The sequence below is a fragment of the Shewanella sp. T24-MNA-CIBAN-0130 genome, assembly GCF_040310185.1.
GTDB classification, from domain to species: Bacteria; Pseudomonadota; Gammaproteobacteria; order Enterobacterales; family Shewanellaceae; genus Shewanella; species Shewanella psychromarinicola.
In genome coordinates this window covers 1-42,266 of sequence record NZ_JBEOPP010000042.1, presented here as the reverse complement: position 1 = coordinate 42,266, position 42,266 = coordinate 1, and the positions used below count along the sequence as shown (strand labels likewise).

General features: G+C 42.5%; 37 protein-coding genes, 1 tRNA gene and 1 pseudogene. 28 read left to right on the top strand and 11 right to left on the bottom strand.

Annotated features, from left to right (window positions below; translation table 11 throughout):
* The 11 genes and pseudogenes from AAEZ02_RS15700 to AAEZ02_RS15650 all read left to right on the top strand — a co-directional run.
* Positions 1–279: pseudogene (locus AAEZ02_RS15700) on the top strand (hypothetical protein); the annotation flags it as partial.
* On the top strand, positions 276–500 hold the full coding sequence (locus tag AAEZ02_RS15695) for a hypothetical protein (protein ID WP_124012253.1): 225 nt from the start codon (positions 276–278) through the stop codon (positions 498–500). The pseudogene AAEZ02_RS15700 and the gene AAEZ02_RS15695, both read left to right, overlap by 4 nt.
* Complete coding sequence (locus AAEZ02_RS15690; protein ID WP_124012668.1) at positions 497–2,203, top strand: ABC transporter permease; 1,707 nt, start codon at positions 497–499, stop codon at positions 2,201–2,203. The genes AAEZ02_RS15695 and AAEZ02_RS15690 overlap by 4 nt, the downstream gene beginning before the upstream one ends.
* An 8-nt stretch (positions 2,204–2,211) precedes the next feature.
* Positions 2,212–2,868, top strand: a complete 657-nt coding sequence (locus tag AAEZ02_RS15685) for an ATP-binding cassette domain-containing protein (RefSeq protein ID WP_124012254.1) — start codon at positions 2,212–2,214, stop codon at positions 2,866–2,868.
* 100 nt (positions 2,869–2,968) lie between these two features.
* Entirely contained in the window at positions 2,969–3,664 is a 696-nt protein-coding gene (locus tag AAEZ02_RS15680) for a CDP-alcohol phosphatidyltransferase family protein (RefSeq protein WP_124012255.1), read from the top strand.
* Positions 3,661–4,473 carry a sterol desaturase family protein gene (locus AAEZ02_RS15675; RefSeq protein WP_101034508.1) on the top strand — a complete coding sequence of 271 codons (813 nt, stop codon included), beginning with the start codon at positions 3,661–3,663 and terminating at the stop codon, positions 4,471–4,473. The genes AAEZ02_RS15680 and AAEZ02_RS15675 overlap by 4 nt, the downstream gene beginning before the upstream one ends.
* A 183-nt stretch (positions 4,474–4,656) precedes the next feature.
* Positions 4,657–5,349, top strand: coding sequence for a 5'-methylthioadenosine/adenosylhomocysteine nucleosidase (locus tag AAEZ02_RS15670; protein WP_101034507.1), 693 nt, complete (start codon positions 4,657–4,659; stop codon positions 5,347–5,349).
* Positions 5,350–5,446: 97 nt separating this feature from the next.
* Entirely contained in the window at positions 5,447–6,454 is a 1,008-nt protein-coding gene (locus tag AAEZ02_RS15665) for a cobalamin biosynthesis protein (RefSeq protein ID WP_124012256.1), read from the top strand.
* 208 nt (positions 6,455–6,662) lie between these two features.
* Complete coding sequence (locus tag AAEZ02_RS15660; RefSeq protein WP_101034505.1) at positions 6,663–7,052, top strand: DUF2721 domain-containing protein; 390 nt, start codon at positions 6,663–6,665, stop codon at positions 7,050–7,052.
* Positions 7,049–7,675: a trimeric intracellular cation channel family protein gene (locus AAEZ02_RS15655; protein ID WP_124012257.1), complete on the top strand. Its 627-nt coding sequence runs from the start codon at positions 7,049–7,051 to the stop codon at positions 7,673–7,675. The genes AAEZ02_RS15660 and AAEZ02_RS15655 overlap by 4 nt, the downstream gene beginning before the upstream one ends.
* Before the next feature lie 67 nt (positions 7,676–7,742).
* Positions 7,743–8,153, top strand: coding sequence for a nuclear transport factor 2 family protein (locus AAEZ02_RS15650; RefSeq protein ID WP_081430168.1), 411 nt, complete (start codon positions 7,743–7,745; stop codon positions 8,151–8,153).
* 92 nt (positions 8,154–8,245) lie between these two features.
* Here AAEZ02_RS15650 and tyrS read toward each other — a convergent pair whose 3' ends face one another.
* The gene (gene tyrS / locus AAEZ02_RS15645; protein WP_101034502.1) at positions 8,246–9,442 is read right to left on the bottom strand and encodes a tyrosine--tRNA ligase; all 1,197 of its coding nucleotides are present in this window, start codon (positions 9,440–9,442) and stop codon (positions 8,246–8,248) included.
* 125 nt (positions 9,443–9,567) lie between these two features.
* Between tyrS and AAEZ02_RS15640 the strand changes: the two genes are divergently transcribed.
* The 4 genes from AAEZ02_RS15640 (at position 9,568) to AAEZ02_RS15625 (ending at position 13,214) form a co-directional block, all read left to right on the top strand.
* Complete coding sequence (locus AAEZ02_RS15640) at positions 9,568–11,088, top strand: peptidoglycan DD-metalloendopeptidase family protein (RefSeq protein ID WP_124012258.1); 1,521 nt, start codon at positions 9,568–9,570, stop codon at positions 11,086–11,088.
* Positions 11,089–11,124: 36 nt separating this feature from the next.
* A complete protein-coding gene (locus tag AAEZ02_RS15635; RefSeq protein ID WP_124012259.1) occupies positions 11,125–12,237 on the top strand; it encodes an anhydro-N-acetylmuramic acid kinase in 1,113 nt (370 codons plus the stop codon).
* 114 nt (positions 12,238–12,351) lie between these two features.
* A complete protein-coding gene (locus AAEZ02_RS15630; RefSeq protein WP_101034499.1) occupies positions 12,352–12,738 on the top strand; it encodes a DUF2750 domain-containing protein in 387 nt (128 codons plus the stop codon).
* A 5-nt stretch (positions 12,739–12,743) separates the two neighbouring features.
* Positions 12,744–13,214, top strand: coding sequence for a hypothetical protein (locus tag AAEZ02_RS15625; RefSeq protein WP_124012260.1), 471 nt, complete (start codon positions 12,744–12,746; stop codon positions 13,212–13,214).
* Positions 13,215–13,380: 166 nt separating this feature from the next.
* Here AAEZ02_RS15625 and erpA read toward each other — a convergent pair whose 3' ends face one another.
* Both erpA and AAEZ02_RS15615 read right to left on the bottom strand, forming a co-directional pair.
* Positions 13,381–13,731: an iron-sulfur cluster insertion protein ErpA gene (erpA, locus tag AAEZ02_RS15620; protein WP_101034497.1), complete on the bottom strand. Its 351-nt coding sequence runs from the start codon at positions 13,729–13,731 to the stop codon at positions 13,381–13,383.
* A gap of 20 nt (positions 13,732–13,751) precedes the next feature.
* Positions 13,752–14,525, bottom strand: a complete 774-nt coding sequence (locus AAEZ02_RS15615) for a DUF6776 family protein (RefSeq protein WP_124012261.1) — start codon at positions 14,523–14,525, stop codon at positions 13,752–13,754.
* 313 nt (positions 14,526–14,838) lie between these two features.
* Here AAEZ02_RS15615 and AAEZ02_RS15610 point away from each other — a divergent pair, with 313 nt between their 5' ends.
* The 4 genes from AAEZ02_RS15610 (at position 14,839) to nhaD (ending at position 21,219) form a co-directional block, all read left to right on the top strand.
* A complete protein-coding gene (locus tag AAEZ02_RS15610) occupies positions 14,839–16,563 on the top strand; it encodes a chloride channel protein (RefSeq protein ID WP_124012262.1) in 1,725 nt (574 codons plus the stop codon).
* A gap of 504 nt (positions 16,564–17,067) precedes the next feature.
* Positions 17,068–18,087, top strand: coding sequence for an aspartate carbamoyltransferase (locus AAEZ02_RS15605; RefSeq protein WP_101034494.1), 1,020 nt, complete (start codon positions 17,068–17,070; stop codon positions 18,085–18,087).
* Positions 18,088–18,113: 26 nt separating this feature from the next.
* Positions 18,114–19,400, top strand: a complete 1,287-nt coding sequence (gene hemL / locus AAEZ02_RS15600) for a glutamate-1-semialdehyde 2,1-aminomutase (RefSeq protein ID WP_101034493.1) — start codon at positions 18,114–18,116, stop codon at positions 19,398–19,400.
* 571 nt (positions 19,401–19,971) lie between these two features.
* Positions 19,972–21,219: a sodium:proton antiporter NhaD gene (nhaD, locus tag AAEZ02_RS15595; protein WP_124012264.1), complete on the top strand. Its 1,248-nt coding sequence runs from the start codon at positions 19,972–19,974 to the stop codon at positions 21,217–21,219.
* A gap of 156 nt (positions 21,220–21,375) precedes the next feature.
* Here nhaD and AAEZ02_RS15590 read toward each other — a convergent pair whose 3' ends face one another.
* Both AAEZ02_RS15590 and AAEZ02_RS15585 read right to left on the bottom strand, forming a co-directional pair.
* Positions 21,376–22,533, bottom strand: a complete 1,158-nt coding sequence (locus tag AAEZ02_RS15590; protein ID WP_351123901.1) for a general secretion pathway protein GspB — start codon at positions 22,531–22,533, stop codon at positions 21,376–21,378.
* The gene (locus tag AAEZ02_RS15585; RefSeq protein WP_351123898.1) at positions 22,533–24,203 is read right to left on the bottom strand and encodes an ExeA family protein; all 1,671 of its coding nucleotides are present in this window, start codon (positions 24,201–24,203) and stop codon (positions 22,533–22,535) included. The genes AAEZ02_RS15590 and AAEZ02_RS15585 overlap by 1 nt, the downstream gene beginning before the upstream one ends.
* Positions 24,204–24,333: 130 nt before the next feature.
* On the opposite strand from AAEZ02_RS15585, the gene AAEZ02_RS15580 reads away from it, so the two are divergent.
* The gene (locus AAEZ02_RS15580; RefSeq protein WP_351089511.1) at positions 24,334–25,563 is read left to right on the top strand and encodes a multifunctional CCA addition/repair protein; all 1,230 of its coding nucleotides are present in this window, start codon (positions 24,334–24,336) and stop codon (positions 25,561–25,563) included.
* Positions 25,564–25,844: 281 nt separating this feature from the next.
* On the top strand, positions 25,845–26,111 hold the full coding sequence (locus AAEZ02_RS15575) for an Lpp/OprI family alanine-zipper lipoprotein (protein ID WP_101034488.1): 267 nt from the start codon (positions 25,845–25,847) through the stop codon (positions 26,109–26,111).
* A gap of 607 nt (positions 26,112–26,718) precedes the next feature.
* On the opposite strand, the gene AAEZ02_RS15570 is transcribed toward AAEZ02_RS15575, so the two are convergent.
* From AAEZ02_RS15570 to folB, 4 genes are all read right to left on the bottom strand, one after another.
* Positions 26,719–27,561, bottom strand: coding sequence for a class I SAM-dependent methyltransferase (locus AAEZ02_RS15570; RefSeq protein ID WP_124012266.1), 843 nt, complete (start codon positions 27,559–27,561; stop codon positions 26,719–26,721).
* A gap of 105 nt (positions 27,562–27,666) precedes the next feature.
* The gene (locus AAEZ02_RS15565) at positions 27,667–28,467 is read right to left on the bottom strand and encodes an undecaprenyl-diphosphate phosphatase (protein WP_101034485.1); all 801 of its coding nucleotides are present in this window, start codon (positions 28,465–28,467) and stop codon (positions 27,667–27,669) included.
* A gap of 23 nt (positions 28,468–28,490) precedes the next feature.
* The gene (gene folK / locus AAEZ02_RS15560) at positions 28,491–29,018 is read right to left on the bottom strand and encodes a 2-amino-4-hydroxy-6-hydroxymethyldihydropteridine diphosphokinase (protein WP_101034484.1); all 528 of its coding nucleotides are present in this window, start codon (positions 29,016–29,018) and stop codon (positions 28,491–28,493) included.
* 237 nt (positions 29,019–29,255) lie between these two features.
* A complete protein-coding gene (gene folB / locus AAEZ02_RS15555) occupies positions 29,256–29,609 on the bottom strand; it encodes a dihydroneopterin aldolase (RefSeq protein ID WP_351123894.1) in 354 nt (117 codons plus the stop codon).
* 280 nt (positions 29,610–29,889) lie between these two features.
* On the opposite strand from folB, the gene plsY reads away from it, so the two are divergent.
* Positions 29,890–30,483, top strand: a complete 594-nt coding sequence (plsY, locus tag AAEZ02_RS15550) for a glycerol-3-phosphate 1-O-acyltransferase PlsY (RefSeq protein ID WP_372491467.1) — start codon at positions 29,890–29,892, stop codon at positions 30,481–30,483.
* Between the two features lie 65 nt (positions 30,484–30,548).
* Here plsY and tsaD read toward each other — a convergent pair whose 3' ends face one another.
* On the bottom strand, positions 30,549–31,565 hold the full coding sequence (tsaD, locus tag AAEZ02_RS15545; protein ID WP_124012268.1) for a tRNA (adenosine(37)-N6)-threonylcarbamoyltransferase complex transferase subunit TsaD: 1,017 nt from the start codon (positions 31,563–31,565) through the stop codon (positions 30,549–30,551).
* A 513-nt stretch (positions 31,566–32,078) separates the two neighbouring features.
* Here tsaD and rpsU point away from each other — a divergent pair.
* The 4 genes from rpsU (at position 32,079) to rpoD (ending at position 36,530) form a co-directional block, all read left to right on the top strand.
* Positions 32,079–32,294 (top strand): 30S ribosomal protein S21, encoded by a 216-nt coding sequence (gene rpsU, locus AAEZ02_RS15540; protein ID WP_006080725.1) that lies wholly within the window; start codon positions 32,079–32,081, stop codon positions 32,292–32,294.
* A 7-nt stretch (positions 32,295–32,301) separates the two neighbouring features.
* Positions 32,302–32,745: a GatB/YqeY domain-containing protein gene (locus tag AAEZ02_RS15535; protein ID WP_101034480.1), complete on the top strand. Its 444-nt coding sequence runs from the start codon at positions 32,302–32,304 to the stop codon at positions 32,743–32,745.
* An 89-nt stretch (positions 32,746–32,834) separates the two neighbouring features.
* On the top strand, positions 32,835–34,559 hold the full coding sequence (dnaG, locus tag AAEZ02_RS15530) for a DNA primase (RefSeq protein ID WP_101034479.1): 1,725 nt from the start codon (positions 32,835–32,837) through the stop codon (positions 34,557–34,559).
* Between the two features lie 150 nt (positions 34,560–34,709).
* On the top strand, positions 34,710–36,530 hold the full coding sequence (gene rpoD, locus AAEZ02_RS15525; RefSeq protein WP_101034478.1) for an RNA polymerase sigma factor RpoD: 1,821 nt from the start codon (positions 34,710–34,712) through the stop codon (positions 36,528–36,530).
* 737 nt (positions 36,531–37,267) lie between these two features.
* Here rpoD and AAEZ02_RS15520 read toward each other — a convergent pair.
* Positions 37,268–40,108 (bottom strand): FAD-binding and (Fe-S)-binding domain-containing protein, encoded by a 2,841-nt coding sequence (locus tag AAEZ02_RS15520; protein ID WP_164839446.1) that lies wholly within the window; start codon positions 40,106–40,108, stop codon positions 37,268–37,270.
* Between the two features lie 938 nt (positions 40,109–41,046).
* On the opposite strand from AAEZ02_RS15520, the gene AAEZ02_RS15515 reads away from it, so the two are divergent.
* Together AAEZ02_RS15515 and AAEZ02_RS15510 are read left to right on the top strand one after the other, a co-directional pair.
* A tRNA-Ile gene (locus AAEZ02_RS15515) sits at positions 41,047–41,123 on the top strand.
* A gap of 425 nt (positions 41,124–41,548) precedes the next feature.
* A partial coding sequence (locus AAEZ02_RS15510; RefSeq protein ID WP_351123891.1) for a RipA family octameric membrane protein occupies positions 41,549–42,266 on the top strand: 718 nt, incomplete at its 3' end.

The window sequence follows — 42,266 nt, the reverse complement described above, 5'->3', positions numbered from 1 at the left end:
AAGTTGGACCAAGGTGATCGCAACCCAGTGGCTACAACGCTATGGGGTAATGCGATGATGACATCCGCAAGTGGATTCAAAACACTGGTGAGCAGCAGTCCATACGTAATATCGTCATTACCAGCAACGCAACAAGCCTGGTTTCAACCGCCAACCCAGTCTCACCCCAGTGCCATTATCGCCAACCAAGATAGTAGCCCAGCATTGAGCGAACCGGACCCAAGTTGGACCAAGGTGATCGCAACCCAGTGGCTACAACGCTATGGGGTAATGCGATGATGACATCCGCAAGTGGATTTAAAACACTGGTGCGCAGCAGTCCATACGTAATATCGCCATTACCGGCTGCGCAACAAGCGTCGTTTCAGCCGCCAACCCAGTCACACCCTAGCGCCCAAATGGCTAATCAAGAGAGTAGCCCAGCATTAGGCGAACCGGATCCGAGCTGGACCAAGGTGATCGCAACCCAGTGGCTACAACGCTATGGGGTAATGCGATGATGACGTCCACCAGTGGATTTACAACCTTAGTGCGCAGCAGTCCATATTTAATGATGGCGTTATTGGTGATCCCGGTACTGAGCGGCTTAATTGCCGTTATTTTGCCTGCTTTTGGCTGGTTTCCGGTATTAGGTCATACTCAGTTCAGCGTGGCTGGTTTTGTCGATCTATGGCAAACACCGGGTCTTGGCTATATGGCATTACTCAGCGTATCGACCAGTTTTATCAGTACCTTACTGGCATTTGTGATCACCATTTTAATATTAGGCAGTTACTTTACTAGCCCTTGGCTCGGCTATATTCAACGACTGTTAGGGCCTATTTTAGTCATCCCCCATGCGGCTGCCGCAATTGCAATTGGCTTTTTAATTACCCCATCGGGCATGTTATCTCGGATTGTGTCACCTTGGCTAAGCGGATGGGATGCACCGCCTGATTGGCTGTATCCTCACGATGCGATGGGCCTGAGCATTATTATTGGGCTGACGCTAAAAGAACTCCCCTTTCTATTACTGATGGCACTTGGGGTATTAGCACAACCCGAATTAGGCCATACCTTGCGCGCTCAACATCGAGTGGCATTAAGCCTAGGTTATTGCCCAATGACCGCTTTTTTCAAAGTGGTGTTACCGAGCTTATACCCGTTTTTACGCTTACCGATATTGGCCGTGCTCGCCTATGCCAGTGCCAGTGTCGAAATTCCATTAATTTTGGGTCCTAATAGCCCACCGACACTTGCCGTTGCCATTATGCAGTGGTTCCATGATGTTGACTTAAGCTTACGAATAAAAGCGTCAGCAGGCGCCATATTACAAATTGTACTGACATTACTCTTGCTACTGAGTTGGTGGCTGCTCGAAAAACTAATAAAAAAAGCCTCCCAAACCATGCTTATCAACGGCCAACGTGAGTATGCTGGCGCCATTATGCAAAACATCACTCATGTGCTTACTGTGGTGATAATCAGTGCCATTGGTTTGGCATTAATCGGCATGATGTTATGGTCTGTTGCCGGTTTCTGGCATTTCCCTACGGTATTGCCGCAACAATTTGTCAGTTTACATTGGCAGTCGGCATTACAACAAATGCACACGCCATTACTAGACACAGTTTTGATTGGTGTTTGTGCCACCAGCTTGGCAATCATTTTGACCTTATTTACTCTGGAGGCTGAGCAATACACAGGTAAAATGGTGTCGAGATTAAGCAGTGTGATCATTTATTTACCCCTGCTTATCCCCAGCATTGCGTTTCTATTTGGTTTGGTGTGGTTATTGGAGCAAATCAACAGCCATCACAGCTTCATCAATGTGGTGCTAGCGCATCTGTTGTTTGTATTGCCTTATGTGTTTTTGTCGCTGTCCAGTAGCTACCGCCGTTTAGACCCACGCTTTAGCACCGTCGCCGCCAGTTTGGGGGCGAGCGAAGCAAAAATATTCTGGCAAATTAAACTGCCTATGTTGCTAGCGCCTATTTTGATTGCCTGCGCATTAGGATTAGCCATTAGTTTTAGTCAATATTTACCCACATTACTGGCGGGGGGTGGGCGCATTAATACCATTACTACCGAAGCGGTTTCGCTCGCCAATGGCGGCAGTCGTCGCACCAGTGCTGTGTATGCATTAGTGCAAATGGCCCTCCCTGCCCTTGGTTTTTTACTGGCATGGTTACTGCCAAAAATGCTATTTAGACATCGCGAATAAGGAAACTAATGCAAACTCGTTCAACGGTGATCTCAGAGGAAGTCCCTTCGCTATCCATTGATGATCTAACCTTATATCGACAACAGCAGTTGCTGTTATCATTAAATGAAACCATTCAAGGCGGTGAAATCCTCACCATCATGGGACCGTCTGGAAGCGGTAAATCGACCTTGTTAAACTGGTTAACCGGTATGTTACCAAAAGGCTTTCACGCTACGGGAAAGCTGTACTTAAATGGTCAACACATTACTGATACCGCCAGCCATTTACGCCGTATTGGTTTATTGTACCAAGACCCTTTGCTGTTCCCACATTTAACCGTGGCAGGTAACATTAGTTTTGCTATGCCCAAAGGGCCTAAAGCACAGCGACAAACTACCATTAGCCAAGCATTAACCCAAGTGGGTCTGGGTGGGTTAGAGCAACGGAGTGTGCAAAGTTTATCTGGCGGCCAACAAGCAAGAGTGGCATTGTTACGCGTATTACTGAGTCAACCTAAAGCCATTTTATTGGATGAGCCATTTAGTAAACTCGACAGTCAATTACGCCAAGAAACCAGACAATTGGTGTTTGATCAAATACGCCAACATCAGTTACCCGCCATCATGGTAACGCACGATCAAACCGATGCGGACGCCGCCCAAGGCAAAGTGATTTCACTTTGATAAAGGGTACTGATGTCATTAACCTTATGGTTAACGATATGAACTAAATTTATATAAGCCACTGATTTGACATAAACCACAGCTTAATTGGAAACGACCCATGTTAGATAAATTTATTACGCCAGTGATTAAACAAATATTATCCCCGGTAGTGGTGTTACTCGCTAAGCAAAAAGTGCACCCAGACCAATTGACATTAGTCGGTTTTGGTTTAGGAATGCTGGCCGTGCCGTTTCTCGTAATGCAGCAGTGGTATACGGCATTATTTTTTATTGCCCTCAATCGTATTATTGATGGCCTTGATGGCGCCCTCGCGCGCTATCAAAAACACACCAGCGCAGCAGGCGGTTTCTTAGATATTTGCGTCGACTTTGTATTTTACGCCGCCATCCCATTAGGATTTGCCTTAGCCAACCCTAATGAAAATGCCCTAGCCGCAGCGGTTTTATTAACCGTATTTATTGGTACCGGCTCAAGTTTTTTGGCTTTTGCGATACCAGCAGAGCAGCTTAATCTGCCTCGACCACAATTTGCCAATAAGAGTTTCTATTATTTAAATGGCTTAACCGAAGGCACAGAAACCATCGCCTTTTTTGTCGCCTTTTGTTTATGGCCAGCCTATTTCCCAGAACTGGCATACAGTTTTGCATTTTTAGGCGCGATTACCATTTTTACTCGTATACATGGCGGTTATCACACATTGAAGAATCATACCGTTAAAGAATCAGGCTCAAAGAAAATTGAAGCTAACAAACCTGCCGTTAAGGAAACGGCCATTGAGGAGCCTAGAATATGATAGATGAAATGGCGGCAATCCGATTAGGCGTGTTTATAACAATTCTTGCATTGATGATGGGTCTAGAACTGCTATTCCCCGCAAGAACCCTAGCTAAAACCCCACAAACTGCCACCATGGCAACACGCTGGTTTGGCAACTTTGGCTTATTAGTCATTGCCTCTGTGATGGCAAGATTAATACTGCCACTGGGTTTAGCAGGTTTTGCCCTGTATACCACGCAGCAGCAATGGGGAGTATTGCATTATATTAGCCTGCCGCATTGGGCAAATATTGCCATAAGCCTACTGTTACTCGATCTGCTTATTTACTGGCAACATCGGCTATTTCATCGCATTCCTTTATTGTGGCGCTTACATAAAGTGCATCACGCAGATCGGCTGGTCGACAGCACTACCGCGCTGCGCTTTCATCCATTTGAAATCATCGCCAGTCTTGGCATTAAAGCTCTGGCGATTATGTTATTAGGGATATCTGCTGAGGCCGTCATACTGTTTGAAATCTTGCTTAATGGATTTGCAATTTTTAACCACGCCAACATCCGTTTACCCAAACCACTGGAAAAAGTGGCTCGTTATGTCATTGTGACCCAAGCGCTCCATAGGATACATCACAGCCAAATTATGGCCGAAAGTAACACTAACTTTGGTTTTAGTATTATTTGGTGGGACCGCTTGTTTGGCACCTATACTAGTGATGCCAGCAAAACCGATAACCAAATTGATATTGGGTTAACGGATTACCCCAATGCAAAACAAAACGCATGGCTAAGCGGATTATTGTGGATGCCTTTCACCACGAAAAAGTAACTGCTTGTGCCAAAGTAAATCAATACTAATGTTGTATCGTGGCTGAAATTTAACCCAACAACTGAATGAATGTATAAATAGCCAACCAGTCCGCCAACTATTCATTGTGGGTTTTCACTAATTTATCGAGCTCGTGATATATTAATGCCCTTTCGTATTTGCTCATTCAGTTAAGGTTCACTCATGAAAATCGGTATTATTGGCGCAATGGAGCCAGAAGTTGTTCATTTAATCCAAGCCATCGTCGCGCCAGTGCATAGTACTATTGCTGGGATCGAATTTGTTAGCGGTAACATTGCCGGTAAAGAAGTGATCGTTACACGTTCAGGGATCGGTAAAGTGGCTGCCAGCATCGCGACCACATTATTGATAGAAAAATTTGCCGCTACTCATGTGATTAATACCGGTTCTGCTGGCGGCTTTGTTGATACCCTTGCCATTGGTGATATTGTCATTTCATCGGAAGTGCGCCATCACGATGTCGATGTGACTGCCTTTGGCTATGAAATGGGTCAAATGGCACAACAACCAGCAGCATTTATGCCCGATAGCACCTTAGTGACTGCCGCTAAAAAAGCGGTGGCGTCGTTAGGTGAAGTCAACGCCATTGAAGGATTAATTTGTACTGGCGACAGTTTTATTTGTGATCCGGTGCGGACTAAAGTAATGCTCGAAAACTTCCCAACAATGGCGGCCTGTGAAATGGAAGGTGCGGCGATTGCGCAAGTTTGTCACCAATTTAAGATCCCATTTGTGGTTATTCGTTCTTTATCAGACAATGCCAATAATGACTCACCGGTTGATTTTGACTCTTACATTATAAAAGCGGGTTTGCATTCTGCCATGATGGTTATCGCACTGTTACAACAGCTATAATCCATCTAGGCTCTGCTCAGGTTATATAATCTGCATAGTACCTGAGCAGAGCAAACGAAGTCCGATAGATCAACAACAGCCAAGCTATTGAGTCCCTATGGTCAATCAATTATTCAATCCTCAATTACTTAGCCAAGATGGTGGGTTACTGCAAAGCTGTTGTATTTTATTTTGTGCCTTAATATTGGCACGATTTGCCCCTATTCCCAGAGATCTGCAACCCTTATTATGGTTCAACCGCTTAGCCACACTGATAGCCGCTAAAGTGAATCACCCTGAGCGAACTATGAGTCAACAACTTACCGCCGGGATTTTAGCCACGTTGATTTTGATTGTGCCTAGCGGGATTATCGTCAGTTTTTCACTCAGTTTTGCCGCTTACCCATGGTTTTTTGAACTGCTCATTTTGTATTTCTGTTTATGTGATTCTGCTTTTAAGCCCGTGGCAGAAAAAGTGGTCGCTGCAATAAACACCGGCAACAAACAAGAGGCCAAGCAATTACTCTCGCCTTGGGTGAGTCAAAACACCCAAGTGCTATCGATAGTGGGTTTAAGCAAAACCACTATCGAAAAACTGTTTACCACTCCGATTTATGGCACCTTAGCCACTATCTTATTTTTCAGCTTGGGCGGGGCTACGATGGCGTTAGTCGTGCGAATGTTAAGACAATTAGAATATTGCTGGCCTCCGTATCATCCACATTTTCATATTTTTTCTCGTTTTGTCGGTCAGTTTAATCGAGTGATTTTTTTTGTTCCCACCGTGTTATGGCATTGCTCATTAGCCATTCAGTTTGGTCAACTGGGTGTTAGGTCTATTTTATCGCAGCCAATATCGACCCAAGCGGATAAAAATCAGTTAAATAATTATTACAGCAGTTATGCATTGGCGGCTAAATTATTGAAAATAGAACTTGGAGGTCCACAGCAATTTATTGAAAACGGCAAATCCATTCGGGTTGATTTACCTAAGGTAAAATCCGGCCCTTTGCCTGATCATCGCCACATCAGTCAAGCCATAACGATAACTCATACGGCCAACCTCTTTTGGATCAGCTTAACCTTGCTACTGCCGCTTATTTGGACCGGATTAAGATTTATGTAAACCATATAAATCTTGTTTTAAACAGGCTATCATTTAGCGATAATGGATCTATGCCCGTTTGATATAGACCTGTTACGACCTAATGTCATAGTCAGTTGTTAACATGAGACAATCATGTCGACATGCGGCTTACATCTTGGTAACAAAAAACTTATCGTCACTCGATATTGATTCTTACCTGCTTGCAGACCTTTTTAGGAATGTCATTTTGTTCAACAATTTACATGTATCATTAACGACACCAGCTTTGCTGTTCCCGGCTATTTCATTGCTATTGCTGGCCTACACTAATCGATTTTTTTCATTGGCTGCATTGATCCGTCAATTAAGCAATGACAAAAAACCTGTGCAAGGTGATCAAATTAAAAACTTACGCCAACGCATTATTATCATCCGTAAAATGCAAGAAACCGGTGTCAGCAGCTTTGCGTTTTGCGTTTTATGTATGATTCTGATTTATATCGGCTTTAATCAAATAGGCTCAATAGTCTTTGGATTGAGTCTATTATTGTTACTGTATTCATTAATTTTATCGGTAATCGAGATCCGGATTTCAGTTGATGCACTCACTATTCACCTCGAAGAGTTAAGTAAATGAATCAGTGGATCTACTTTTTAGATTTATGTGGTACCTCTGTATTTGCAATTGCGGGCGTGTTAGCGGCGGGTAAATATCGTATGGATCCATTCGGCGTTATCGTATTAGCTTTTGTTACTGCAATTGGCGGTGGCAGTATGCGCGATGCATTAATAGGCGCTACACCAGTATTTTGGATACGCGATCCTAACTATATTATTGTCATTCTTGCGACGGTCATAATGTGCTTAATTTTAGTGCGTAAACCCCATAGAATACCTACATATGCTTTACCTATTGCAGATGCACTAGGCTTAGCCGTGTTTACCGTCATTGGTGCAGAAAAAGCCTTATCACTAGGATTATCAAGTATGGTTGCTGTGGTAATGGGCTCCATAACCGCTGTTGGGGGGGGGGTTATCCGTGATTTGTTATGTCGGCAAATTCCAATGGTATTGCGAATAGAAATTTACGCAACCGCTTCCATCGTTGGAGGGATCTGTTATACCTTAAGCATCATTGTCGGCATGGATAGCATGACATCGGTGTTGTTCGCTATGTTCAGCACGCTAATCATTCGTCTGAGTGCTATCCGCTGGCACTTATCTTTACCGGCTTTTGATTTGAAAACAAAGAGAATTTAATGTGCGAATAATCTTCATATTATGCTGTTTGCTATTGAGCTTTCCTAGCAAAGCCAATATTGGCGATATGCCACGAGAGCAACAACTCGCAATGCAATACATGGAAGCACTCACCGACCATGACTATACTGTCTTGCGTCGATTTTATTCTCGCGACACGGTATTTTACGACAAAACAGCCAATACCACTTATACCGGTGGGCGTCATATTATTGCGTTTTTACAACGCGCTCATGAAGGCGTATTAGAGTATCGTTTAAACGTAGAACACATGTTTAATACTGGCTCTCTTGTGGTGATCATCGGCAGTTACAGATTACGAGGTCCTGGCGATCAATATGGAAAACCCGGTAAAATTATCGATTTAGCCGTGCCAGGTGTGACCACACTTAAATTTGATAATAATACTGAACGCTTGATAGAACAAATGGACTTAATGGATTATCAAACCATGTCTGACCAACTTGAATCTCAGTAATGTCACCATTTAAATCAAACAGGGTCAGCCATGTATGAGACATAAAAAAACGGCTTAATTGATAAGCCGTTTTTTTATTTATTTCGTTAAGCTTATTTCAAGATAACTTTTGCAAATTTACGCTTACCGACCTGGAATACCGCTTCAAGACCTGCATTAAAACTGATGCGACTGTCTTCGATTTTTTCGCCGTCCATTTTTACCGCACCTTGCTTGATCATCCGCATACCATCAGATGTCGAGCCAACAAGGCCAGCATCTTTGAGTAAGTTAGCAATCGCTAAGCCTTCACCGGCTTCTAATACCACTTCTTCGATGTCATCTGGGATAGCGCCTTTTTGAAAACGGTCAATAAACGCTTGATGAGCGGCTTGCGCTTGTGCTTCGTCATGGAAACGAGCAATAATTTCTTTAGCTAACAATATCTTGATATCACGCGGGTTAGTGCCGTTTTCAACATCTAACTTAAATTGAGCTAATTCAGTTAAGGGACGGAATGACAACAGCTCAAGATAGCGCCACATTAAATCATCTGAAATTGACATAAGCTTGCCAAACATTTCGTTGGCAGGTTCGCTCACACCAATGTAATTGTGGGCCGACTTAGACATTTTTTTAACGCCATCTAAGCCTTCAAGCAAAGGCATCATGATCACGGTTTGCGGCTTTTGGCCTGCCACTTTTTGCAGTTCACGACCCATCAATAAATTGAATTTTTGGTCGGTACCGCCTAGCTCCACATCCGCGTTAAGTGCGACAGAGTCATAACCTTGTAATAAAGGATACATAAATTCATGAATCGCAATTGATTGACCTGATGCATAACGCTTTTTAAAGTCGTCACGTTCCATCATCCGGGCAACGGTTTGTTGAGAAGCCAAGCGGATCATACCTGCGGCACCCAACGGCTCTAACCAGCTAGAATTAAATTCGATACGAGTCTTAGCTGGGTCTAAAATTTTATAAACCTGTTCTTTATAAGTTTCTGCGTTAGCAAGCACTTGCTCACGAGTCAGTGGCGGACGGGTACTGTTTTTACCGCTAGGGTCACCGACCATACCAGTGAAATCACCAATCAAGAAAATCACTTCGTGACCTAACTCCTGAAAGGTACGCATTTTGTTCAAAATAACCGTGTGACCTAAGTGGATATCAGGCGCGGTAGGATCTGCACCTAATTTGATGCGTAATGGCCGCCCTTCTTTGAGTTTCTCAAGTAAATCCGCCTCAAGTAATATCTCATCGGTACCACGCTTAATCTCTGCCAATACTTGATCTAAATTCGCCATCTCTACCGCAACTCCCAGGGCCTGCACAAAAAATAAAGAGGTCTATGTTACTTGTTAGCCACAGCAAATGAAAGCGTGTACACTTAGCAGATCATAACAAGAAAGAAAAATTGGTATCTGAGTCAATGGCAAAGCTTCTTACTTTATTCACATTGTTGCCAAAAGCACATCAAGTTACATTGTCTTTATTGGTAATTTTAACGACATTTATTCTGATGTTTCCATCGGAAGATGCTCAGGCATCTAAGCAAAGCCGATCGGTGAGTCAATCGGATGACAACTCCGCCTTAGAAACGAATAAGCGTTATGCTGTTCAACTAGCCTTTAACGCGCCAACACCAGTCAATAATGACAGCAGTATTGATCAAGATGAGTCAGCTGATTTCATATCAAGTAATGACAGCGAAAATGTGATCACCGCTGAAACCCCAGACGATGAAGTTTTTGCTCAACATCTTGCTATGTTGCAAACCAGCACATCGGATATTGATGGCATGATCAATGATATCGATCAGCAAGTTGCTACTCAAAAAACCAAATTAAAACAGCAAGCGGCTAACGATGGCTATAGCGTTGAATACTATAAAGTGGTTAAAGGCGATACCTTAGGCGGCCTATTTAGCCGTGCAGGACTCAGCCCTAAAGATGTCTATGACATTACTCAATTGCCGCTAGCGAAAAAGAATCTACTCAGAATTATGCCCGGCGAAGAGATCGCTATTAGTAAAAATGCACAAGGTCAATTACAAGAATTAACTTATCGGATGGATCAAGTGTCGACGTTGGTGATCAGTCAACACAATGACCAATACAAAGAAACCGTTAACACTAAAGACGTTGTAAATCGCACCTCGTTTATTAGCGCCAAGATTAAAAGTAACTTTTGGAACGCCGCTGCCGATGCTGGCTTGTCGGGTAACCACATCATGGAGTTAGCCAATATTTTTGGTTGGGATGTCGATTTTGCACTCGATATCCGCAAAGGCGATCATTTTTCATTATTGTTTGATCAAGAATACGCCGATGGCCAATTTTTACGTAATGGCAATATTTTAGCCGCTGAGTTTATTAACCAAGGTGAACGTTATACTGCAGTTCGTTATACCGATGGTGAATACTACTCGGAGAATGGCAGTAGTATGCGCAAAGCATTTTTACGCTCGCCAGTGGACTTTAAATACGTCAGTTCTAACTTTAATCCACGCCGTTTACATCCTGTCACAGGGCAAGTTAGAGCCCATAGAGGCGTAGATTATGTGGCGGCCATTGGGACACCCATTAAATCTGCGGGTAAGGGGCGGGTTATTGAGTCGAGTTATAACCAGTATAATGGTAACTATGTGTTTATTAAGCACAACGAAACCTATACCACTAAGTATTTGCATTTAACCAAGCGCAAAGTTAACCGTGGTGAAACGGTTAAGCAAGGTCAAATAATCGGAACCTTGGGTAAAACAGGTCGAGTAACCGGCGCTCACTTACATTATGAGTTTATAGTCAATGGCGTACATCGCAATCCAAGGACGATTGACTTACCTAAATCGGTGCCGATTGATCGTAGAGAGAAAAACAAATTCACTGCACTCAGCAAACAATTGATGGCACAACTCAAATCAAATCAACAACAGCAATTAGCCAGTAATTAATGGTCTGTTTGATCGCTGCTACAAGAGAAAAACCACATGTCTAAGCCAGAATATTTTATCGGTCTAATGTCAGGCACAAGCATGGATAGTGTTGATGCCGTATTGGTCGATTTTTCGGCCAAGCAGCCAATCTTAATCGCCAGTCATGCTGAAGCCATTCCTAAACATTTATTAAAAGGCTTACAGCATTTATGCCAACCTGAAACCGACGAGATTAACCGCTTAGGTCGACTCGATCGCAGTGTCGGCCAACTGTTCGCTCAAGCGGTCAATAACTTGTTAGCCAAAACGACGGTCACTGCCGCTGAGGTTATCGCGATTGGTTCGCACGGACAAACAGTACGTCACATGCCCAATTTAGAAATTGGCTTTACTTTACAAATTGGCGATCCAAATACCATTGCCATTGAAACTAATATCGATGTTATTGCTGACTTTAGACGTAAAGATATCGCCCTTGGCGGCCAAGGAGCCCCCTTGGTGCCAGCATTTCATGAGCAAGTGTTTGCTCAGCCAGGTCATTCAAGAGTAATTTTAAACATTGGCGGCATTGCCAATGTGACCTATTTACCCGGCAATAAAGACCAAGTGTTAGGCTTCGATACTGGCCCAGGTAACACCTTAATAGATGCATTTATCCAACAAGCACTAGGGCAATCTTTCGATGAAGGCGGCGCTTGGGCTGATTCTGGCACCAGTCATCCAGACTTACTCAAACACTTATTATTACACCCTTATTTCGCATTAGCCTACCCTAAGAGCACTGGCAAAGAGCTGTTTAATCAAGCTTGGCTTGAGCAACAACTCGCCGACTACAGTCATTTAGATCAACAAGATATTCAATCAACCTTACTTGATTTAACTTGTCACAGTATTGCCAATGATATTAATAAGCTAGCACCAAAGGGTGAATTGTTTGTTTGTGGCGGTGGCGCGTTAAATAAAGCCTTAATGCAACGACTCGCCACTCTGGTACCGGGGTATAAAGTCGATACCACCAGCGCCTTAGGTGTTGATGCTAAATGGGTTGAAGGGATTGCCTTTGCGTGGTTAGCGATGCGTCATCACCATGATTTACCGGCCAATTTACCGGCCGTCACAGGTGCTTCACGCCCTGCGGTGTTAGGTGGTCGTTTTAAAGCCAGATAAAGACACCAATATGGGCGGTTTACTTTTGCAATTGTGGCCTCAATGTTATAATGCCCACAAATTTGCTCAATCGTTTGAAATTGAGTAAAGCCGTAACTTAAGATGAGAGTCAATATGAGCAACAAAAACAAAAGTATATCTGAACTAATGAATCTAACGCCAGAAGGTCGTTACGATTATATGGTTGAGCAAATTAAATCTGAAAAAGTCATCTGGACACTTCAAGATCAAGATGGTTGCGTGATGCTAACCACTGAAGATGAAGATTGCATCCCTATGTGGCCAACAGAAGAAACGGCCACGCTTTGGGCTGTAGATGAATGGAAAGACTGCGAACCATTAGCCATTCCACTAGACGAGTTTCAAGAACGTTGGGTTAGCGGCATGGAAGATGATGACTTATTTGTCGCGGTATTCCCGGTTCAAGAAGACTTAGGTGTCGTGGTACCTCCGTTTGAAGTGAACGAGCGTGTTTCACCAAAGATACAGCAAAAGCATTAATTGTAATGACAGATATCAGCTCTGGATCAACCCACGTTGATGAAGCCAAGATCCCTGTTAAGCCACATTTACCTAAACGGTTAATTGGCTTAATGATCATTTATACCCTCGCGGCCATCAGCGGATTAATGGCCGTAAATTCAATATCAGAGTTAAGTGCAATGTTATGCATTTTGACCTTGATGATGGTACTCGCAATTATCGGGCGCCAAAAAGCCGGCTTATACTTACTGCGGGTTTATTGTGTGCTGCAACTTTTGTTATACAGCGTACTGCCAATTATTATGTATGACCCTGATAATTTAGTTGCCGGTCCAACCACGTTTGATTTTGGTTTCTTTCAAACCGTAGTGGCCGATTGGGTGATCTACTCGGTACTGATTGCACTGGGGATAATACAAGTTTGGATTAGCTTTAATGCTAAAGTGAAGGCGTGGTTTAAACCGCGGATGAATCTTAATATTATGAGCAGCTAGTCATAGGTTAGCCAATTCATTATTATTGTTCAGAAATCAAAAAGCCGTCGAAAGACGGCTTTTTATTACAGGGTTACACTCAATTTTTAGTGACTATGTTTATTGTGGCTATGTTTATCGTCGCAATAATTTATCGTCGCAATAGTTATCGTCGCAATAAAATCTATTACACCGAGAAACTCGCCCCACAACCACATGTGGTGGTGGCATTAGGGTTTTTAACGAAAAAACGTGACCCTTCAAGACCTGATGTATAATCCACTTCACCACCAACAAGGTACTGAAGACTCATAGGATCAACAACCAATTGCACACCTTGTTTTTCAATGGTGAAATCACCTTCGTTGACTTTTTCATCGAATGTAAATCCATACTGAAAACCAGAGCAACCACCACCTGTGACATACACACGTAGCTTTAATTCAGGATTCTGTTCTTCTTCCAACAGCCCTTTTACTTTTATCGCCGCCGCATCGGTAAATTGGATCGGCATTGCTGCATCAACATGTTCAGTCATTACTACCTCTTACTTCGATTCTACTGAGAATTATCCTTTACCTGACTATTTTGTTCAAGTATTACCCGCAGTTCTTTTTCACCCATTAATAATTCCGGCACATTAAAGGTTTGCTCAATCTCACCACCTTTCACGCCACGGCTGGCGGAGACCTTAACTTTAACGGAAATCCTTTGCAAATTAAAACCTGCAGGTAGGACAAAATCAGTATCCATAATTTGAAAATAATTAAACTCGAAATCCAATTTATTATTCACCAACTTGCTTAGTGATAGCTCGACGGGGTGGTCATTTTGAACACCGAGCAACATCACGTTAGCTCGGGCCTTAACTTTCATTTTGCGTTTTTGCAACTGGGTTAGAATTAATCGTAATTGATATTGTTCTGGCAGCACCCCTTGGGACATTTCCACCCCATGAATCGCCACGCCTTCAACATCAGCATCCGTCACCATGACGCTGCGATAAAACGCTAATTCTTTTTCTAACGCTTTTTGCTCAGTTAATTGACGACTAAACATCTGTTGCATTTCTTTATTGGCATTTTCTGCAATACTTAATGCTAAATTCCGACTGGCAAGCGCTTGTGCTTGTGTGTCGAGTTCTTGCAATAATTTACGCTTACCGCTAACGCTATTGGGTGTTGCCTCTGGCGCAAAAGAAAGCCATAAATTAAAGCTTATCGCCCCCAGTAAAAAGCACACTAGCATTAAACTAATCAAGTATATGCTCGATGTCCGATTTTTACGTCCTAAAACTTGCAGTCTGTCCAACCAACGGTGATAATTTAACATTAAGTTACAACCTTCTAATAAAATACAGTATGCTTGCTAATGCTTCTTCGCCTTAGGCTTATTTCATCTATCAAGCAAAACTTTTGTGTCAATCATATATGTTTAATATGGCTCCACAGGTGATAGTGATCTTACTTTTATTGTCCAGCCCAGGATGCTGCAAGTGAAATTTCCGCCAACGTTTGTTGTCCTTTAGCACTGACTCAACGCTTATTGATGGAGAGTAATAGCATGACACAAGTACGCTTCCCAAAGATCAATAAACAATTGCAATATATAACCCTCAAAGATAAACAGACCCTAGAGTCAAACTGTGCAATTTAAGATAAATAAAGCCGCTATTATTCACGCCAAACGCGCTACGCGCAAATATCTGCATAACGAATTTAGAGATAAATTATCTCAGGCCAAAATTAGTGTGCAACTTTGTGCCCTCGCATTGCTGTTTGCCATCATAGCCTCATTGGTGATTATCTTATTCCGCCTAAGCTTAGTGTGGGCAGAACAATATCTGCATTCAGATGCCATAGACATTGGCACAACTTTTTATGATTGGCGTTCATACTTACCTATACTCGGCGCATTACTGATTTGGCTGTTGTCACTACTGGGGTCCAAACGTTATCAACGCATGGGAATTGCTTACGTATTGCACCGATTTAAACTGCACTACGGTAAAGTACCGCTTCAGTCTGCCCCAGGGCAGTTTTTTCAAGCATTAATGGCCTTGATGACCAATTTCTCTGTCGGAAAAGAAGGTCCGGCAATTCACTTAGGCGCTGTGAGCGCCAGTGTTCTAGCAGAGAAGTTTTCGCTGCCAGATAATAGCGTGCGCATTATGTGCGCCAGTGGAATCGCCGCCGGCATAGCGGCCATCTTCAATGCTCCACTTGCGGCAGTATTATTTGTATTTGAAGTCATTGTTCGAGAATACAAAATCCACTATTTCTTCCCCATCATGATCTCCGCTATTTGCGGCGCCGTCTCCAGTCAACTGGTGTTTGGTAATATTCACGAATACGACTTGATCAATGTGATCCATATTCCACTCGATCACTATCCCATTTTGTTAATTGGCGGCATAGTTTTGGGCTGTGCCGCTGCATTGTTTAATTTTTCACTCGTCAAAGTCACCGCGACTGGCCAGCACTGGCCATTACTTTATCGACTGCTTATAGCTGGAGCCATCACTACGGTGGTGGGATTAGTCATGCCACAAGCTTTAGGTTCTGGTGATTTAGCCATTACTGAAGCCATTAGTGAACATCCTAGCCTATTGTTTTTAATCGCACTGTTATTAGCAAAAATGCTGGCCACCGTCGCCGCCATTGGCTTTGGGGTTCCTGGCGGACTTATCGGTCCACTCTATGGTATTGGCGCATTAATCGGGGCGATATTAGCGTTAATCATTAGTTTACTGTTTCCATCAGTTGCGCCTTATATTGGTTTATATACTGTGATCGGCATGACAGCCATGATGGGAGTTTGCTTAAGTGCGCCATTGGCTGCGTTAGTTGCGCTACTTGAATTAACCAACGATGCCTCGATTATTTTACCGGCCATGTTTGTTACCATTCCGGCATATTTGGTGGCATACCAAGGTTTTAACACCAACTCGATGCTTTTAAAGCAACTCGATATTATGGAGCTTGGTTACAAGGTTGCACCACTGAATCAAGGACTGCAACAGAAAGGCGTTAGGGTGTTAATGAATAAACGCTTCGTCATTGTTAACGATGATGACGAACTGCTGCTTGAAGTACTCAAACGTGCAGCGGGTCGGCCTGTCCTGGTGCGTAATGCAAAGGGCGTCATCGAAATGCTCCGCCTTGAAATTCAATCAGCTGAAGACACAACCACACTGTCACGCCAACCAATGCTAGGATTGCCCGACAGCGCCACCTTAAATGAAGCCTATGAAGCATTGGCCCCTAAACGTACAGGTGAAGTGTATATCTACCGCAGTGATAATCAACACGTCGTTGGGGTGATCAGTTGGACAAATTTATTGCAAGAAATTCGTTCTGGGCAAATATAAACTCATACTCGATTAGCGTGTTTATCCTCTACTTGCTATATGCGATGCAATAAAGCAATGGAATAAAATGATAGAAATCAGTCTATTTCAAGTCAGGCATATTTGTTAACAAGGTACTTTAACGCTTCAATTGCGTGTCTATTACAGGCAATACCCAGTAGATAGCGGCACAAAGAGCGCTTGAATAAGCGTTTATTATCCCGAGCTAGGGTGAAGGTTAACTTAACATTTCATAGATCGTGAAGCTCATTCGCTGCGAAATCAATAACAAAGCCTATGAGTGAGCGGAGTTAACGCACAGGCTAAAGTCCTTACAATGTTCTTTATAGCAGCAAGTGAATCTCTAAGTTCAGCACGGTTATTATATTTATCTAGCGGTTATTTTCTGCTACAATTTTGCCTCAGCCACCCTACACAAAACTCTATAAAACCCTATATAATAATATGGTAAAATAGCATGCTGTTCTGGTGAATATTTTGCCCCAAACTTTGGAAATCAGGCTGATGACGCAGTTCGAAGGTTCACACATCCTTTCAGTAAACCAGTTAGATCTGGATTCAATTGACACTATTTTTAACGTCGCGAACAAAATGACCCCTTATGCTTTGCGTGAAAAACGCACCAAAGTATTAGACGGTGCTATTTTAGGCAATCTGTTTTTTGAACCCAGCACCCGGACCCGTGTTAGCTTCGGCTGTGCCTTCAACTTGCTTGGCGGACATGTCCGAGAAACGACTGGAATGGCATCATCGTCATTATCAAAAGGTGAGTCCTTGTATGACACGGCTAGAGTGCTATCAACTTACTCAGATGTGATTGCCATGCGTCACCCCGACGCATACTCAGTCAAAGAATTTGCCGAAGGCAGCCGCGTGCCAGTGATCAATGGTGGCGATGGTCCCAATGAACACCCAACTCAAGCATTACTCGATTTATTTACCATCAAAAAAGAGCTAAGCCAAACCGGTATGAGTATCGACGGGATGCATATCGCGATGGTGGGTGATTTGAAATATGGCCGCACAGTACATTCACTATCACGCTTACTTTGCATGCATAAAGACATTAAGTTCACATTGATCTCACCAAGTGAACTAGCAATGCCTGACTATGTGATCGCCGACATTGAAAATGCTGGCCATAAGATCACAATAACCGAACAACTTGAAGGTAATTTGCACCAAGCAGATATTTTGTATCTGACTCGCATTCAAGAAGAGCGTTTTCCTTCACAGGAAGAAGCCAATAAGTACCGCGGTAAGTTCCGCTTAAATCACAATATTTATACGCAGCATTGCAAATCAAATACGGTGATTATGCATCCATTACCTCGTGACTCACGCGCACAAGCAAATGAACTCGACAATGATTTAAACAGCCATCCAAGTTTGGCTATTTTCAGACAAGCCGACAACGGCTTACTTATACGCATGGCACTTTTTGCATTAACACTTGGGGTTGAAAACCAACTCGACAAGTATGAGTGCCCAGTAAACTGGTATTCACGTAAAGCCGATAGATAATTGGCACACAATATTAAGGATTAGACATGACCCGTTCCGAAGTTTTATTTGAACAGGCTAAAAAAACCATTCCTGGTGGCGTTAACTCACCTGTACGAGCTTTTAATGGTGTGGGTGGTTCACCTTTGTTCATTGAAAAAGCTGATGGCGCTTATATTTTTGATGCCGATGGTAAAAAGTATATCGACTATGTCGGTTCATGGGGACCAATGATTTTAGGCCATAACCATCCTAAAATCCGCCAAGCGGTTTTAGCCGCTGTCGAAAATGGCCTATCATTTGGCGCGCCGACTGAACTTGAAGTCAAAATGGCTGAAAAAGTCATTTCTATGGTGCCATCAATAGAACAAGTTCGTATGGTCAGTTCTGGTACTGAAGCCACTATGAGTGCAATTCGTTTAGCACGTGGCTTTACTAACCGTGACAATATTTTAAAATTTGAAGGTTGCTACCACGGCCATGCTGACTGCTTATTAGTAAAAGCAGGTTCTGGAGCATTAACGTTAGGGCAACCAAGCTCTCCTGGTATTCCAGAAGATTTTGCTAAGCACACATTAACCGCTACCTATAACGACCTTGATTCTGTCCGCGCTATATTTGAACAGAATCCAGAAAGTATCGCTTGTATCATCCTTGAGCCTGTTGCCGGCAACATGAACTGCATTCCACCGGTTGAAGGATTTTTACAAGGCTTACGTGCTATTTGTGATGAATTCGGAGCGTTACTGGTTATTGATGAAGTAATGACCGGTTTTCGCGTGTCTATGAGTGGCGCACAGGGCCATTATGGCGTTACACCAGACTTGACCACACTAGGTAAAGTGATTGGCGGCGGCATGCCCGTAGGCGCTTTTGGTGGCCGTAAAGATGTCATGCAGTTTATTGCACCGACAGGCCCAGTTTATCAAGCAGGTACTTTGTCTGGTAACCCGATTGCGATGACAGCAGGTTTAGCCCAAATGGATGCCTTGTGTGAACCCGGTTTGTATGACGCGCTTGCAGACAAAACTAAACGTGTAGCAGAAGGTATTAAAGCCGCAGCAGATAAACACGGTATTCCATTAAACATCACTTATGTGGGCGGCATGTTTGGTTTATTCTTTACTGAAGACAAAGCGCCAATGACGTCGTTTGCTCAAGTAACAAAATGCAACATGGAACACTTCCGTCATTTCTATCATGCCATGCTAGATGAAGGTATTTACTTGGCGCCAAGTGCATATGAAGCGGGCTTTATGTCAATGGCTCACGGCGACGCTGAGATTGAGTATACTTTAGCCGCCGTTGATCGTATTTTTGCCGCAATGAAATAAGTCTATCTATCACCGCTAACAAGCCGTGATAAAAAAGGGATAAGCAGCTAAGCTGTTTATCCCTTTTTATTTGCTTCAACGTCCGCATTAATCTCTCACCTCTTAGTCATATGCTTGTGCTGTGTTAAATACACTCATAAATAAACAAACAAGCATAGTGTTCGTAATCTACCTCCCATAGTTAAAATGACCCATTAATGACGCCTTATTAGTGACTCATTAATAATGAAAGAGGGTCTTTGATTGACCAAATAAACAACTCGTTTATCGACAGATGACTTACCCTACATCCATCACAATAACCAAACGTTGGCTCATGCTCACTATCAGAACAATAGTAAATGGCCCAATTGGGCGTTAAAGCGCAAATATATCCATTTTTCAATGCGCTACTTTGGTCTATTACCCGCAAAATAAATGTGATCTAAGTTGCGAAATCGCTCGTTATGTGATGTGATCGGCCCGCCAAACAAAAGCTTAATTTAACCTTAAAATTAGGGACTGAATTAGGTTAGCAAAAATTCAGGGTAATGATGTTGATTACCTACAACACAAAGTTGGAATTGCAGTCATGCTACATACCTTTCTTATCTCACTTGCGGTGCTTGCGTTACTCAGTATCGTGTTCGAAGAAGTTACCCATATTAACAAAGCAAAAACCACCCTGTTCCTTGGCTGCATTGCTTGGATCACCTTGTTCATTGCCTCTGGGAGCCCAGAGAAAAGTAAACTCGTGGGTGAAAATCTCAATGAAAATTTATTAGAAATTGCCACATTATGGTTGTTTTTAATGTCAACAATGACCTTTGTTGCCTACCTTAATGCTAAAGGCATGATCCAAGTACTGGTACAGAAAATATTTCCGCAGCAAGTCTCAGTGAGAATGTTGATGATGCAGGTAGGATTATTTTCATTAGTATTATCGACTTTTTGTGACAACGTTACTGCCACATTGGTGTCATTGGGGTTACTGACAACCTTTAATTTAGACAAGCAAATGCGTCGCCGCATGGCGGTGTTAATTATTTTTGCTGTCAACTCCGGTGGGGTGGCATTAATCACGGGTGATGTGACGACCTTGATGATTTTCCTTGCGGGTAAAGTGCATATTTCTGAATTACTAATCTTGTTTATTCCCGCAAGTGTTAGCGTCATGATCCTAGCAATATTGTTTTCACTCAAAGCGGAAGGACATGTTAGCACCACTCCGATTGAGCAAAATTACAATACGGTTGATATTGTCATCGGGGTGATTTTCTTCACGACCATCGTCTTGACCATGGTACTTAACGTATTGTTTGGCATTCCCCCAGTATTAACCTTTTTATTCGGCTTATCAGTGATGTTCTTAGTCGGGCGCACCAATAAAAGCAACACGGAAGAAGTGCAAGTATTAGAGTATATTCGTCAGGTTGAATTCGACACCCTATTGTTCTTCTTAGGTATCTTGTTACTCGTCGGTATGCTTAAAGAGATTGGCACCCTTAATTTATTAACCGAAGTCTATGGTATGTATAACCCTAGTATTTCTAACTTTTTCACTGGTGTTGGTTCTGCACTATTAGACAATGTGCCATTAACGGCAGCATTATTAAAAGCAGATCCCGTGCTGACGACAGCACAATGGTTAGGATTAACCTATTCCGTCGGCGTCGGTGGTTCGCTATTAATCATCGGCTCAGCCTCAGGCATTATCGCCATGAGTAAAGTAGAAGAACTGACATTCGTAAGCTACTTAAAATATGTCCCAGCATTACTATTTTGCTACTGCATAGGTTATGGATTAACCTTATTTTTAGCCAATCATATTCACGGCTAACATTGCGGTTTAATGCAACCAATAACACCAAGGCGCGATAAGCGCCTTGGTGTTATTTATCTATTGAGATTAACGAATTAAAATAGAGGTGTTGATATACATATTTTGAGACAGCTATGTTGAAACCGATATGTTGAGACTGCTTAAAAGCAGCGTCTAAATTGCCGGCACTCTAAATTGTTCACCGCTAATTTCTAACACTATGTCCCTAGGCCGGATCTCAATAATCGTCAGTTTATTGCTAATCATGTCACCCTGCTGTAATTCAACCCCGTCAACATTTAACCAACGATTGTTGGGTTCTGATGAATACACATGAGCATTAATATTAAACTCAGGCACTTGTAATTGAATACTCGCAGGCAAATCGCCATATTTGGGAATTTGTTGATTTGAAGGCCGAGGAATAGGATCCAGTTCTTCCTGCGTCACTGGCTGATTAACCGACCGTTCGTATTCAACGTCTTTAAGGGCCGTCTTAAACGCGGCTAGCAAGTTATTACTTTGATCAACTTTCGGTGCGCTGACTGAGGCAAAGTCGACTTCATTTGCCGCGGCATTAATTTGTAGCCGTAACGCTTCTATTTCAGCTTGGCTTTTTCGGTTCGCATGGCTCTGATTTGATGCAAAATCTGTATTTGAGCGCTCATATCGTCTATCAGGCATTTGTTGGGCTGATACAGTTTGAATGTCACGATTACTCACTTGCTGCTGATTCACATTGGTACGGTCAACCGCTTGATTGCTTGAACCCGTGTCGTTATATGCTAAGGAGTTTGGCGCTAAAGCGTTTGGAGCTAAGAAGTTTGGATCAGTATTGACACCCATAGCCGTTTGGTTGACGCGTGGAGTATAAGGTTGTGCGATAGGCAAAGCCACTTTGCCGGCCAAACGAACCTGATCATTGCCTTGAACAATATGGTTTTGATCTGCACTAACCTGATCAATACGAGCCTGAGCATCACCGCTCTGATCTCTCGACGGTTGAACAATGTTGCCATTGCCAGGCATCACCAAATCCGTGGGGCTCCCTTGCGGGTCAACATTAGGGTTAACATTAGCGTTAACATTAGGGTTAATGACGGGTAATGTCGCTAGTTGTATAGATGATGGCCCAGGTTGCAATAACAGACTCACGCTCCACGCCCCACCAATCCCCAACGAAATAGCTAATGCCAGCACTGTCATTTTTTTTGTGGTCGCCGACACCTTAGGCTGTGAAGGATAATGGGCCCTCGGCGTTGAAACAACATCAACAATATTAGTTTGTTGTTGCTGTTTATTGCGGGTAATCGCATCCAATAAAATCGACATTAACTGCGCTCCACGGAAGCACTCAAACGCGGGCCTTGCTGGCTTAAATACAAGTTTAACTGCACCAAAGTTTGATTCCCGGCAATCCCGTCGGGTTTAAGACCATGTTGACGTTGAAAATGCATCAACTGCTGCTCAAGCTCAGTATCAAATTGAGTTAACAATCGTGCCGGACGTTTATTGACTCGTGCTAAGCTATTTTCTAACCATTGTACTTGCGCCATGCTCGAAGACTGGCTGATGTCTCGTGGAATAACGGCATCAGGTTGCCATAAAATTTCAAACGTGCCACTAAAGTGGCGATCGAACCAATCTTTGCTCACCCAAAACTGTTGCTCACCAAGCTGCAATAAAATTTGATCCACTTGACGTTCAACCATTACGCCATAAAACACATTGGTTTGTGCATCTTGCAAATACACGACAGCAGGATAATTAAGGCGCATGATACTGTGCCAATTCCCCTGCTGTTGATAACAAGCTAAGTCCTGCTGCTGCGCCGCCTGACAAGCAGATAAGCCAATAATAGGCTGCTTATTCCACAAGCCAAATAAACCAGCAAAGGCATTTTCGATACTGGTACTTTGCGCCATAGCTTGGCGCATTAGTTGTTGCTGCGCATTGATTGCGGAAGGTTGTTGTACTGTGACTTGATTTACCGCTGCAGGAGTAAGACTCGCAGTGACTGATGATTGCGTTTTTGTTTGAACTTGCGTTTGCGTTTGCGTTTGCGCAGCATCAGCGGTATTAGGCATAAAGCGACTATCAATCGCCGAGCGATTGAACAAATATAATGACAATCCAAACGCTAATACTAGTGCCACCGCCACCACAAAAGGCCAACGCTTGTTGTTGGGTGTATCGATTTGGCCCAAGACTTCTACCGCCGCTTGATTGACCATTTTATGATCGATTGGCACCTTAGCTTGACCATAGCCAGCCATTAATGCCCGTTCGCTCAACAAATTGATCAACCTTGGTATGCCGCCGGTATGCTTGTGCAGTACTTTTATCGCTTTTTGGGTAAAAAGAGGTTCCTGTCGACCAGCCACTTTTAAACGATGCAACACATACAGCGCCACTTCGTCATGATCCAAGGGTAATAAATGGTATCGCGCCGTAATACGCTGGGCTAATTGACGCAAATCTTGACGCTTTAATAATTGCTGCAGTTCTGGTTGGCCAATTAAAATAACTTGCAGCAACTTTTTGGTATTGGTTTCTAAGTTAGTCAGCAAGCGCAGCTGCTCTAATACTTCAGAACGCAAATGTTGGGCTTCATCAATAATTAATACCGTATTTCGACCGTTTTTATGATTCTCCAATAAGTACTTGCTGAGTAAGTCAGTCAGTTGTTTTAAGGTCGGGTGGTCACCATATTGAATTGCGAGTTCATCACATAGCGTAGCTAAAAGCTCGAGCTCTGTTAACGAAGGATTAAGAATAAAAGCGGTGTCGGTATTTTCAGGTAATTGCTGCAACAAACAACGTGAAACGGTTGTTTTCCCTGTACCGACTTCCCCCGTCAACAACACAAACCCACCGGTTTCTCCTAGCCCATAAGTTAAGTGTGCTAAGGCCTCGCGATGACGATCGCTTAAGAACATATAATGAGGGTTAGGCGCGATAGAGAATGGATTATCGTTTAATCCATAAAAGGCTTTATACATTCGACCAAAAATCCTTATTTGAAACTGACGACTAACGTTAATGCTTGTACAACAGCTTGTCAAAAGTTAGCTGTAAAAATCTAACTCTGATAAGATTTAAGCTACTTATTATTACACGTTGTGGTACGCCATGAAGATTTATTTAGTAGGCGGGGCAGTGCGCGATACTTTTCTTAAACAAACGGTTGTCGACAAGGATTATGTGGTTGTTGGCAGCAGTATTGAAGAAATGTTGGCACAAGGCTATCAGCAAGTCGGTAAAGACTTTCCGGTTTTTTTGCATCCTAAAACTCAACAAGAATATGCATTAGCAAGAACGGAACGAAAAACCGGTAACGGCTATCAAGGTTTTAGCTGTGATGCGAATAAAGGTGTCACCCTCGCCGAAGATTTACTGCGCCGCGATCTCACCATCAATGCCATTGCACAAGATAGTGATGGTAACGTATACGACCCCTACAATGGCATTGATGATATTAACGCCAAAGTACTTCGCCATGTTTCAGATGCATTTATCGAAGACCCATTACGTGTATTACGCGTGGCCCGTTTCGCGGCTCGATTTCATCACTTAGGGTTTACCATTGCAAACGAAACCTTACAACTGATGACAAAAATTGCCCACAGCGATGAACTCAATCACCTCACGCCGGAGCGGGTATGGCAGGAATGTGACAAGGCATTAGCGAGTCAAAGTCCGCAGGTCTTTTTCGACGTGTTAAAGCAATGCCAAGCATTGGCGGTATTATTTCCAGAAGTCGATGCGTTGTTTGGGGTACCGCAACCAGAAAAGTGGCACCCTGAAATAGATACGGGTATCCATACCCTTATGGTTCTCGAGCAAACTAGCCTGTTAAGTGACAATAAAGCCGTACGTTTCGCCGCATTGGTACATGATTTAGGCAAAGCATTAACGCCAAAACAAGATTGGCCGAAACATTATGGTCACGGCCAAAAAGGCTTAAGCGTCATTAAAAAGCTTTGTGAACGAATACGGGTACCCAATGAATATCGCGATCTAGCACTATTAGTCAGTGATCAGCACCAAAATGTTCATAATGCATTTGAACTAAGAGCTGAAACCATCATAAAACTATTCGATAAAGGTGATTTTTGGCGTAAACCTCAACGCTTAACAGAGCTATTATTATGTTGTCATGGCGACATGAGAGGACGCAGCGGATCCGAACAAGTACAATATCCACAAGCTGAATATTTACAACACTGCTATCAGTTAGCAAACAACGTTGATGTGCAGTCGATTATTACCGCGGGCTACCAAGGTTCACAAATTAAAAACCAACTGCAGTTAAAACGAATAGAAACGATTAATACCTATAAAATACAACAACTTAAATAATTAACGTTTCATTAGTGATTGCCTGTTTAGCGTTTTATGAATAAAAGCGGAAAAATGCATTTTTTAGCGAGGAATAAGCAATAAATCACTAAAATTTATATAAAATCAGTAAATAATGATGCTTTTTCCCCAGTAGACTTGCAATTTTCATTTATTTCGCTATTTTAGATGAACAATGTTTTATTTGCCTATGGCAAATAAAAAAATCTGTGACATAATTACGCCGTTGCAAAGGCAGATGCCGTTGCGCTATTTAACAACCTATATTAAGGGATTTACCCATGAATAAGAAAGTACTGATGATTGCTGGTGTTGCGATGACTGCTTTATTAGGTGGTTGTGCTAACACTACTGCTTTAGAAGAAAGTGTAGCAAATTTAGGTAACAAAGTTGATCAACTATCAGCAGAAGTTGGTTCTTTAAAGTCTGAGCAAAGCATGCTATCTGCCGATGTTAAAGGCGCTAAAGCTGCTTCTATGGACGCACAAGCCGAAGCTAAACGTGCTAATGACCGTTTAGACAACATGGCTTCTTCTTACAAAAAGTAAGAATTGCTATTATAAATTAGCTTATTTAATAGGTTGATTATTAGGGCTTGATTGTTGATACCACTACTTGCAGTAGTCATTCAACATCAAGCCTTAATTATTTGTGCTCCACTTAGAAAAGCAATAGTAAGTGGTATCAAGCACTAGTAATAATTAGTAAGCGGTATCAAGCGGTATCAAGCGGTATCAAGCGGTATCAAGCGGTATCAAGCGGTATCAAGCGGTATCAAGCGGTATCAAGCGAAAAATCTAAATACCTACAGCTTCTCCACACCAGCTTTTTCACTATTTAATCTATACATTGTTCAACCATTTAATCTTTTTAAACAATCTCACCGATATCATCTGGATTGACCATTAACACAGCGTTCAATCCTAGCATTAGCTCTTATAGCATCTAGCAGCGAAGCGCTCTAGCCCCTAGGCTTGTAAACGCTCTCACCGCTCGTTATCGCTTGTCATCGCACAATACCCGCAACCCTTCTTAGCTCTTATAGCATCTAGCAGCGAAGCGCCCTAGTCCCTAGGCTTGTAAACGCTCTCATCGCTCTCATCGCTTGTCATCGCTTTCCATCAGCTTTCACGCTTGTTCTCTATTTTGCCATTTTTATAAGCGTTTTTTGAGCGTTATAATCTGCCAATCAAACTCTAAATCCGAAATGGCAGTCGATTTAATTTGATGCTTTAGCTGATCATTCGCGCGCCAACCAAATACTGACATGTCGAGTAATGTTATTGCTTGCTCACCGGTCACCGACTGCGTAAATGTCACTTGTTGTTGCGCATCAATTTCAACATCATTGGGTAAATTAAGCTGCAGTGTTTTTTCCACTAAATCAGGATACACTTGCTGCTTGATTTGCCATAAATGGCGAATGCCTGGCTGCAATAACACAATACGACCATCATCTTTTAAAATACGAATGCACTCTTTACCCTTCAAGGGTGAATCAAGTACCGTCACAATATCGATAGATTGTGATTCAAAAGGTAATTTCTTTAGTGCCAACAATAATAAGTTAGCCGGGGTTTCAGCTTTAGCGGCTGCAAAGATAGCATTTTCAGCATCGGTAATACCCCAGTGCTCACATAATACATTTGCTTGAGCTAACTCAGGCACAAGCTGGCGCAAATAATAACCATCAGCACATTGGTAATCGATATGCTGTAGCTGAGTTTCGCCACGTGCTGCACACAAGTCTAATAACACAGTTTGAAGTTGTTTAATTAGCGGTGCAAACAAACCTGACTCCAATAAAAAATGTCGCCCACGCATTTGCTGGCGAGACTCCACTTTTGGCTTAGTTTTGGCCTTAGTGTTGCTCAGCAGTGGCCAGTAGCCCTTAGGGTTTTTATCAAAATGATGTTTGTTCTCACAATAAAATCCCGATGAAGCTTGATGTTGCTTTAGTGAAGCCGAACACTCTGGACATAATAAAGATAAAGTCATAATTACACTGATAGTTAATTGAAAGAGAGTAAAACAAAACGGGTAGAAATACCTAGTATGGTAAGACTACCCGCGATGCAAAAAAACGTCGCTTAAGTGTTTATCTTAAATATAGAGCAATCCAAGCAACACTGCACCAAGAGCAAGACGATATAACACAAACGGTGTCATACCTATTTTGCTAATAAACTTTAAAAAGAAATGGATACATAAGTACGCAGCAAAAAATGATACGACAATCCCTAAACCAAGTGCTTGATAATCAATCGGGTCTGGACTACTGACTAAGTCTTTAGTCACCAATAACGCTGCCCCAAAGCTCACGGGTACAGACATGAGAAATGAAAATCGAGCAGCCGCTTCACGCGTCAAGCCTAACATCAGTGCTGCCGTCATCGTGGCACCAGAACGTGAAGTACCTGGAATTAATGCCATTGCTTGAGCAATACCAATTAATAGCGCCTTTTTCCAACCCATTTGAAATTCACTTAACTGGGCTTTTGACATTCTATCGGCTAGCCACAACAGTAAGCCAAAGAAAATGGTGGTTATCGCGATAACCAAGGTATTTCTAAAATGCGTTTCAATAAATTCTTTTGCGGTAAATCCCACAATCACAGCGGGGATAGTAGCCAAAATTATCCACCACGCCAGTTTACTTTCTTGAGTTTGTTGCTTGCTGGCTAAGCTGGTAAACCATGCCTTAGCCAGTGCGATAATCTCGTAACGGAAATAAATAATCACCGCAAATAAAGAGCCTGTATTGACCGCTACATCAAATGATAAACCTTGATCTGCCCAACCTAAAATTTGTGATGGTAAAATTAAATGTGCCGAGCTAGAAATCGGCAAAAACTCTGTAAGCCCTTGAATTAATGCCAGCAGAATAACTTGAAACGTTTCCATATTTGTCCTTGTTAGAGATTAACTTATCGAGTAATTATTAACGGATTAGTCGCTAATAATTCTGCTGGGAACTCAAATGCGATAGGCCATAATTGCTGACACTGTTTATCGTAATGCTGCCAAAGTATTTGATAGGTTTGTAACGTCACCGGATGACATAAGTTAGGAACTAACTCTGCCAAAGGCCATAATACAAACGCATTAAACAAAATTTCGCCTCGGGGTAATTCAACGGGGATTTCACAAATAACATCGTCATACAGCAACAAGTCAATATCAAGACTTCTTGGGCTAAATTTTTTCTCGCCTCTAATACGGCCGTTATCTTGTTCAATTTGTTTAAATGTTGCCACAACCTCTGTAATCGATAACTCGGTATCGGCGGCCGCCACCATATTTAAAAAATTAGTGCCTTTAAATCCTACCGATTCACTCTCAAAAACGCGCGATAACTGTAACGGGCCAAAATGTTTCTGTAAATCAACCAAACCGGCTCTAAGATGTTGCGCAGGCGAAATATTCGTGCCTAAGCTAATGTAAATACGTGCCATTGACTGACCTAATGCTAAACAATAAAAAGAAAATAAGACTTAAATAACCTGATCTCGGGATAAGAGATGAAAATATAATGATAAAGATAAATCTTAGTCATTATATCTATCAAACTTGCCATTTGTTTTACTAACAAGGCGAATTAACGCGTCAATAGTGAGTCTATTGCAAGTTGATTCAACACCGTTAGGAAGGCAAAGGGCTGTTTGAGAGTCGTTTGTTATCCCGAGTTCAGGTTAAATACTGCCGCGTTCAATCTCAACACCGACAGAAACGGCATGGGGTATTGCCCCAGGTTTCATCACCACGACTTTAACCCACGGCACATTAAATTCATCTTGCAAGCAATGGGCGATCATTTCGGCAACCGTTTCAATCAGATCAATCGGATTTTCAGTAATTAACGTCGTTAAACGATTTGATACCGTTTCATAACACAATGCATGTTGGTAATTATCACTGGCAGCCGCAAGACGATTATCCCACGCCATATCTAAATCGATGAGTAATGTTTGATGAAGTTCTTTTTCCCACTCATAGATACCAATAATGGTCTCTATCGCTAACTGACGGATGAGTACTTTATCCATATAAATTCCTACCTTAATCGACGCAAAAAAACCACAAGATCACTCTAAACAAACTTTATTACCGATTATATGCTTAATAATCCACATTTAAGCTTTTTCCTAATGAGTTAACGCAGTAGGATAGGCGCTATTATGCAATTAACATCAATCAAATCTTTAATGTTAACGCAAAGGCGGCTTTAGTGGTTACTGAAAATCACTTGTCTTGCAAATGAATGCGCGATGATACCCTAAGAAGAGTAAGGAAACCAATTTGAACGCCGTTACCGTCACCATTTTGATGATCATTGCCGCCTACCTAGCGGGTTCGATCTCAAGTGCCGTACTGGTTTGTAAAATAAGAGGTTTACCCGATCCAAGAACCAGCGGTTCTGGCAATCCCGGTGCCACTAATGTGCTACGCATTGGTGGAGTAAGTTCTGCTGCTATGGTACTTTTTTTCGATATGCTCAAAGGCGCTCTGCCTTCTTTTCTGGGCTACAAAATGGGACTTGATGCCGTATCATTAGGTTTTATTGCTGTCAGCGCCTGCTTAGGGCATATATTGCCGATATTTTTTGGTTTCAAAGGGGGTAAAGGTGTTGCGACAGCCTTTGGTGCGATGGCGCCCATTGGTGGTGATTTAGCAATATGCCTAATCCTGACTTGGATTGTATTTTTGCTTTTAACACGTTATTCATCTGTTGCAGCAATGGCAACCGCCACCTTAGCGCCCTTGTATACTTGGTGGTTAGACGAACGCTTTATTCTTCCGGTCGCCATGTTGTCAACCCTGATTTTAATCCGCCACAAAGACAATATTGGCCGTTTACGTCATGGTGAAGAAAGCAAAGTCTCACGAAAAAAAGCGATAAAAAAACCCAATACCAACTAGTATTAGGTTTTCTATGGATTTGAAGATCAGAACAATCATTTAAATCAGTCGCATAAACTTATCGGTTAATCAACCGCAGGTAACGTATCCAAAGGCCAACGAGGTTGACCTTTAACGGCAAGTTCTTCTATATGTCCAGCACGTAACCGTTGTAATCCAGCATAAGCAATCATCGCACCATTGTCGGTACAAAACTTCCCACGAGGATAATACACTTGACCGCCTAAACTAGTCATCATCTCAGCCAATGACTCTCGTAAGCGCGTATTAGCACTCACACCACCAGCAATCACCAAACGGGTATAACCCGTCTGTTTCAAGGCACGTTTACATTTTATGGCTAGGGTATCAACAACGGCTTCTTCAAATGCACGAGCAATATTAGCACGTGTCTGTTCATCATCAGGCTCTTTAGCAATTGTATTTGCCGTAAATGTTTTTAATCCAGAAAAACTAAAATCTAATCCTGGTCTATCCGTCATCGGACGCGGAAATTTATACCCTGCAGGCACGCCTTTTTGGGCTAATTTAGCTAACCGTGGACCACCCGGATAATCTAAACCCATTAGTTTGGCGGTCTTATCGAAAGCTTCGCCTGCAGCATCATCAAGAGATTCACCTAACACTTGATACCGGCCAATGCCTTCAACTTGTACTAGCATTGAATGGCCGCCAGACACTAATAAGGCTAAAAAAGGAAATTCTGGAGCGTTATCTTCCAGCATGGGCGCTAATAAATGCCCTTCCATATGATGTACACCGATTGCCGGCTTGTTCCACGCATAGGCCAACGAACGCCCCACACAAGCCCCAACAAGCAATGCACCCATTAACCCAGGCCCCTTGGTGTACGCCACACCATCGATATCATCTACACTCGAATTTGCTTCGGATAAAGCCTGTTTAATTAATGGCACAATTTTACGAACATGATCACGAGAGGCAAGCTCAGGCACAACACCACCGTAATCGGCGTGCAATTTAACTTGGCTATATAGCACATCTGACAACAGGCCCAATTTATCGTCATAGACTGCAACCCCAGTCTCGTCACAAGATGTCTCAATACCGATAACCCGCATAATCTCTCGTCTTCATTAAAAATATGGACGCTAATTCTACCCGTCTCAGCGTAAATACTCCAATGTTTCAGTATTTGATCTCAACTCGGGATTTGATCTCAACTCAGTATTTGAGATCCGCTCGGGATTTGAGATCAACAAACTGTTTTGAATGAGCTAACATTGACTATTTTGATCTCAAACTTGAATTTTAGGCTGATAACAAGACGAATTTATGCGTCAATAGCAAGTCTACAGCCAGTAGATTCAAGACCTCTATTGGCGCAAACGGCTGTATGATATGCATTTGTTATCTCCAGTGGCGACTATTTAAGCCAATAACGTTTTATAAAATCTTAAAAATGAAACTGTTACACCTTAGCTAAAGAGAAAATCAATCAGGGGTTTACAAATGGTCGTCGCTCGGTGTAAAATTCCGCACCATTTTGAATAGCCTTTGGTTTGAGCTAAATCACTAAAAATGTTTAGTCGATTTAGTCATCCAGCATAACTACACCTAAGGGGTGATGGCGTATGCCAATAATTAAAGTACGTGAAAACGAACCATTCGACGTAGCTCTTCGTCGTTTCAAGCGCTCTTGTGAAAAAGCTGGAATTCTAGCTGACGTGCGTGCTCGTGAATTCTACGAGAAGCCTACTACTGCCCGTAAGCGTGCAAAAGCAGCTGCAGTTAAGCGTCTAGCAAAGAAGCTTTCTCGCGAAAACGCACGTCGCGTACGTTTATATTAATCTCATTATGAACTTAACCGATCAGCTAAAAGACCAAATGAAAGATGCTATGCGTGCTAAAGAAAAAGTGCGCTTAGGAACAATTCGTATGGCGCTTTCTGCCATCAAGCAGATTGAAGTGGATACCCGCGAAACTCTGACTGATGAGCAGACAATAGCTGTATTAACCAAAATGGTAAAACAACGCCGAGATTCGATTGCTCAATATGAAGCCGCGAATCGTCCGGAGTTGGCCGCAGCAGAAGCAGAACAAATTCGAGTTATCGAAGACTTTTTGCCTACGCCGCTAACCGAAGATGAAGTTGCAGCGATTATCGATGCAACGATCATTGACGTTGGTGCGGCATCCATGGCGGATATGGGTAAAGTAATGGGAGCATTAAAATCTAAAGTTCAAGGCCGTGCAGATATGAGTGCCATTGGTACAATGATCCGCGCTAAATTGAAGTAATCAAGTTTTAATGTTGAATAAGCCGTGCACTTGCACGGCTTGTTTGTTTTAATCAGTTGATAAAGTAAATTCGAGAACAACAGCAATCAATGGCGATACCTCGTGATTTTATCAATGAGCTAATAGCTCGAATAGACATAGTCGATCTAATTGATCGTAAAGTCCCGTTGAAAAAAGCCGGTAAGAATCACTCGGCTTGCTGCCCTTTTCATAGCGAAAAATCACCCTCTTTTACCGTCAGCAGAGATAAACAGTTTTATCATTGTTTTGGTTGCGGTGTTCATGGCAATGCCATTGATTTTGTCATGGAATATGATCGACTAGAATTTATTGACGCCATTGAAGAGCTTGCAGGTCAACTTGGTCTTGCCGTACCACGGGAGCAAGGCACAGGGAAAAGACCCGACCAAGGATTAAGTCGCGATTTATATGAACTGATGGAAGAAGCCAATCTCTTCTATCAAAGCCAACTTAGGCAGCATACAGACAAACAAAAAGTTGTTGATTACCTAGAGTTCAGAGGTTTATCAAATGACGTTGTTGAACAATTTGGTATCGGGTTTGCCCCCGATGGTTGGGATGGTTTATTGGGTCGTTACCGGCAAAATTTGCCCGCCCAAGATAAATTACTGACAGCAGGCATGCTTATTGCCAATGATAGCGGTAAACGCTATGACCGTTTTCGCGACAGATTAATGTTCCCAATACGCGATCGTCGCGGTCGTGTTGTGGGATTTGGCGGTAGAGTTTTGGGTGACGGTACCCCAAAGTACTTGAATTCGCCAGAAACGCCCATATTTCATAAGGGTAATGAACTTTATGGTTTATATGAGTTAAAGCAAAAACACCGTGATCCACAGCATGTGTTAATTGTTGAAGGATATATGGATGTCGTCGCACTCGCCCAATTTGGGGTTGATTATGCGGTTGCATCTTTAGGGACTTCGACTACTGCTGAACAATTTCAGCTTTTAGTGCGTAGTGCAAAACAGGTGGTCTGTTGTTATGACGGCGACCGTGCAGGCCGCGAAGCTGCTTGGCGTGCACTCGAAACAGCATTGCCACTGTTAAAACCGGGTGATCAAGTCAAGTTTATGTTTCTACCGCAAGGTGAAGACCCAGACACTATGGTCCGCAAAATTGGTAAAGAAGCATTTGAAGCCTTAATGCAAAAAGCCATGTTACTACCCGAGTTTTTGTTTGACACATTAAGTGCTAACCACGGGACAGATAAAGGGGCATTAGCCAAGCAAGCAATCTCGCTAATTGAAAAGGTACAAGATACCGTCCTACAAAATTTATTGCTAGAAAATCTGGCACACAAGTTAGGCATGAACAGTGCCGATGACTTGAAAAAGAAGTTAGGTTTTTCTGCAAAACAGAAACCATTAAATGCGAAAGGCTTACAAGGTCGTGGCACGCCATTAAGATTGGCTATTGGCCTCCTGATCCAAAACCCAAGTTTAGGCTTTGGTTTGGCAAAACAGCCAGCACTAGATCGATTACAAATGACCGGCATAGAATTGCTAAATCATTTGTTAGATATAACTCGAGAGCAAACGTTAAACAGCGCACAACTACTTGAAATGCATAGAGAGCATCAGAAAAAAAGCACTCTAATTAAGCTAGCCCAATGGGAACATCAAGTGGCGGATGAAAACGTATTGCCAGAGTTTAAGCAAACCCTGATTTGGTTAAACAACCAATATATTGAACAACGATATCAGGAATTGAGTCTCAAACAGGCTTTAACGAAAGTTGAAAAAATGCAGCTAAAAAAGCTGATTTCGATAATGAAAGGCATAGCAAAGTAATACGCAATTTATTCGTCAAGAATGTGCGTACAAACATTGCCATGGACTAGCTAAGGTTAGCCCATACAGCTATAATTGACGATTTGCGCGCCACTTAGTAAAGCTAACTGGCCTATCGTTTTAACAGTTACCCAAAATTGGATGATATCTATGGATCACACTCCGCAGTCGCAACTTAAACTGTTGCTCGCTAAAGGTAAAGAGCAAGGTTACTTAACCTATGCAGAAGTGAACGACCACTTACCTGCAGACATGGTCGATTCCGATCAGATTGAAGATATTATCCAGATGATAAATGACATGGGTATCCGCGTTTTTGAACAAGCGCCAGATGCCGATGACATGATGATGTCGGAAGACAACACAGACGAAGATGCTGCAGAAGAAGCAGCGGCAGCTCTCGCAACCGTAGAAAGTGAGTTAGGCCGAACCACAGACCCTGTCCGCATGTACATGCGCGAAATGGGCACGGTAGAGCTACTTACCCGCGAAGGCGAAATTGTTATTGCTAAACGTATTGAAGAAGGTATTAACACTGTACAGAGTTCTGTCAGTGAATACCCTCAAGCGATCGCAATGATCTTAGAGCAATTCGATAAGTATGAAGCTGAAGAATTGCGCTTGTCTGATATTATCTCTGGATTTATCAATCCTGACGACGATGACGTCGCACCTACTGCCACCAATGTTGGTTCTGAATTGGCTGACAATAAAAAAGATGATGATGACGACGATGATGAAGAGGAAGAAGGCAACAAAGGGCCTGATCCTGAACAAGCCAAAGAAAAATTCACTCAACTCAGAGAAGCCTACGAAAAAAGCTTAGGTATTATTGCTGAAAAAGGCCGTGATCATCCTGAAGCGATAGGCTCATTATTTGTTATCGGTGAATTATTCAAAGAATTCCGCTTAATCCCTAAACAATTTGACCGTTTAGTCAAAAGCATGCGCAGCATGATGGATCGCGTACGAATTCAAGAACGGTTAGTCATTAAGCTTAGTGTTGAACAAGCTAAGATGCCAAAGAAAAACTTTATTAAAGCATTCACCGGCAATGAAACAAACTTAGATTGGTTTAACAAAGAAAAAGCAAGCACCAAGCCTTATGCTGAAGGTTTGCGGATGATCACCGATGACGTAACGCGTTGTGTGACAAAGTTGGGGGCTATTGAAGTCGAAACCGACTTAACCATCGCAGGCATTAAAGACATTAACCGTCGCATGTCTATCGGTGAAGCGAAAGCTCGTCGTGCGAAAAAAGAAATGGTTGAAGCTAACTTACGTTTGGTTATTTCTATTGCCAAAAAGTACACCAACCGTGGTTTACAGTTCTTGGATTTAATTCAAGAAGGTAACATTGGTTTGATGAAGGCCGTAGATAAGTTCGAATACCGTCGTGGTTATAAGTTTTCGACGTATGCAACGTGGTGGATCCGTCAGGCAATCACCCGTTCAATTGCTGACCAAGCACGTACTATTCGTATTCCAGTACACATGATCGAAACGATCAACAAGTTAAACCGTATTTCTCGTCAAATGCTTCAAGAAATGGGCCGAGAGCCGTCTCCTGAAGAATTAGCAGAACGTATGATGATGCCTGAAGATAAAATTCGTAAGGTACTGAAAATTGCTAAAGAGCCAATCTCAATGGAAACCCCAATCGGTGACGATGAAGATTCGCATCTGGGTGATTTTATCGAGGACACGACGCTGGAGTTACCACTAGACTCAGCAACTAGCGAAAGTCTTAAGAACGCCACACACGAAGTCTTAGCAGGCCTAACCGCTCGTGAAGCAAAAGTACTGCGTATGCGTTTTGGTATCGATATGAATACAGACCACACCTTAGAAGAAGTGGGTAAGCAATTTGATGTAACACGTGAACGTATTCGTCAAATTGAAGCCAAAGCGTTACGTAAGTTACGTCACCCTTCTCGCTCTGAAATATTAAAGTCTTTCCTAGACGAGTAAACTGACGGTTTAGTCTTCTATGATCATGAAAACCCAGCATATGCTGGGTTTTTTTATTTGCATACTAAGCTGCTAGTTGTAATTTTTTATCTAATACCAATTCTAATAATTATCTGGTCATTCAGCGGGAATTCTGCGCCTTCTAGGCAAGTAATAGGATTGTAGGCATAGTTGTTCTCGGCAACAGCTCCTGCGTTGCTCTATCTCCTGCATCCATGCAGTCGTACGTCAAAATCATATTAAGCAGTATAGAAGGTGCAGAAAACCGCCCTTGGGAGCCACTCAGGCTTTCCATTTTTTTGTTGCATTGTTTTATAAGGGAACAACCATTATTTCAACAATGCGCCTCAAACTGAAAAACCTGAGTGACTCTGATTGAGCACATTATTAATGGAACTGGTATAATTTACGCGGCACAATGACTTATCAGATTAAGCCTAAATGCTCATGCCTATGCCCATGCAAAGATATAGCCTTCACAACACTCTCTTGACGACATTTTAAAAAAACTATCCGCATTAGTTCATGTTGGTCAAAGCATGCCATCAATCAGATAGTCAAGTGACTTGAACGATGATATTTTAAAAAAACTATCCGCATTAGTTCATGTTGGTCAACACATGCCATCGATGAGATCGTCAAGTGACGTGAGCGATGATAATTCAATTGTTCCTGCAAACTTAAGATAAAAAAAGCCCACGCTATTGCGTGGGCTAATCAAGGATGAAATCAGCGGTTTATTGCTGTTTTCTGCTCGCGGCTTTATCAAGAAGCGTTAAGATGTTTTTATATGGAATACCCGAGTGCGTCGTTAAACCAACATCACAGGTTGCAGATACTGAGTAACCATGGGTACAACCTTTATCTTTGGTCTCTTCTTTTAAATGACGAAGTCCATGTTCATTAAGCTCAGGGTAATTCATACCGCGGTTGCCCGCCATACCACAACAACCTACATTCTCTGGCACCACTACTTCAGTGGCGCAAAGCTTGGCAAGTTCAGTTAATTTGCCTGCCATACCGAGCTTACGCGTGGTACAGGTTGGGTGAACAGCTACTTTTTCAACAACTTTGTTTATTTGCATACGGTCAACCATGAATTCAAAAGCAAACTCTTCAGGGCCATACATCTGCAAACGGCTATCACAAGCACGGCGCATCCGCTCAAGACAAGCAGTGGTTGCCACTAGGATAGGATACTCACCATTATTAGAGGCTTTTAACAACCACACCGAGAGTTCATCAGACTTACGGTCGGCCGCATCATCATGACCATAAGACTCCCAAGGTTGCCCACAGCATAAACCTTTGGTTTTCTCACCTAGAATTATCTCAATATTGGCCTTTTCAAATAGGCTCACGATGGTTTCGGGTAAAGAGCGCTGATCGTCATGTTTAGCACTAGTGCCCATCATGCGGTTCAAACATGCAGGGAAGTACACGGCTTTCATGTCACCATTGGTTTTGCGAGTTGGCAAGGCTTTGCCTCGTGTCGGCATCCCTTCAGTCCATAACGGCACCGGCATACCTGGCATAACTTTACGCACGATTTTGGTTATAGCGCCCATACCAGACTCGCCAATCACTTTACGGGTAATATCGGTGGCACCTAACGCAAATCGAGCGACCGATTCCATAGTGCCAAAACGATCGGCAGTGAAATCAGAAATTTTCTTATCCATATTGCTGGCCCCTTCGGCTCGCAATACCTTCATATATTTACCGGTATCAATCGCCATTGGACAACCGAGTTTACACAGGCCATCTGCAGCACAGGTGTCAATAGCAAAGTAAGGATAGTTCTTTTTCAGATCAGCCAAGACATCAGGCTCATTGCCCGTGGCTTCTAATGTTTTCATCACGCGCGCAACGGCGGTACGTTGGCGTGGAGATAGAGTTAAACCATGAGCCACACAATGCGGTTCACAAAATCCACACTCAATACATTTATCCACAATACTATGCACTGCTGGCATAGGCTTAAAGCCTTTAGCATGGCAAAGTGGGTCGTCATTAATGATGACGCCAGGGTTTAAAATACCGTTTGGATCAAGCGTATTCTTGACTCGCTTCATCAAGTCATAGACTGCTGTGCCCCATTCTTTTTCAACGAAGGCAGCCATACCAAATCCGGTGCCATGCTCTGCCTTAAGCGAGCCGTCATATCCCACAACAAGATCACACATCCCTTGCATAAAGCCTTCGAAACGATCCACTTCAGCTTTAGAGGAGAAGTCTTGTGCGAAGATAACGTGATAGTTACCTTCAAGTGCGTGACCATAAATCACCGCATCATCATAACCATGGGCAAAAGATAAGTTTTGTAAATCTATGGTTGCCTGCGGCAACACTTCAATTGGGAAGGCTATATCTTCGATAATACAAGACGTGCCGACCGGACGCATTGAACCTGCTAGCGGGAAAATCGCCTTACGAATAGCCCACATATTGGTAATTACAGCAGGATCTTGGGTGAACTCGACGTCATGATACAAACCATGTTTTGCCATAATCGCTGACATTTTAGCAACGTTGGCATCGATCTGCTTTTGGTTATCGCCAAAGGTCTCGAATAATACGGCCGTCACATCTTTGTGCACATTGTTTAAGAAGTCTGGTGTTTCATACTTAGACTGGGCAACAGCTTTCAGAGCGAAGTTATCTAACAACTCCGCCGCGTTGGTCTCTTTGAAGGCATCTCGTCGCAGCTCAACAATCGCCTCACAAGCACCGCGAAGTGAATCGAAATAAACCATAGACGACGCAGAGAATTTGTTTTTCACCACACTTTTCATGGTAATTTCTGATAAGAAGCCGAGCGCACCTTCCGAGCCAACCATCAAGTGTAAGATAATGTCGATAGGGTCTTGATGATCAACAAATGAATTCATACCAAAGCCAGTCACGTTTTTAATCGAGTACTTACGCTTGATACGACTAACTAATTCTTTATCAGCCATGATTTCGTCACGAATGGCTTCAATGCCTTTGATCATCTCAGGGTGATGTTTTTTAAACACTTGACGACTTTGCTTGCTTGCGGTGTCTAAAATCGAACCATCAGCAAATATAATTCGAGCAGAGTCAATTAATTGATAAGAGTTATGGTGCGTACCACAGTTCATACCAGAAGCATTATTAGCCACAATACCACCGGCCATCGCCGAGGCAATCGTGGCTGGATCGGGACCAAACTTCCATCCCAAAGGTGCCAGTGCACCATTAAGTCTAGAGCCAATCACTCCGGGCTGCATTTGTACCTTTTTGCCGCCCTCTAACACCTTAAAATTATTCCAATGAAGACCTGCGACCATCAGAACTGAATCAGAAATCGCCTGACCACAAAGCGCGGTACCTGCGGCTCTAAATGTCACAGGCGTAGAGCTCTGATAACATTGCGCCAAGACTTTTGACGCCTCAGCTTCATCTTTAGTGTGGACTACCATTTGTGGACGTTTTTGGTAGAAAGAAGCGTCTGTTCCCCATGCCACGCGGCGTATGTAATCGGTATTGACTCTTGAAGGCTCAAGGAGTTGGCCTAGCTTATCTGCAAGCACTTTCAAATTAGATTGCAACATGTGTGTATCCCCATTCATGTCATCTCTATGTGAACAGAGTCCTAGTAGACCCCATCTAAAAAACTTTATGCCGACTACGCATCAAACTTGATGACCTCGACATAACCAAGATGAGCTTTTGGTCAGACGTTCCCGCATGTTCATTTCTACTGATATCATGCAAGCATTTATTCCCACACTATTTAAGACCGCAAATCTACACTCGTGCTTGTGTTGTTGTTACCTTGATTTCAAGCTCAAGCCAATTTTTCGTCTAAAAACAATAAAAATAATTGTCACTTGCATCCATAACCATTCTCGCTATTAAGAAGACATTATTATGGGGCAGTACATGGGTTTACAGACTGACGCAATTACACCTTGACTACCTTTTTAACAGAGATAAACCCAAGATACTGCAAATACTTAAGACCTTAGTCTCAACCTTTAAATCAGCTCGAAATTTGCACGATTAACGTGAGCGCCACCCGCATCTTAAAACACCGTCGCCCCGCATGATCACAAAACTTAACAAAGCAAGCCCAAGTACACACATCGTCATCACAGAACATGCAAAAATATGCGTTACAGCACTACTTAATTGAAGGGGTATTGTTTTTTTTCGCAACATTGTGCCGATACGCTGGCATTGAGAATGGTTCGCATTTGGGACTGACTTTATAGACTCGCTCACACCCGAGATCCATAAGGAATGACATAATCCCTGACCCATTATTTTTCGACCAAAAAAAACCATTAGCCACAACTGTGATCAAAGTATTTATTTCATCTTAAACTGCGACCAATATCTGCCAGAATTTTATTTGATATTTAGTTGCACTGATTAACAGATAACCAGTTGAATCATTTCAACAGAATTCTTGCAAAATCAGAGGTGACAACCACAAATAAACTTCGTATACTGCACACGCTTTCGATAGTGACGACTATCTTAAGTCGGCCCCTTAGCTCAGTTGGTTAGAGCATACGACTCATAATCGTCAGGTCCCCAGTTCGAGTCTGGGAGGGGCCACCAATACAGATAGGCCGTAGTAGGTTAGTACCTACTACGGCTTTTTCGTATCTGGAGTTCTGTGTAGCAAATATGTAGCAAATTTACCTACTCACACTAGCTTGTGGAAAGTGAATCAACTCCCATATCTCAACACGACAAAGCAGCCGATAGTGACAGAACTCTAAAGAGGACGCACTGCGCGCTCTGCCTCCATGCAGATTAGATCAGAAGTTCATTACTTATGCTGTGTATCTATTTTTCTGACTACCCCCCAAAATATTACAATCTAAATACTAAACCAAAGCACTTCCAGACGACAAATTCATATAAAAAATGACATAACTTATTAATATAGCTTGAATAACCAATCTGATGCTATCAAGATGGATAATAGATGAGGATAGAATATTTCTGTCTGAAATTTGTTAATTTTTGGGGAGGAAGCCTTGGGGGTTTTCAACTATATATATTCGAATAAACCATCAGCGCTTTCTGAGCTGTCTAAGGAGGAATACAATAGTTTATTAGTTGATATTTGTCCTAAAAAAGCAGAAAGAGCGTTTGAGAAAGCTTGGGCAACGAGAAATTTTGAGATTGAAATGTATTGGAAACGAGCCACTTATTTTTGGGCATTTATCGCCAGTACATTCGTAGGCTATTTTGCATTAATTTCATCTGATAACTATATAAAGCCAGATTCGTTCAACCATGTAGAAGTCTATTTCCTAATCTGTATTGGCTTCGTTCTGTCTTTAGCATGGCATCTTACCAATATTGGCAGCAAGTCTTGGCAACGGCATTGGGAGGTACATGTGGACCTTCTAGAAGATGCATTTACTGGCCCACTCTATAAGACGGTTTATCCTCAGCAAACTTTTTCAGTATCTAAAATTAACGAAATCGTAAGTCTGGTATTTGTATTGATTTGGTTTCTTATAGGGCTCAAATATTTAATTGAACAAAATTTAATACGGTCTTTTGGCGAAAGTTTTACTGTAAATTGGTTTGTGCTAGCTAGCACGACAATATCTTTATTTGTTGTAATTGCGATGCTATTTGGTCATGGTCGCGGACGCTTTGGCTCTAGTGTTAACGCCAGTCTAAAAGCGCCACTATTTGCCGAATTTAACGATAAGCAGATCTTTCCTCATCAAAAAAATCATT

Coding starts and splice junctions, on each gene's coding strand:
- AAEZ02_RS15695 (WP_124012253.1), top strand. CDS start 276: ATGATGACATCCGCAAGTGGATTTAAAACACTGGTGCGCAGCAGTCCA.
- AAEZ02_RS15690 (WP_124012668.1), top strand. CDS start 497: ATGATGACGTCCACCAGTGGATTTACAACCTTAGTGCGCAGCAGTCCA.
- AAEZ02_RS15685 (WP_124012254.1), top strand. CDS start 2,212: ATGCAAACTCGTTCAACGGTGATCTCAGAGGAAGTCCCTTCGCTATCC.
- AAEZ02_RS15680 (WP_124012255.1), top strand. CDS start 2,969: ATGTTAGATAAATTTATTACGCCAGTGATTAAACAAATATTATCCCCG.
- AAEZ02_RS15675 (WP_101034508.1), top strand. CDS start 3,661: ATGATAGATGAAATGGCGGCAATCCGATTAGGCGTGTTTATAACAATT.
- AAEZ02_RS15670 (WP_101034507.1), top strand. CDS start 4,657: ATGAAAATCGGTATTATTGGCGCAATGGAGCCAGAAGTTGTTCATTTA.
- AAEZ02_RS15665 (WP_124012256.1), top strand. CDS start 5,447: ATGGTCAATCAATTATTCAATCCTCAATTACTTAGCCAAGATGGTGGG.
- AAEZ02_RS15655 (WP_124012257.1), top strand. CDS start 7,049: ATGAATCAGTGGATCTACTTTTTAGATTTATGTGGTACCTCTGTATTT.
- AAEZ02_RS15650 (WP_081430168.1), top strand. CDS start 7,743: ATGCCACGAGAGCAACAACTCGCAATGCAATACATGGAAGCACTCACC.
- tyrS (WP_101034502.1), bottom strand. CDS start 9,442: ATGGCGAATTTAGATCAAGTATTGGCAGAGATTAAGCGTGGTACCGAT.
- AAEZ02_RS15640 (WP_124012258.1), top strand. CDS start 9,568: ATGGCAAAGCTTCTTACTTTATTCACATTGTTGCCAAAAGCACATCAA.
- AAEZ02_RS15635 (WP_124012259.1), top strand. CDS start 11,125: ATGTCTAAGCCAGAATATTTTATCGGTCTAATGTCAGGCACAAGCATG.
- AAEZ02_RS15630 (WP_101034499.1), top strand. CDS start 12,352: ATGAGCAACAAAAACAAAAGTATATCTGAACTAATGAATCTAACGCCA.
- AAEZ02_RS15625 (WP_124012260.1), top strand. CDS start 12,744: ATGACAGATATCAGCTCTGGATCAACCCACGTTGATGAAGCCAAGATC.
- erpA (WP_101034497.1), bottom strand. CDS start 13,731: ATGACTGAACATGTTGATGCAGCAATGCCGATCCAATTTACCGATGCG.
- AAEZ02_RS15615 (WP_124012261.1), bottom strand. CDS start 14,525: ATGTTAAATTATCACCGTTGGTTGGACAGACTGCAAGTTTTAGGACGT.
- AAEZ02_RS15605 (WP_101034494.1), top strand. CDS start 17,068: ATGACGCAGTTCGAAGGTTCACACATCCTTTCAGTAAACCAGTTAGAT.
- hemL (WP_101034493.1), top strand. CDS start 18,114: ATGACCCGTTCCGAAGTTTTATTTGAACAGGCTAAAAAAACCATTCCT.
- nhaD (WP_124012264.1), top strand. CDS start 19,972: ATGCTACATACCTTTCTTATCTCACTTGCGGTGCTTGCGTTACTCAGT.
- AAEZ02_RS15590 (WP_351123901.1), bottom strand. CDS start 22,533: ATGTCGATTTTATTGGATGCGATTACCCGCAATAAACAGCAACAACAA.
- AAEZ02_RS15585 (WP_351123898.1), bottom strand. CDS start 24,203: ATGTATAAAGCCTTTTATGGATTAAACGATAATCCATTCTCTATCGCG.
- AAEZ02_RS15580 (WP_351089511.1), top strand. CDS start 24,334: ATGAAGATTTATTTAGTAGGCGGGGCAGTGCGCGATACTTTTCTTAAA.
- AAEZ02_RS15575 (WP_101034488.1), top strand. CDS start 25,845: ATGAATAAGAAAGTACTGATGATTGCTGGTGTTGCGATGACTGCTTTA.
- AAEZ02_RS15570 (WP_124012266.1), bottom strand. CDS start 27,561: ATGACTTTATCTTTATTATGTCCAGAGTGTTCGGCTTCACTAAAGCAA.
- AAEZ02_RS15565 (WP_101034485.1), bottom strand. CDS start 28,467: ATGGAAACGTTTCAAGTTATTCTGCTGGCATTAATTCAAGGGCTTACA.
- folK (WP_101034484.1), bottom strand. CDS start 29,018: ATGGCACGTATTTACATTAGCTTAGGCACGAATATTTCGCCTGCGCAA.
- folB (WP_351123894.1), bottom strand. CDS start 29,609: ATGGATAAAGTACTCATCCGTCAGTTAGCGATAGAGACCATTATTGGT.
- plsY (WP_372491467.1), top strand. CDS start 29,890: ATGATCATTGCCGCCTACCTAGCGGGTTCGATCTCAAGTGCCGTACTG.
- tsaD (WP_124012268.1), bottom strand. CDS start 31,565: ATGCGGGTTATCGGTATTGAGACATCTTGTGACGAGACTGGGGTTGCA.
- rpsU (WP_006080725.1), top strand. CDS start 32,079: ATGCCAATAATTAAAGTACGTGAAAACGAACCATTCGACGTAGCTCTT.
- AAEZ02_RS15535 (WP_101034480.1), top strand. CDS start 32,302: ATGAACTTAACCGATCAGCTAAAAGACCAAATGAAAGATGCTATGCGT.
- dnaG (WP_101034479.1), top strand. CDS start 32,835: ATGGCGATACCTCGTGATTTTATCAATGAGCTAATAGCTCGAATAGAC.
- rpoD (WP_101034478.1), top strand. CDS start 34,710: ATGGATCACACTCCGCAGTCGCAACTTAAACTGTTGCTCGCTAAAGGT.
- AAEZ02_RS15520 (WP_164839446.1), bottom strand. CDS start 40,108: ATGTTGCAATCTAATTTGAAAGTGCTTGCAGATAAGCTAGGCCAACTC.